This window comes from Vibrio sp. Y20_XG_PY13 (assembly GCF_024181925.1).
GTDB lineage: Bacteria > Pseudomonadota > Gammaproteobacteria > Enterobacterales > Vibrionaceae > Vibrio > Vibrio parahaemolyticus.
Genome location: NZ_JAMZAL010000004.1, coordinates 57,672 through 115,342, shown reverse-complemented (window position 1 = coordinate 115,342; position 57,671 = coordinate 57,672). Strand labels below are relative to the sequence as shown.

Genomic DNA, 57,671 nt, shown 5'->3' with positions numbered 1-57,671 from the left:
CTTTCCAGACTTAGTAAGGCTATCAAACAAATAAGGAGAGTGAGCATGGCTGCGGATAGAGATCTGGTGAATTTTAGTGAAGATCACGAACTCAACTACTGCTTAAGAAGCGCAGGGAAACGTCAGACACAAGCGAATCGCGATGCGTTGGTCGATTTAGGTAAGCAAGTCAAACAAGTCTCGGGCAAACGAGTTCTTACGCAAGATGATGTAAGAGGTGCCATTCAAAATCACGGCGATCTGTTTGAGTAACACCACCACAAACAACAAGCAAAAGCGGCGCTATCATGCGCCGCTTTTGTTTAAGAGCTCTTTCGCTTTGAGGCTCCCGTTTTCGATGCCCCACTCTTTGGGTAGCTTCGCTTTTTACGCTTGAACGCCGGACGTTCGACTTTAGGTAAGTGGCGCAGAGAATCCGGTATTGGCCCTGATTTTACTTGGCTCATCAACCCATCAATACGCTGTTCAAGTGCCTGCATGAAAGGTTGATAAGCTTGATTTCTTTCTGCCATCCCCTGAAGTTGGTGCTCCCAATGAGCGGTCATGTCAGGATACGTCGCATCTTGTGGTAATGCGTTGATTAACCCTCGTCCAGCTTGCGAGCTGAGTATGGATTTACCTTGCCTTGTCAATAACTGACGCTTAAAGAGCGTATCCAAAATACCCGCACGAGTCGCTTCCGTACCTAATCCATCTGTGTCGCGCAGAATTTTTTTCAACTCTTTATCGGCAACATAACGAGCAATTCCCGTCATCGCTTGCAGCAGAGTGGCTTCAGTAAAGTGTTTTGGTGGCTCAGTTTTTCGGTCTTTAATATCACCTTCACGACATGTTAACACCGTGCCTTCACTTAACGGTGGCACCGCATCAATACCTTCGTCTTCTTTATCCGTTTTTCCCATCAGTGCTTTCCACCCCGGCGAAACAAGTTGACGGCCTTTAGCGATGAAAATGCCACCAGCGATGTCGAATACCAATTTCGCTTCGGCATAGACAGCCGCAGGATAAAACTGCATTAAATATTGGCGCGCAATGAGCTGATACACTTTCATTTCGTTGCCAGACAGTGCATTAACGTTGGCTTGCTTAGGCGTTGGAATGATGGCGTGGTGAGCATCGACTTTTTTGTCATTCCACGCTTTCGACTTAATCGATAAATCGGCACCCTTCACTGCGCTTTGCAGTTCTTTGGCGTTGTTTGCAATAGCGGATGTAACCGTTCCAGCTTGAGAATAATGCTCCAACGGCAAGTAGCGACAATCAGAACGCGGATAAGTGATCAGTTTGTGCTTTTCGTATAGTGCCTGACAAGTATCTAGCACTTGCTGCGCACTCATGCCATAACGCTTTGCTGCATCAATCTGCAAAGCAGATAATGAATATGGCAATGGTGCAGATTGCTTGGTTTGCTTCTGCTCTGATTCCTTCAGTATCGCTGGCTGGTTCGCGATCCGATTAGCGACGTTTTCGACTAACTTGCGATTTAATACTCGCCCTTCTTCATCCTGCCATGGTTTGCAAGCCTCACTGGGTTTCCAGCGTGCGCGAATATCAAACGCCCCATTTTGGTCTTGATACGGGATCAATGCGTGCAGCGTGAAGTAATCTTTCGGAACAAAGTTTTCAATTTCTTCATCTCGACGGACGACAAGCCCTAGAACCGGAGTTTGCACACGCCCAACCGAGAGCACACCTTGGTAGCCAGCCTTTTGTCCCAGCAAGGTATAAGCGCGAGACATATTCATTCCGTACAACCAATCCGCTCGCGAGCGCGCAAGAGCAGAAACAGACAGAGGAATAAAATCACGATTGCTGCGCATTGAGCTTAGTGCGCGCTTCACTGCAGGTAAGTTCAAGTCAGAAATCAGCAAACGCTGTGTCGCTTCTTTCTTAGTTTTGGAAAGCTTGCAGTAGTCGAGAACCTCATCAACTAACAACTGCCCTTCACGGTCTGGGTCTCCCGCATGAATCACTTCGGTTGCTTCTTTGAGCAATTTACGAATCACGGTTAACTGCTTACTGGCACTTTTTCTCGGTCTAAGTTGCCATTGCTGAGGAACAATCGGCAGATCGGCCATGTTCCATTTTTTGTAGCGTTCATCGTAAGCGTCTGGCTCAACTTGCTCTAGCAAATGACCAATACACCACGTCACCACATCACCATTTCCACAACGGATAAAGCCTTGGTCTTTCTTTTGGGGATTAGGTAAAGCAGCCGCAATAGCACGGCCTAGACTGGGTTTTTCAGCAATAAACAGACGAGACATAAGGAATTGGAAATCAAAATAATTAGGGCCACATTATCGAATGTAGCCCTAAGAAATCAAGGAAAAACTGTATAAATGAACAGTAAGCGTTATCTAGATATGTATTTATTGAAATTCAACAAACTTAGACAAATCGCGCTCTGGCACTTTCATTGGAGTACAACCTGGTGTGCCAAGGTATAGAAATCCAACAATTTCATCTTCACCTTCTAGGCCAAATGCTTGATGTACCTCAGGGTGGAACATCCATTTACCCGAACGCCAAAAACCTTGAAAACCTTGCGCAACCGCCGCCATCTGCATTGCTTGAACAGCGCAGCCTGCAGAAAGATATTGTTCCAATGCAGGGACTTTTTCATGCTCGGTTACTTTCGCGATCACGGTAATGACCATTGGGGCACGAAACGGCGCATTTTTCACTTTTTCGATCACGGCTTCATCACTATGGTCTGCAATCGCGGCTTTCACCAAAATATCTGATAGCTTCTTCAAACCATCACCTTGAGCAATCACAAAACGCCAAGGGGTTAAGCCCGCATGGTCAGGAGCACGAAGACCTGCACGAATAATATTCTCCAACGCTTTGCCCTCTGGTGCTGGCACAGATAATTTGGCGATAGAGCGACGGTTAAGCAAAAGATCGAGAGCTTCCATGAGCGAGTCCTTATTGAATCTAACTGTTATTTTCTTTGCTGCTCACTTTAGCATAATCCTCTCACTCTAATAACAATCTGTTTTTTAGGGATTATCGTGATGATTCACACAAACCGAGAGCAACAGAAACAAAAAAGCTGCGCATCACACGCAGCTTTTGAGTCATATAAAGCTTGATGTTATAGCTTCACAGCAAGTTTTACGCCTTGGCGAATTGCGCGTACTGCATCCAACTCACCGGCATGATCAGCGCCACCGATGATATGCAGTTTTTCACCAAGTTCAGACCACTTGTCTTCAAACGGACGTACTGATTCCTGTCCCGCACAAATAACGACTTTATCAGCCTCTAAAAGTTGCGCCTTACCATCTACATGAATGTGTAAACCGTTGTCATCAATTTTGTCATAAGACACACCACCAAGCAGATGCACTCCGCGTTTTTCTAATGTGCGTTTATGGATCCACCCTGTCGTTTTACCCGGTCCTTTACCAACACGACCTTTGCGACGTTGAAGCACCCACACTTCTTTGTCACTCACCGCGTCTGGGTATGGGTACAGTCCACCTGGTTGCGACATTTCTTTATCAATGCCCCATTCATGCAGCCAATCATCCAACGTTTGCCCAGCTGGCTCGGTAATCATTGTCGCAACATCAACACCAATACCACCAGCACCAACAATGGCGACTTTTTCACCGACAGGCGTTTTGTCACGAATCAGCGTTTGGTAATCCACCACTTTTCCTGCATTATCAATACCTTCGATATTGACCTTACGAGGTTCAACACCAGAAGCCATCACAACCTCATCGTACTCTGTCAGCAAGTCGTAGTTCGCTTCCGTAGACAAATGCAGATTTACACCCGTTTCATCAATTCGGTTAGCAAAGTATCGAATCGTTTCTCTGAATTCCTCTTTACCCGGGATTTGCATCGCTAAGCGGAATTGCCCACCAATTCGGTCGTTCTTTTCAAACAGATCAACTTTATGACCACGTTCAGCTAAAGTCGTCGCACAAGCTAAACCAGCAGGGCCTGCGCCTACAACGGCAATATTTTTCTTCTTGAACGTTGGTTCAACCACAATTTCTGTTTCGTAACAGGCAAGTGGATTGACGAGACAACTAGCGCGCTTACCTTTAAATACGTTGTCCAGACACGCTTGGTTGCAGCCGATACACGTATTAATAAACTGCGCTTTCTCTTGTTCTGCCTTCGCGACAAAGTATGGATCCGCCAAGAACGGGCGAGCCATTGACACCATATCCGCCTGACCAGAAGCAAGGATTCGCTCTGCTTCATCAGGAGTGTTAATTCGATTACAGGTGACGATTGGCACAGAAACGTGCGGTTTCACCTTCTCGGTTACCCATGTAAATGCACCGCGAGGTACTTGCGTTGCAATGGTCGGAATACGTGCTTCATGCCAACCAATACCAGTGTTGATAATGGTGACGCCCGCGTCTTCCAATCCTTTGGCTAATTCAATCACATCTTCGAACGTGCTGCCCTGCTCGACGAGGTCCAGCATCGAAAGACGGAAAATGATGATGAACTTCTCACCCACCGCTTTACGTACAGCTTTCACTATCTCCAACGGGAAGCGCATGCGTTTTTTGTAACTGCCGCCCCAATCGTCATATCGCATATTGGTGCGCTTACAAAGGAACTGATTGATCAAATAACCTTCTGAGCCCATTAATTCCACGCCGTCATAACCGGCAAGTTGAGCGAGTTCAGCGCTGTTGGCAAATGCATCGATGGTCTTTTTGATCTGACGCTCGCTCATTTCACTCGGCGCAAACCTCGCGATCGGCGCTTTAATGCCAGAGGCGCTCTGCGCAAACGGGTGCATCGCGTAACGCCCAGCATGTAAAATCTGTAGCGCAATTTTGCCACCATGCTTGTGCACCGCATCGGTGACTACTCGGTGCGCCTTTGCGTGTTTTGGCTTACTAAACTCCGCACTTAAAGGGTGCAGACGACCGCGTAAATTCGGTGAAAAACCGCCGGTCACGATAAGCCCGACGCCACCTTTCGCGCGCTCTTCATAAAACGCGGCGAGCTTTTGCAATCCTTCCTTGTGCTCTTCTAGGCCTGTGTGCATTGATCCCATCAGGACTCGATTTCGTAATTGTGTAAAACCTAGGTCCAGTGGTTTTAATAAATTAGGGTACATGGCAGACATCACTAAACATCCATTTTTATTATCATGGTCTGACCAGACTACGTCCGGAAAACCAAAAAATCAAACAAGCGTTTACATTTTTGTAACACCGATCAATCTCGCGCGAAAATATGCCAATTGTTGAGTGAGCGTGATAAGCTAAAAAAATGTTATCTTTTGAGATCTTAGAGATAAGAACCCATACTTTGTAAGATTAGGGAAAGACTATCTCGTTATGGAGACAAGATGAAAAAACTCTTCAAATTTATTGGTTTGATATTTAAGGGGATATGGAAAAGCATCACCTTTATCAGACTCGCGTTGGCAAACCTGATCTTCCTTTTGATGATTGCCGTGTTTTACTTTGCGTTTACCTACACTGGCGAAGGACGACCTGTTATCGAGAAAGAATCTGCTTTGGTTATGAACCTTTCTGGTCCCATCGTGGAACAGCGTCGTTATGTCAATCCAATGGACTCAGTTGCAGGTTCTCTTTTAGGTAACGAGATGCCAAAAGAGAACGTTTTGTTCGATATCGTGGACACCATTCGCTACGCAAAAGACGATGCCAAAGTCTCTGGCTTGGTATTGGCACTGCGCGATCTCCCAGAAACGAACTTAACGAAACTTCGTTACATTGCTAAAGCGTTAAACGAGTTTAAGGCATCAGGTAAGCCAGTTTACGCGGTGGGTGACTTTTACAATCAGAGCCAATATTACCTAGCAAGCTACGCCGATAAAGTGTACATGGCGCCTGATGGTGGCGTACTGATTAAGGGCTACAGCGCTTACTCTATGTACTACAAAACTCTGCTAGAGAAGTTAGACGTATCCACTCACGTTTTCCGAGTCGGTACTTACAAATCGGCTATCGAGCCGTTTATTCGTGACGACATGTCGGATGCGGCAAAAGAGTCTGCCACGCGCTGGGTCACTCAGTTGTGGAGCGCGTTTGTCGATGACGTGACGACTAACCGCAACATCAACGCCAAAGTGCTAAACCCAACGATGGAAGAACTGCTTACCGAGATGAAATCTGTGGATGGTGATTTGGCGCAATTGGCCGTCAAAATGGGGTTAGTTGATGAATTGGCGACACGCCAAGATATTCGTACCCTATTCGCCAAAGAATTTGGTAGCGACGGTAAAGACAGCTATAACGCCATCAGTTATTACGACTACCTAGCAACGATTCGCCCTGACTACACACTCGCGAACCATGATATTGCCGTTGTTGTTGCAAGTGGCGCCATCATGGATGGTCAACAACCTCGTGGAACAGTAGGCGGTGACACGGTTGCAAGTCTACTGCGTCAAGCGCGTAACGATGAGAAGGTAAAAGCGGTCGTGCTTCGCGTAGACAGCCCTGGTGGCAGTGCGTTTGCGTCAGAAGTGATTCGCAACGAAGTGGAAGCGCTAAAAAAAGCAGGCAAACCTGTTGTAGTTTCGATGTCGAGCTTAGCGGCCTCTGGCGGTTACTGGATTTCAATGAGCGCAGATAAAATCGTCGCACAACCAACAACACTGACAGGTTCTATTGGTATCTTCAGCGTTATTACGACGTTCGAAAAAGGCTTCAGCAAACTTGGTATCAACACCGACGGCGTTGGCACCTCACCGTTTTCTGGCGACGGCATTACGACTGGCTTGTCTGAAGGCGCGTCTCAAGCGTTCCAACTAGGCATTGAGCATGGCTACAAACGCTTTATCTCTTTGGTTGGTTCAAACCGAGATATGACGGTAGAAGAGGTAGACAAAGTCGCGCAAGGCCGAGTTTGGACAGGTCAAGATGCCTTATCGTTCGGTCTTGTTGACCAAATGGGTGACTTCGATGATGCCGTTGAGTTAGCAGCGAAGCTGGCGAACGTGACAGATTACGGTATTTACTGGGTTGAAGAGCCATTGTCACCAACAGAACTATTCCTTCAAGAGTTCATGAATCAGGTGAAAGTATCCCTTGGTGTTGATGCAACAAGCCTTCTGCCAAAGAGCCTTCAACCTGTGGCTCAACAGTTCGAACAAGATGCAAGTCTGCTTCAAAGCTTTAACGATCCGAAAGGACAATACGCTTTCTGTTTGAACTGCCAAGTACAGTAGATTTTCAGTAAGAAACACAAAGGGCATCTCTACGTGAGATGCCCTTTTTTATTGAGCTCAACATCTCCTCAGATGACTTTCATATGCTGTGCGCCGAGCCTCGCATCTCAAGGTTATTTAGGTATATAATCCCGCCTCTGTTCCCCTACATGAAAGAAAAAACGATGACTAGAAAACACATCTACATCGCTTACACCGGTGGCACCATCGGTATGCTAAAATCGGATCACGGTTACGTTCCTATCGCTGGCTTTATGGAAAAACAGCTTGCCAGCATGCCGGAATTTCACCGTCCAGAGATGCCGGAATACACTATCCACGAATATGATCCTCTTATCGACTCATCAGATATGACACCAGCAGACTGGCAACAAATCGCTGATGACATTCGTGACAACTACGACAAGTACGATGGTTTCGTTATTCTGCACGGAACTGACACGATGGCTTACACCGCGTCGGCTTTGTCTTTCATGCTAGAAAACCTGGGTAAGCCAGTTATCGTTACTGGTTCTCAAATTCCTTTGGCTGAACTGCGCTCTGATGGTCAAGCAAACTTACTAAATGCTCTGCACATCGCAGCAAACTACCCAATCAACGAAGTCACCTTATTCTTCAACAATCAGTTGATGCGTGGCAACCGCAGCACAAAATCTCATGCTGACGGCTTTAATGCATTTACGTCACCAAACTTGCCGCCACTGTTGGAAGCGGGCATCAACATTCAGATTAGCAACAGCATCAAGGTGAACGCGCAACCTGAAGGTGAATTCAAAGTTCACAACATTACTCCTCAACCAATCGGTGTGATCACAATGTATCCGGGTATTTCGCATGAAGTTATCCGCAATACCTTGCTTCAGCCAGTGAATGCGATGATTTTGCTAACCTTTGGTGTGGGTAACGCTCCGCAAAACCCAGAACTACTAGGCCATCTTAAAGAAGCCTCTGAGCGTGGTGTTATTGTGGTCAACCTGACTCAATGTTTGGCTGGTAAAGTCAACATGGGCGGTTATGCGACAGGCTGTGCGTTGGCAGATGCAGGCGTAATTAGCGGTTACGATATGACGCCAGAAGCGGCGCTCGCAAAACTGCACTTCTTATTGAGCCAAAACCTGTCTTACGAAGAAGTAAAAGAGAAAATGCAGGAAGTACTGCGTGGTGAAATGAGCCTGTAAGCGCTTCTTCGAATCTCTAACAATGCTTAGATATTAAAAAAGCCCAATATTGATTGGGCTTTTTACTTTGGCATGAAGTGACAGAATCAATCGAGATTCGGGTTTACACGAACAATGTCACTTTCATCGGTATTGAACTGTTTTTTCAGTTCCTGTTTAGACTTAAAACTGATTTCACCACCAGCCGCAACCGTCATATGTTGCGCCTCGGTATTGTGTTTTGATTGATACAACATCACAGCTTGCATACACGAATCTCGCTGCTCTTTAGAAAGTGTTGTACCCTCAGGCCATCTTCCCGTTTCTACTGCATAAACCAAACGATCATAAACTTCTGGAGTTATCGCTTTTAATAGTTGTTCTGCGTCCATAATGTACCTTCTTATTACATTCTATTTACAGAACATAACGGGTTAAGAAACTGAGTCAAGAACACGAAAATGAATTGGTGTAACGGATCACAAGCAAAACCATGAAAAAAACATACTGGTTACTCGCCAGCCTCACTACCCTTACTTTGACGGGCTGTTTTGAAGGCAACGTTACAACAGAAGAGTTGTGTCAAAAAACGCCAGAGCTCCGTTGTGAAAACCTCAATATGGATGACGGCCAATGTCGAATTCCTAGAACCAAGTTAATTTGGCACCGTTTTGAGCTACTGAAAAAACCATCAGAAGCAAACCAAATTACCGAATACAGCATCGTTGCTGATTATCGCAAATGTTTGGAGCTCGCGTCTCAGATCACCCCTATCGATCAAAGTGAGCTAAAAAGACAACGCTTTAATGCCTTGGTACATAGCATAGATGAACTCAAGCGTATCGTCGAAGAACTGAAAGGTTCTCAACAACCAGAGACGCTCTATTTTCTTTGGTCACAAACGGGCGATACACAAGCACGTCGCCAATTTTTACAAATGGAAGGCACACCCCAGTTAAATACTGCAGAAATGCAGTATGCCTTAGCCACTTTCTATACCAATAGAGACGCAAAAAAAACGCTAGTCTTGCTCAATAATGCTTTGGCTCTGTCAAACAAAGACAACCTAAACCCTGTGATACTTAAATCACTGGCAAGCATTAACCAAGGTTTAGGCGAGAAAAAGCAGGCTTACTTATGGGCGATGGTTGCCAAACGATTTGATGTGCCTTTAGCGGATGAAAAGCAGTTGCAGCGTATGTACCACTTCGAGGATCCGAACCAACACGAAAAGTTAGATGAGTTGGCCGATACGATTGCAAAGGCAATACGCAAAGGCAGTTACTCGCCCGATATGGTCCCTAAAGACATGTAAACAAAAAACTCCCGCTTAGCCGGGAGTTTTTTTCCTATTGCTGGTGATTATGAGTGGTCTAACGGTACGATGAAAGGATAAAACACTCTTAACAGCAAAAATGTCATTATTCGTCAGATTTGTTGAAAATTAACGACACCGAATTTACACAATAACGCTCGCCAGTGGTCTTCGGACCGTCTTCAAAAACGTGACCCAAATGGCTATCACAGCTCGCACAACGAATCTCCGTACGAACCATTCCGTGACTTAGATCTTCCAAATAGCGTATTGCTTCATTATTAAGAGGTGCATCAAAACTCGGCCATCCACAACCAGAGTCGTACTTGTTATCCGAGATAAATAGAGGAGCATTACAGCACGTACAAGCGTAAACGCCCGTCTCTTTATTATGCAGTAACTTACCACTGAACGGCGGCTCTGTACCTTGCTCTCGACAGACACGGAACTCTTCGTCAGATAACTGCTCACGCCACTGTTCATCAGACTTCGTTACTTTTTTTCCGCTTTGTTCCACGAATTTCGGTTCCTTCTTTACTATTTTGGGCATTGACTTTTTTAGCAAAAAACTTGCTTCTCGTAACAGTTGTAGCACATACTTTCTCACCAGGACACCATGTGTAATGAATTTGATACGAGTACTTATCTCGCAAGTTATATTACGCCAACTGGACTACAGAAGATTCAGTAAAAGTTTAAAAAACGAACATTTGCGAAGAATTGTTAAAAAAAGCGTCGCTTTTTTTTGACTTTAAACAAGTTAAGTCCGATTATCTGTTGCAGATGTTTACTGGATTCTGTAATTTTACTACCAGTTATCTTTAATCAGAAATTAAGTTGTGGAGCAACTATAATGACTATCAAAGTAGGTATTAACGGTTTTGGCCGTATCGGTCGTTTCGTATTCCGTGCAGCGCAAGAGCGCGCAGACATCGAAGTTGTAGGTATTAACGACCTTATCGACGTAGAATACATGGCATACATGCTTAAGTACGACTCAACTCACGGCCGTTTCAACGGTACTGTTGAAGTTGAAGGCGGTAACCTAATCGTTAACGGTAAAACTGTACGTGTTACTGCAGAGCGCAACCCAGCTGACCTTAAATGGGACGAAATCGGTGTTGACGTTGTAGCAGAAGCAACTGGTCTTTTCCTAACTGACGAGACTGCACGTAAGCACATCGAAGCTGGTGCGAAGAAAGTTGTTCTAACTGGTCCTTCAAAAGACGCTACTCCAATGTTCGTAATGGGCGTTAACCACGCTACTTACGCTGGTCAAGACATCGTTTCTAACGCTTCTTGTACTACTAACTGTCTAGCGCCTATCGCTAAAGTTCTTAACGACAAGTTCGGTATCGAATCTGGTCTTATGACTACAGTTCACGCTACTACAGCAACTCAAAAAACTGTAGACGGTCCTTCTGCTAAAGACTGGCGCGGTGGTCGTGGTGCTTCTCAAAACATCATCCCATCTTCAACTGGTGCTGCTAAAGCTGTAGGCGTTGTTCTTCCAGAACTAAACGGCAAACTAACTGGTATGGCTTTCCGCGTACCAACAGCTAACGTTTCTGTAGTTGACCTAACAGTTAACCTAAAAGAAGGCGCATCTTACGAAGCTATCTGTGCAGCAATGAAAGAAGCTTCTGAAGGCGAACTAAAAGGCGTTCTAGGCTACACTGAAGACCAAGTTGTTTCTCAAGACTTCATCGGTGAAGTTCAAACTTCAGTATTCGATGCTAAAGCTGGTATCGCTCTAACTGATAACTTCGTTAAAGTTGTATCTTGGTACGACAACGAAATCGGTTACTCAAACAAAGTTCTAGACCTAATCGCACACATCTCTAAGTAATTAGAAATCGTGATTAGCTCTTAACTGAGTTGAAAAAGAGGCGGCTTGATAGTCGCCTTTTTTGTATCTGGAATTTGAGAAAAATCTCAGACGCACTTTCATAAATACTGAGAAGTGCGCCGAAATCTACCTCTTCCCCAGTGTAGGAAACAAGCACATGGATTTAAAAACTCTTCCTCCTCTAACTGTTCTTTCAGACAACGTAACTGTTGTCGAAATCGATAACGTAAAGATCGTTCGTATTATTCATGACAAAGCGACAGCAGGTATTGCTTTACACGGCGGTCATGTAGTCTCGTACGCACCACAAGGTCAAGAAGACTTGATCTGGATGAGCGAAAAAGCCATTTTTGATGGCAAAGCAGCATTACGTGGTGGCATTCCTGTTTGTTGGCCTTGGTTTGGCCGTATTGCTGCACCAGCTCATGGCTTTGCGCGTACATCCGAATGGGAATTAGTTGAGCACCGCGAAAATGAAAATGGTGTCATCGTCGAGTTGGCACTGTTCCCAACCGAAGAAACACATCAAATTTGGCCACACATGTTTGATGCGCGTCTTCTTGTCGAAGTGGGTGACGAACTCAAAGTAACGCTGAAAGTTCTTAATATCGATGATGAAGCTTGGACGTTCTCAGGCGCATTACATACTTACCTAAACGTGGGCGATATCAAACAAGCGCAAACAACAGGTATGGGCAATGAGTACATCGACAGCTTGAAAAATAGCGAAGTGTGTCAGGGTGGTGAGGTTCTTCAACTGACTGACACCATCGATCGCGTATACACGCAACCAGAAGCTCAAATTTTAGTGAAAGACCCTGTTCTTAACCGCACGTTGAGCGTAGCGAACCGCGGCCACAACTCCGCAGTACTATGGAACCCGTGGGCGGAAGGTGCGCAAGGGATGGGAGACATGGCTGACAATGGCTATGAAACCATGCTGTGTGTGGAATCTGCCCTTCATGCGCCAAGTATTGAAGAAGGTAAGACTCTTGAGCCGGGCGAGAGCTACGAGCTCGTGACAGTGATTGCTGCACAATAATCTTCCTAGGCCGGCTCATCCGGCCTTTTTTTTGAAATCATTTCCGTTCTTCCTCGGTCACTTTCTAACTAACCCATTGGTTATCTGAGTTTTTTGACAATTTAATTAATAGATATCAAAAAAATTATTCATATAAACCGATAGCATGCCGATACAAAACTCATAAGTTATAAATATATCAGGAAGACATTCCATGTTAGAAAAGTACAGAAATCAAAGTGTTGGCTTTCAACTAAAGTTAGTCATCACTTTGTGCCTAGTAATTGCCTTTTCCAGCATTGCTGCGCTCGTTTATCGAAACGCATCTGGCGTGCTGCTAGAAAGTACGTTGAGAGAACATCAATCCAAAGTCGAGTCGATGGCAAAAACCATTGCCGGTCAGTTCGATGCTTACCTTCATACTGCTCAAGTACTCGAATCAACTTTTCGCAATGGTTACCTTGCAGGCGTTTATGTAGAAAACTACACGGTAGACTTCATGGGCCATGAAGTACCAAATATCACGCAATACAGCGAAAGTTTGATTAACGACACAAAGCTGGTCGACAGCTTCACACGTGATACCGGAGCAATCGCAACGTTATTTGCACCACTTGGTGATGACTTCATTCGCGTTTCAACATCATTAAAAGACCCGCAAGGTAAGCGTGCAGTAGGCACGACTCTTGGACGCAACCATCCTGGTTACCAACTCTTAAAGAGCGGAAAACCTTACTACGCGCAAATCAAACTATATGGCGAACGCTACATTACCTATTACGCGCCAATTAAAGACGCTAACGGTAACGTATCTGGCTTGTCATTTATCGGTTTGCCAGTAGACCAAGCCACACAGACTCTGTTTGATGCACTAGAAGAGATTAAGTGGGGCGACACAGGCTACACCATCATTGTCGATAACGACAAAAACAATCTTGGTAAGTACTTACTCCACCCAACTAAGAGCGCTACCGATCCTTCAATCGTAGAAGTTCGTGATTACGATGGTAACAAGCCTTTCCATAAGATTTTCGAACAAAAGAGTGGTCTGATCCGCTACCCATTCCAATACGGCTCAACCGTCGGTGAAAAATACTTAGTGTTCACCGAAGTACCCGGCTGGAACTGGAAACTACTGGGCGGTACATTCATCAAAGAAGTGACCAAAGGCAGCGACACGCTACTTAAACTGATAGCCATCATATCTTCGGTAGCAGCGAGCATCACTTTTGTTGTGCTCACTCTGTTCTTAAACCGCAGCTTACAGCCTCTAACGGTGTTGAACTCTTACATGACGCGCCTAGCTAATGGTGAAGTCAGCTTACAAATTCCGTCGTCTCGTAAACGTTCTAAAAATGAGATTGTGAATTTGAATAACGGCGTTGCAAGCATGGCAAATCAACTGAATGAGCTAGTTGGCCAGATTCGTTCTACCAGCGATTTAGTCGAAAGTAACTCGACCAGTGTAGCAAGCGATGCTCATAGCAACTTAACCCAAGCGGATCGTCAGCAAGAAGAAGTTGAGCAAGTCGTAACAGCGATCGAAGAGATGGCCTCTTCCGCTCAATCGGTGGCTCAGCAAGTAGAAAGCATTGCTGAAAATGTCCGCTCTGCGAACTTAGATAGCCAATCTGGTTTGACGATTGTTGAAGGCGTATGTGTCGACGTGGCGCAGTTGAATGATCAATTGGATCAATCAGCCGAAGCCATCGAACAAGTCAACCGTGACAGTGAAAGTATCCAAACCGTCACAAGAATGATCGACGAAATTGCCGAGCAGACCAACCTACTCGCTCTCAACGCAGCAATTGAAGCGGCACGTGCCGGTGAGCAAGGCCGTGGGTTTGCTGTGGTCGCGGATGAAGTTCGCACATTAGCGCACCGTACGCAAAGCTCAGTGCAAGACGTAGTTGGGATTATCGAGAAGCTAAAAGGCTCAACACAAAATGCCGTAACCATGATGACTGACAGCCAACGCAGTGCGAATCAGGTGCTAGATAAAGCGCAAGACGCAGGCACCGCACTCGAAGCGATTGCCGTTCAGGTACAATCTATCGCCTCTCAAGCTGATGCCATTGCCGCGACCTCGGAAGAACAAGCTCAAGTTTCACAAGAAATTGCAGCCAACGCGCATTCAATCAGTGAGCTAAACCGAGAGAGCCGTAACACCAGCGCGAAAACATCACAAAGTGCGATCGAGTTACAGCAACAAGCGAGAAATTTAAAAGAGCAAGTGGACTTCTTCCATTAATCCCTTGCCCTTCTCCTCTTATCATTGTTCAAAACGTGTAAGAGGCACTCAAGAACCTAAAGAGCCGAAGATCTCGGCTCTTTTTGTTTCACTTAAAGCCACGCTTTTTGATAGAATTTGCCGCCCTACTTTCTGTTCGAGATCGTCATGAATTATCAATGCCCTCTATGTCACCAACCACTTTCGCTGACTGAAAAGACGTTTAAGTGTGAAAACAATCATCAGTTCGACCTAGCAAAAGAAGGTTATGTGAATCTGATGCCTGCGCACCACAAACGTTCGAAAGATCCAGGTGACAACAAAGAAATGATGCAAGCTCGCCGCCGTTTTCTCGAAGGAAACCACTACGATCCAATGCGTCAAGAAGTGGCTCGACTATGTGCGAAATACACAGAAGGTACGACACACCAATTACTGGATATCGGTTGTGGTGAAGGTTATTACACCGATCAAGTGCAGCAATCTCTCTTCGAACAAGATCCACAAGCCACTGTTTTTGGTTTGGATATTTCTAAAGTGGCCATTCGTTACGCTTCTAAGCGCTACCCAAACTGCCAATTTAGTGTAGCGTCTAGCCACCGCTTGCCGTTTGCAGACCAATCAATGGATGCGATTTTGCGTATTTACGCGCCATGCAAAGCAGAAGAGTTGCAACGCGTCATCAAAGACAACGGCGTGGTGATCACGGTAACGCCCGCAGGTCGTCACCTTTACCAGTTCCGCGAACGCATCTATCAAGAAGTTCGCTTACACAATGAAGAACCAGAGAACATTGAAGGCTTTGAGCTAGAGCACCAACAAAAGCTGAACTACACCATGGACTTAGAAAATGGTGTTGCATTTGATTTGTTACAAATGACTCCATTTGCTTGGAAGGTGACGGATGAACTTCGTGAAGAGCTAAAGTCCGCTACACTTTTCCAGTGTGAGGCCGACTTCATGCTACGCGTTTACCGAAAGAAGCCAGTTCAACAAGAGAATCAATAGGGAATAACGAAAATCATTCTCATTTATATTGATTCATTGCTCAGCCTCCATTAATATCACTTGGACTTTTTTGGAGGCTTTTCAATGCGCTTTTCTATTTTAGGCCTTGCATTTGCAAGCGTACTTTCAGGGTGTGTTTCTACCACGCCAACCACATCAGCCCTTTCTTCAACAGACGTCACCACCTTTTACGATTACCAACTGCATTCTCCTTCTGGCAACGCCCTTGCTTTGCAGAACCTGCCAGATGAGTTAAAAAACGCTGACGTGATCTTGGTTGGAGAGTGGCACACTCATGCTGGTATTCATCGCTTCCAAACCGATCTACTGAGGCAGCTTTCTTCTGGCGAACGCCGTATTGCCTTATCTATGGAGCAAGTCACGCGTGACAAGCAATCGGTGCTAGACGCTTATCTAAAAGGCGAAATCGGTGAACAATACTTCATGTCACAAAGCAATGCGTGGCCAAACTATGAAAGCGATTACCGCCCACTCGTTGAGTTCGCCAAGCAAACCAACTTACCTGTTATCGCCGCAAATGCACCCAAATACATCGTCCGATGCATTGGTCGTCAAGGTGTTGATTACCTGAATAAATTAGATGATGAAGAACGCAGCTTTGTGGCTGAAAACGTCAATACCGCGAACAGTCCTTATAAAGAAAAGTTCATGGCATCCATGCATCATGGCAAGCCAGAGCAAACTGAAAAGCAATACGCCGCACAAGTAACGTGGGACGAAACCATGGCGGAGTCGATTGTGAAATACCTCAATCAAAACCCAAATGCTCAAGTTGTTCATGTCGCGGGGAAATTTCATACAGAAGCAGGTTTAGGTACCGCAGCATCCATTTTACAACGCAACCCTGAGCTTAAAGTGGTGGTGGTTAATCCAACGCCTGAAATCAGTACAAACAGCCCCGATTATCAGTTAGAAGTACTCGAACCGCCGGTTCGCTTCGTTCAAGATGTGAACCGAATGGCCGCGTATAAGCACCTATCTACACGTAATGACGATCTTCAATGTAAATAACGCGGCCTATCCTACATTTTAATCTAGTTATACGGTCTGTTTTTTGCTTTGCTATTTAAGAAACAATCTTGGCGGCAAAAACAGGCCCGTTTTCTCCTATCATGAGTTCCAACTTTTGATTCAGAATATCTGCGTCAAATTGGTACAAATTGATTCAAGAAATACCCTATGCCGTCGATATAGAGATAACTGCTTTTTACCCGCACTCAGTGAAAGAGTGTCGATGTTCCAAGGAGTATTCGATGAATCCAGTAGGAAGCAACCTAGTAAACTCTTATGCTAAGCAACCGGCAGTAGTGGCACAAAATCAAGACAATCAAGTTGATACGGTTGCCGCGCCACTCAAAGTTGAGCAAAACAAAGTGACGCTTTCTACGGAAGGTAAGGCACTGCTAGCGGCGTTGCAGCAAATTGACCATGAGAGTAAAAAGGTAGAAGCAGAAAACAAAACAATGGGTGAAAAAGTAGAATCTTTCACTCACGGTGCACTTGGCATGGATCATCCCGACAAGATTGAAGAAGAGGAAGACGGCTCATATTCTGCAGGGCAGTATCTTTCCGCGGCGCTCACTGTTGGTGGTATCATTTTAGCTCTCGTCTAGCCGCAAAATTCCTACTCGACACGATAACAAACCGTGTTTGAATCCGTACTGAAAAGCAGACCATAATTCCTTTCGCTTAAGAACAAGCCATCATACAACATGGATGAATCTTTCATCTATAAGGCATGGTTCTTACTGCATTCACTCGTTTATTGCTCCCTCAATCAAGTTTCTTATGAAGGCGCTAAATGGATGACTTTAGTCCATGCTTTCAACTCCTAAGCGTAATCCAAGCCCACTTCTGTGGGCTTTTTTATACCCCAACATCTGCGACCGAGTTGGCTAGCAACCCAAAATGACAATGCCGTGAATCTTTTATTACCGCCACAAAAGCGTCATAAACCGCTGCTTTAATTTCTGCGCTTTCAATAAACAAGGAAAATATAATGAAGCGTTTAGTTTCTCCGATTATTACTGCAGTGGCTGCATCTACACTTTCATTCAATGCGCTATCCGCTGAAATCAAAAACGTTATTCTGATGATTGGTGATGGTATGGGTCCTCAGCAAGTCGGCTTGCTAGAAACCTACGCGAACCACGCACCAAACTCGATTTACAAAGGCCAAACCACCGCGCTCTACAAGTTAGCGCAAGAAGGTGTGATTGGCTCATCTTTAACGAACCCAGAAGATGCGATCGTTGTCGACTCTGCATGTTCGGCAACAATGCTCGCAACAGGTATCCCAACCGCATCAGAAGTGATTGGTATTGACAGCCAAGGCAATCACGTTGAGACCATTTTGGAAAAAGCCAAAAGCAAAGGCAAAGCAACGGGTCTTGTTTCAGATACGCGCATGACGCACGCAACACCAGCCGCGTTTGCTGCGCATCAGCCTCATCGCTCGCTAGAAAACAACATCGCTTCCGATATGCTAGAAAGCGGTGTCGACGTGTTGTTATCTGGTGGTCTTCGTCACTGGATTCCAAAATCGACTAACGACAAAGGTGAAACTTACCAAGCGCTAGAAAAACTTACGCAAGGCAGTGTTTACCTAAAATCTAAGCGTAAAGACGAACGCAATCTGCTTACCGAAGCGCAAGACCAAGGCTACAGCCTAGCTTTCAGCCGAGACATGTTGGCACAAGCAAAAGGCGACAAACTACTTGGCCTATTCGCTTACTCAGGTATGGATGATGGTATTGCTTACAGTAACAGCAAAAACGATCCAAAACGCACACAACCATCGTTGAAAGAGATGACGGTCAAAGCGCTTGATGTTCTTTCTAAAGACAAAGACGGCTTCTTCTTGATGGTTGAAGGTGGTCAAATCGACTGGGCTGGCCACAGTAACGATGCTGGTACCATGCTACATGAGTTGATTAAATTCGACGAAGCGGTGAACTCTGTTTACGAGTGGGCGAAAGGTCGTGACGACACACTTATCATTGTTACCGCAGACCACGAAACAGGTTCTTTTGGCTTTAGCTACTCATCAGCAAATCTACCTAAACCAGAAAAACGCAAAGGTGAAGCCTTTGAAAAACGCGATTACGCGCCAAACTTCAACTTCGGTAAGTTTGAAATCCTAGATGGTTTATACAACCAGAAGAAAAGCTACTACGGCATGATCAGCGAGTTTGAAGCGCTAGATAAAGCACAACAAACACCAGAAAAGCTAGCTGAAGTGGTGAATGCCAACAGCGATTTTTCTATCACACCTGAGCAAGCCGCTCATGTACTAGCAAGCAAACCAAACCCATACCGAGTTGCTGGCCACTCGTACCTAGAAGTAGAAACGGTACCAACAATTAACGACTTTGATGCCTTCTTCCCATACAACGACCGCGGTAACTTGCTCGCTCGCGAACAAGCGACCAAACAAAACACGGTATGGGGAACAGGCACGCACACTCATACACCAGTGAACGTATTCGCTTGGGGGCCTGCAGAAACCATTCTTCCAGTTTCAAAAATCATGCACCACTCCGAGCTTGGTGAGTTCCTAAAGCAACAAATCAAATAATCATCTTGCACTTACTTCACGTCTTGTGATGTTCCAACGCTCTCTCACGAGAGCGTTTTTTTATCCGCAAAAACAGTTGACGTTTTAAGCAACAATACTCAATATTTGCACGTCTTAAATCATATCTACGAATACCATGTGCGAAATATTTGCTAAACAACCACAGGATAATTATCAGTTTATCACTCGTTCCATCCGCATTGACGGCCATGCCACCAGCGTAAAATTAGAGTCGAGTTTTTGGACGATTCTTGAAGAAATTGCCAGTGCGCAAGACATGACCGTTCCAAAGTTTATCAGCACGGTGTATCAAGAAGCACTGGAATACAATGGTGAAGTGAACAACTTTGCATCCTTACTGCGTTGCGCATGTCTCACGTATGCTCGCCAACCGGAAAACACGCTCCATCAAGCTCTTGCTCAACTTAACGCCTAACACCTAACTATTCTTACCAAAATATTCAATGGCATCGATGAGGCTTTACGCCTCAATCGTAAGCTATTGAGCTTATTCTTATTTGTCGTACTCTAGTACTACCCAAACTCCTTTTGTACTCGCTAACCTATGCGGACAATTAAGGAGTACTCATGACAAAAATGATACACACCATGATCCGAGTACGCGATCTGGACCGTTCCCTACAATTTTACCGCGACGCACTTGAGCTAGAGATCAAAGACCAATACGTTTTTGATGGTTTCTCCCTAACCTATCTAGCAAATGAAGAAACAGGCTTTGAATTAGAACTTACCCACAACCACGACCAAAGCGAACCTTATACTCACGGTTCTGGTTACGGTCACCTTGCCGTTAGCGTGGACGACATCGAACAAGCTCACAAACGAATTAAATCTCTAGGTATTGAAGCAGGTGACATCAAAGCGTTTGACCACCAGCAAAAACACCTAGCGACCTTCTTTTTTGTCACCGATCCTGACGGTTACAAAATTGAGTTCCTGCAACGACAGGGACGCTACCTATAACTAAAACCGACAATTAAAACCGATAATTAAAAAAGAGTAAAAATTATGATTCACTTGACTGCTACCTTTCACGCACAACTGGGGAAAGAACAACAACTGAAAGAAGTGCTAACCCAAGCGCTTGAGCCAACTCGCAATGAAGAAGGTTGTGTTCGTTATCAGTTGTTCCAAGATAAAGACAACGCGAGCCACTTCGTTTTTCAAGAGCAATTTAAAGACCAAGAAGCGTTCGAATTTCACGGTAAAACTGAGCACTTTGCACGTTTGATCAACCAGATTGAAAACTTGCTTGAATGCGAACCGAAGTTAGCGTTCTTTAACGAACTGTAAGACACAAAACTTACCGCAAATAAAAAGGCACTCTTTATCGAGTGCCTTTTCGTATTTGGATAACACGCGATTACGCGTCTTTTTTCTCCACCATGTGCAAATGCACATCTTGTTGTGGGAAAGGAATCGAAATGCCTTCGCGATCAAAGCGTAACTTCACTTCTTTCGTTACATCCCAATATACCTCCCAGTAGTCATCCGTTTTTACCCAAGGGCGAACGATGAAATCTACCGACGAAGTATTCAAAGTGTGCACTTTAATCATTGGCTCAGGCGCGCGAAGTACCGCAGGGTGTGAAGTCACGATATCCGTTAGTACCGATTCCGCTTTCAATAAATCGTCTGCGTAGCCAATACCAAACACCATATCCACACGGCGAATACGCTCATGGGTTACGTTCTTGATCACATCTCCCCAAATCTTACTGTTCGGCACAATGATGATCTGGTTGTCGAAGGTGCGAATCGTGGTGTTCACTAAGCTCATGTGACTTACCTTGCCATCCACACCACCAGCGTAGACAAAATCACCCACATCAAACGGACGGTAAATCAAAAGCATCATACCCGCTGCGAAGTTCGACAACGTATCTTGCAACGCGAAACCAATGATCACACCGGCAATACCGAAACCAGTCAGAATTGGCGCTAAGTTCAAGCCAATCTGCGACAGGCCAACCATAATACCAATCACCCACACCACTTTACCGGACATGGAGATAAAGAAGTCCTGCATTAGGTGGGAAAGTTTCAAGTTCTTAGAAGACACCGCTTTGCTCACCACTTTGCGCGTGAGTTTAGCCAGTGCACGAGCAATCAATAAGATCAGCGCGAACACGAATAGCTGGAAGATATGCTGTGGTGCGTTTTCCGCAAACCAATCCACCGCGGAGTTTGACCAGTGGCTGATGATGGACCACACCACTTTGGTGTCTAGCAAGTCGTGCGTGATGCTGCCTGTGATTTCAAAGATCTGACGCTTGTACTCCGACGTCTCAATGCCCATTTTATCGCCGATCGACATCAGGTTACGCAAACTTTCCGTTGCGATATTCAGTCTCTGCTTCACGATCAGTTGGCTAAGTTGCAAAGACGCTTTTTCTGATTCAGGGCTGGATGAAAGCTGCGTACCGATGATTTCTGCTTGTTGACGCAGATACGCCATCGATGCCGATAGCAAACGCATGCGCTTATCTAGCTTGTCTTGCAATTCCGCTTCCGCACGCTCATTTTGAACGCCTAATTGCTTGAGCCATGCCAAATTCTGCCAGCTCGAATCAAAGCTCACATCCAAGTAATGTTGAAGCTCGCGGTAGTCGTTAATAAGCGCGAGCTTTTCTTCGTCTTTCGCTTTGTTTAACTCTTCAATGACTTCTTTGGTTTTGGTCGTCAGATAATCGGTCGCGTCTTTTGAATACTTTTCCTGCGTTTTGACGAGCTTAATCAGCTTGTCACGAGGGATGGACTCACGCTCAATCGCGGACGCTAATTGATTTCTCAACTCTTCATTTTTTTGGAAAAGTTGTAGCTGAAGCGCATCACGCTCGTCACCTGCCGTTTGAGATAGGCTTTGCGATAAATCAACAATGTCGATGTTCAAGCTATCTATAGAAGCTTCTGCTTCAGAGATAATAGGAGGCTCTGTGCTTTCTGTGGCTTGCACAAAAATAGGGGTCATCATCGTGATGAATAAAGCGAATATCGCTACCCAAGGTGTCTGGCGATTTTTCAGGGGGAAATGAAACGTCATTTTTACCTCGTAGGAAACGAATCCCGATCGGAGCGATCAAGAATCGGAATGTAAAGCCTTGAAATGATATGCCCTAAGTTTACATCACTAAATTGCAAACCGAGCAGCATTTAGTTAATTAAGCGTCAGAGTTCAACAATGACCGTCGTTTTGTCATCACTTATGAGAATCCGGTCTTTTATTGACCCTAAAAGCAAACAAGCCTTTCACTGTTGGTAAAAGGCTTGTTTCAATTTGGCTATGGGCGATTTGGGTGATTCAAAATGTAGTCTTCCCAATCCACCACATCAATTTCGTACACCACTTTGTTGCGGACACTTTCGCCCGCCGCGTGCATTGCGGATTTCGAGCCCGTAATCAACGGGTGCCATTCTGGTAATGGCTGATTTTCGGCTAACAGACGGTAAGCACACGTGTGCGGTAACCAAGTGAAATCGTCGATGTCTTCGCGTGTCAGCTTGGTGCACTCTTCGCCAGAGGTAAAGCGATTTGGGTAGTCCTTACATGAACATGTTTTGCTGTTCAGCCAGCTACACGCCACATTGGTGTAGTAGATTTCATCGGTATCTTCATCCATTAGCTTGTGTAGACAACACTTGCCACACCCATCACAAAGAGATTCCCATTCCTCTTCGCTCATGTGTTCTAACGATTTACTTTGCCAAAATGGAGTGCTCATACTTCAGGTCTCACCAAGGGAATTAGGGGCCGATTTATACTCTTCTCGCCGCAAAAGTTCAAGTTTTGAGACGATCTCCAATCGGCATCAAGTATCTAATACGATATTCAACCATTTTCAATTAACTGTTCTATCCTTATACGAGTTCGCATTATTTCATTGATCACGAAGGAATTAAGGAGTTTTCATGGGTATCATTTCTTGGATTATTTTGGGCTTGATCGCCGGGGCCTTAGCGAAATGGTTGATGCCAGGAAAAGATGGTGGAGGCTGGATCGCAACCATGTTGCTCGGGATTGCCGGTGCCTTTGTTGGTGGTTTCCTTGGCGGCATTCTTGGATTTGGTGGCGCGACAGGTGTAAACATCGGCAGCATCATTACCGCAACGCTGGGCGCGTTTATTCTGCTGTTTGTTTACAATCGCTTCTTGAGATGATCACAACGGTTTAAAAGCAAAAAGGAGCACTCTATTGGGTGCTCCTTTTTATTTTTTCTTAAGCGACTCTTCCAATCCACGTCAAAATGACCATAATTGCCCCCTCAATTTTTAAGAGGTTTACATTATGGATTGTCGATTAGGATGCGGAGCTTGCTGTATTGCGCCAAGTATCTCTTCACCGATACCTGGAATGCCCATGGGCAAACCAGCAGGTGTTCGTTGCGTGCAACTCAACGATGACAATTTGTGTAAGCTGTTTGGTAAGCCTGAGCGCCCTAAAGTTTGTCACGATTTTAAGCCGTGTCCGGTTGTGTGTGGCAAAACCAACCAAGAAGCGCTCGACAACATCACTGAGCTAGAGCAACTTACTTAATCTATTCAGAGCACCCGTTTAGTCGTTCCCAAGCTCTCGCAAATACAAGTAGATGGTATCGCGCGATATACCAAGATGGTTTGCAACCATTAAAACAGCGTCTTTGTATTTAAAAATACCTAGGCCATGCAGTCGCGTCACCAGTTCACGGTTGCGTTTAGAAGGCGCAATGGCTTCATTTTCCCACACTTCTGTTTGCACGGTTTCTATCGTACTGATGATGGTTTCATCGATATTACGCGCAAACGTTTCTGGTGAGCGAGCACCACCAACACAACACTCGGTGTGTTGCTGAGGCAGCATTGCCTTTAAAAACGCCTGCATCGGTGCATCCATATCCACGTTGATACACAGCAAACCAATCGGTTTGTTTTTTGGATTTCTGACAATTGTCGTAATGGAGTGCAAGGTCTTTCCGTTCGACGTTTTCGTCAGGTACGAATCAGAAACGTCCTTGCCCTCTCTTAACTTCATTCTCGCTAAGTTGGTAATTGGGGCACCTTCACTGCGTTCCGTCACGTGCCCGTTTGCGATTTTGATGATTTCCGGCGCTTCGGCATCTAAGCTGTGGAGAACCACTTCAGTGTGTTCACCATACATACGTGCAATGCCATCCACGACGTTTTTCATAGAGTTCAAAATATCGAGATCACTCTTGGTGAGTTTCTTTAGTAGCAATGTTACTTCCCTTAGCAAAAACTGGAGGTTAGGCCGACATAATATCGATAATAGATTTGTCAGTATACGGCATACCGAAACGAACCATTGAGCCAACATTTCTTATCGTTTGCTCAACTTCTTCGCCTACTATACCTTGATTCTTAACACTGTGGTTACCCATCGCCATCAAATATGAGCGCACCGCCGTTGTCGACGAAGTACACACTTTCATCGCACAAGAGGACTTCGCACCATCACACACCATACCTGAACTATCGCTGATGACGTTTTGAATGGCGTAGCATGATTGCTCGAATGTACCACCAGCTAAATATACCAGCGCCATAGACGCCGCCGCACTGGTTACAGTGTTGCCACAAAATGCGGATAACGGTGGGTAATAAGATTTGATGTAAATAGCCCCTAAATGACTCATGATCAACGCGCGAGCCAGCTGTTCTTCGTCGTTTTGGAATGCTTCAGCCGCAACTACGACTGGCATTGTAGCGGCAATACCTTGGTTCCCACTGCCGAAATTGCTCATGGCTGGCAACGTCGCCCCTCCCATGCGAGCATCAGACGCTGCGGATGTCATCATCTGTATGCGACTCATTAAGTCATTGCCCAATAAGCCTTGCTCGATGTTGCCTTTTAGCGTGCGTCCAATTTCTAGGCCGTAACCTCGGTCGATACCCTCTTGAGCCAGCAAGGTATTGAGCTCTGCAGCTTGGAGAATGAATTTGATCTCTTCAAAAGGCGCTTGAGTGGCAAACTCATAGATTTGTTTGATCGAAATATCCACACCTTCACAAACAGAAGCGGTTGCAACGCGTTGCTGCGGTGGAGCATCAAAAATCACGTCGCCATTGCGCGTGATCTGGATAATGTTGGTGTGACCGCCACTGATCGTGACCGAAACAACATCGTCACCAGAAGTGAGCGTTACGCTGCAATAAATGAATTCTTGCGTATCCATGCGCGCTACAGCTACCCGCTCTTCATCTATCAATTGTTGCGCAGCAGCGACATCCTGCTCATTAATCCGAGCCAACACTTCCAGTTCTGCTGTTGGGTCACCGGCTAATGCACCAACTGAGGCGGCAATTTTGAGGCCTATCTTGCCCGTTCCGGGTACGAAAACACCCATCGAGTTTTTAAATAGGTTGTCTGAAACACGCACCTCTATCGCATCAATATCGGATGTGCCTAACTCTTTTCTAGCAACTGCTGCCGCGTACGCAGCAGCAATGGGTTCTGTACATCCTAATGCAGGTTTCACAACTTGCTTAATGATTTGGATATATTGTGTCCATTGCTGGTTCATGCTCTATTCTCCGTATTACTTTTTATGAGCAATCGCTTCGACTTCAATTAAAACGCCAAGAGGCAAATCTTTCACTGCGAAGCAACTGCGTGCCGGACAATCTTGTTGGAAAAACTCTGCGTAGACCTTGTTAAACTCGGCAAAGTCATTAATATTCGATAGGTAACACGTTGTTTTTAAAACAGTATCGATACTGCCACCACCAGCCTCTAAAACGTGCTTCAAGTTAGTAAGAGATTGATGACTTTGTGCACTGATGCCGCCTTCAACTACTTTTCCTGTTGCCTTATCAACGGGTAATTGACCAGATGTAAAAATCAAATCGCCATAGCTAGTGCCATGTGAATAAGGTCCGATAGCAGCAGGCGCGTGTTCAGATGAAATCAATTCTTTCATTTTTAAATCCTCACATAAATTTTATTTTTTATTAAGAAGCTTCTAATTTAACTTCCGTATTAGCGTTATTTTTTCAATTAAATATGAATCAAACAACTAGAACAGATCACAAAATTCGTCAAAAAATCCAATTTATTTGAACTTTTTCGCCAAGATCTCAAATTTATCTGAATTTTCCACAAAAAAATTGGTGATATATGTTTTCTCAATTAAATTTGAGAAAAATTCATACTAACAAGAGAAACAATAAAATGAGCGTGACAGCACCTACACAAACCTTACCTATCGGTAAAGAGCCACCGCACGTAAAAGCAGGCATGGCCCTAGACGAGTGGAAAGCCGCGACCAAGTTTGATAGCACAGACTGGGGATGGGTGATCATGAGTATCGGCATGGCAATCGGTGCCGGTATTGTCTTTTTACCAGTAAAAGTAGGCGTATTGGGCCTTTGGGTATTCTTGGCCTCTGCCGTGATCGGCTACCCAGCGATGTACTTGTTCCAACGCCTTTTCATCAACACTCTCTCAAGTTCACCAAAGTGCCAAGATTACGCTGGCGTCATTTCCGGTTACCTTGGTAACAAATGGGGGGCGTTATTAGGTGTGCTGTACTTCATCATGTTGGTGATTTGGGTCTTTGTTTACTCAACAGCCATCAACAATGACTCGGCATCTTTCCTACATAGTTTTGGCATCACGGAAGGTTTACTGTCTGAAAACCCGCTATATGGTCTGGCTTTAGTGTGCGCGCTGGTCGCTATTGCATCTCGTGGTGAAAAGATTTTGTTTAAGGTCAGTACTGGTCTTGTACTGATTAAACTTTGTACCGTCGCATTACTTGGCGTCATGATGATCGAAAAATGGGATGTAGCGAATGTCGGTGCGATTCCAGAAACAGGCGCTGGTTTGAAAGATGCAATTGAGCTACTGCCGTTTACTCTAACGTCTATTCTCTTTATTCAAAGCTTGAGCCCAATGGTGATCTCATACCGCTCAAAAGAAAAATCGATTGAGGTTGCTCGCTTTAAAGCCATGCGCGCAATGAAAATTGCTTTCGGTATCTTGTTTGTGACGGTCTTCTTCTATGCGATTTCCTTTACGCTTGCGATGTCACATGAACAAGCGGTTAAAGCAGCAGAAGAGAACATCTCTGCTCTTGCGATGGTTGCGCAAGGTATGGACGGCACGACGCTAAAACTAATGAGTTTAATGCTGAATATTTTCTCAGTAATGACTGCGTTTTTTGGTGTGTACTTGGGTTTCCGCGATTCTTGCCAAGGTCTAGCGATGCTGGCTCTAAAAAAGGTCATGCCTGAAGAGAAGATCAATAAAGACTTGGTCACCAAAGGAATCATTCTCTTTGCGATTCTCATGGCGTGGGGTGCAATTGTATTGAATCTACCAGTTCTGAGCTTCACATCAGTATGTAGCCCTATCTTTGGTTTGATTGGCTGTTTGATTCCAGCTTACCTTGTCTATCAAGTGCCTTCTTTACACAAATACAAAGGCGCGTCGCTTTACTTGATTATTGCTACTGGTATTTTGCTGTGCGTATCACCTTTCGTCGCATTTAGTTAAAACCTACGTTGCCTTGGCTGTTACTCAGTTAGTGATGGCCAAGGCAAACTGAAGATTCAGCCTCTCTTCTCCCTGCTTTTATCTCATCCTTGAGAACTCTTGCCACATACCGTCCTATTTGCAGTTTTTACGCGATCTCCCTCACACTTTATTGACAATTCTCGACTATGTTCAGCGGGTCATTTAATTAGAAATTAGGAAATAACATGAACAAGTATTTGGCTGAGGCTTTTGGTACGTTCTGGCTAGTATTGGGCGGCTGCGGCAGCGCAGTGTTGGCTGCAGGTTTTCCAGATGTTGGTATTGGTCTGCTGGGTGTCGCTCTGGCCTTTGGTTTAACCGTTTTAACCATGGCATTTGCAATCGGTCATATTTCAGGTTGCCATTTGAACCCTGCAGTGACGGTTGGCCTTTGGGCTGGCGGTCGTTTTGATACAAAAGACGTTGCGCCTTACATCATCGCACAAGTGATCGGCGGGCTGATCGCTGGTGGTATTCTTTATGTCATCGCGACAGGACAAGCTGGATTTGATGTTGTTGGTTCTGGCTTTGCCGCCAACGGTTATGGTGAACACTCACCAGGTCAGTACTCAATGCTTGCTGCGTTAGTTTCTGAAATCGTGATGACGATGATGTTCCTTATCGTTATCATGGGCGCGACAGACAAACGTGCACCTCAAGGTTTTGCGCCTATTGCAATTGGTTTGTGTCTGACTCTTATTCACCTGATCAGCATTCCTGTGACTAATACCTCAGTAAACCCAGCTCGTAGTACAGCAGTCGCAATGTATGTAGGTGACTGGGCAGTTTCTCAGTTATGGCTGTTCTGGGTTGCGCCTATTGTGGGTGGCGTACTTGGTGCGGTTATCTACAAAAACCTGCTTGGTAAAGAATCGAACGATTAGTCGTTCCCAACTCCCAAGATCAAAAAAGCCGCTGAATTCAGCGGCTTTTATTAAATCTTATGTCGACCCAATAATGAGTGTGACAAGGTCGTGCCATCTACGAGCTCAAGCTCCCCACCTACAGGCACACCGTGCGCGATACGGCTAGCTTCGACTTGGTGCTCTCTGCACAACTCCGCAATATAGTGAGCAGTAGCTTCTCCTTCAACCGTTGGGTTGGTTGCAAGGATCACTTCAGAAACATCACCTCGACGTAGACGATAATCAAGCACGTCTAAACCAATATCACTTGGACCGATGCCATCAAGCGGAGACAAATGCCCCATAAGCACAAAGTATCGACCGGAGTATTGACCCGTCGCTTCGACTGCTGCGATATCTGCCGGGCTTTCTACTACACAAATTTGGCCGTTTTCTTGGCGTTTTGGGTTAGTACAAATGTGGCAAACTTCTTCTTCAGTAAAAGTTCGACATTCAGCACAGTGACCAATTTCGGTCATTGACTGACTCAGCGCATCTGCCAGTTGCAGACCGCCTTTTCTATCACGCTGTAACAAATGAAAGGCCATACGTTGCGCCGACTTGGGACCTACCCCAGGTAGACAACGTAAGGCCTCCATCAATTGTTCCAGCATATGACTGGTACGCATGAAAATCCGCTTAATTAGATGTCAGCAGATTAGAATGGCATTTTCATACCTGGTGGTAGTTGCATACCGCCAGTTACAGAAGCCATTTTCTCTTTTTGAGTTTCTTCAACGCGACGTGCTGCATCGTTGAATGCCGCAGCGATAAGATCTTCAAGCATTTCTTTGTCGTCTTCCATCAAGCTTTCATCGATGTCAACACGACGCACACTGTGGCTACCAGTGATTGTTACTTTAACTAGACCAGCACCAGACTCGCCAGTTACTTCCATATTCGCGATTTCTTCTTGAAGCTTTTGCATGCGCTCTTGCATTTGCTGGGCTTGCTTCATTAGGTTGCCCATACCGCCTTTACCAAACATGTTTATCTCTCTGGTTTAATTGGGTGTTGCATCAGTTAATGGGGTTATCACTTGACGTTTTCAACCCCATTCCGTTTGTTAGTTAGATAGGGCGCACACTATCTTTATCAAGCTCTGCAGCAAAACGACGCTCGATAAAGTCGACATTCGGGTCGTTCTCCAAGCTGTTCAGCGCTTGTTGTAACTTCTCTTGATAGAGCCTGTCTCTCAGTTCAAGTGGTGTTTCGCCACTCTCTCCTACTTCGATACTCAAGTGACACTCTTCACCTAAAACCGTGTTTAGTGCGTTAAGCAGCTCACTTTGAGCTCTATCTGTATTTAAGTGTGCTTGGCTGCTTCTCAACTGTAAAGAAACGGTCGAGCCTTCTTTACTATAGTGAGAGTTTAGCGCAAGTTGTTCCACCAGCTTAGGCAGGTTCATCAAACTGATCATTTTCGCCCACTCGTTTTGTTCAAGTGACTCATCAATCAGCTTTTGTGCCATTTCTGGTGTTTTTTCATGCTCAAGCGCTTGCTTGAGCTGCGTAGGTGTCAGCTTGGTATTAACTTTCGTCTCAACAGGCTTACTTGGACGCCAGCGATACGCTTCTTCAACTTCTGGTTCAGTAGGCTTTGGCGTTGAGTTTGGCGACACCTGCGCGGAATTGCCATGCAATTGCGCTACTCGGTCGATGACCGATTCTGGTTTTGCAGATGCCGCTTTAGGCTTTTTTGTGCCACCATTTTGCGGTGTGTTTTGCTGTAAACCCTGCTTACGCTGTGAACGTAATTGATGACGTAAGCCTGCTGCTCCCATTCTTGATGGCGCAGGCGTGCTTTCTTGCTGAGGTTGAGCCTGAGCCTCTGGCGCTGGGTTTTCGCTCATTGGCGGAGCCATGTCGTACTGTGGAGGCGACATATCATAACCACCAGTCTGATAATCTGGCTGATATTGTGGCTCTTCATTCATTGACGCAGGCTGACTCACTGACGGACGAACGGGCTGCGAAACAGATTGTTGCGCTTGCACTGGATTTGGGCGCGACTGCTGTTGTGCTACCGGAGCCTGCTGTGCTGGCGCTGAATTCGTTAGACTCGCATTTGGCGTCTGACTCAACTGAGGTTGAGATCCTGCGGTAACGATATTTGCCCCGTTATTCGCTGATGGACGAAAAGCCAACATACGCAAGACGATCATCTCCATACCAACACGGCCATTTGGAGACAGCGTCAGATCTTCACGACCTTTTAGCGCAATTTGATAGTAAAGCTGCACATCTTGTGGGCTGAGCGCTTTACTTAATAATTCGATTTTTTCTGCATCAGGCTGTGCTCGGTCTAGTGACGCAGGCAGTGCTTGATACATAGCGATGCGATGTAACTGCGTCGCTATTTGTTGCAATAAACCGTCCCACTCAACACCATTCGCCGCCAATTGGTGGATTTTATCCATGGCTTGTTGAGGTTGTTTACTGCTGATCGACTCAAGCAAGTGAATCGCTTGATCCGTATCGATGGTTCCCAGCATGTGGCTAACGATGTCGGTTTGCACCGCACCATTGCCTAAGGCAATCGCTTGGTCGGTCAAACTCAGCGCATCACGCATACTGCCATCAGCGGCATGGGAGATCATACCGAGCGCTTTGGACTCTGCTGAAACCTGCTCTTGACCCAAAATGTAGTCAAGTTGCTGATGAATATCATCAACACTGATTGGCTTGAGATGGAACTGCAGACAACGAGATAAAATGGTAACTGGCAGCTTCTGTGGATCGGTTGTTGCGAGCAAAAACTTCACATACTCTGGCGGCTCTTCCAAGGTTTTTAATAACGCATTGAAAGAGTGACGCGACAGCATGTGCACCTCATCGATGAGGTACACTTTAAAACGTCCACGAGCGGGTTTATATTGAACGTTGTCTAGCAGTTCGCGAGTATCTTCAACTTTAGTACGTGATGCCGCGTCAATCTCAAGCAAGTCAACAAAGCGACCTTCATCAATCTCTCGGCAGGTAGCACATTCACCACATGGTGTGGCGGTGATACCAGTCTCACAGTTCAACCCTTTGGCAAACAAACGGCCGATACTGGTTTTACCCACACCACGCGTCCCACTGAATAGGTAAGCATGATGTAAACGGTTTTGCGCCAATGCGTTTTCCAGTGCCGTTAGAACATGTTTTTGCCCTACGACTTGGTCAAACTTATTAGGACGCCATTTTCGCGCTAAAGCTAAATAACTCATTGAATGTATTAATGTCCTTCAAAATCGCAAATGCTGAATACGTTTAGGCCTAATGCTTCTAAACGCTTATCACCACCGATTTCTGGTAGGTTGATAACGAACGCTGCGTGTTCAACTTCACCACCAAGTTGGCGAATTAACTTAGTCGTTGCCTCAATCGTGCCACCTGTCGCCAGCAAGTCATCCACAACCAATACTTTATCGCCCTCTACGATAGCGTCTGTGTGAATTTCTAGCGTATCAATGCCGTATTCTAGTTCATAAGATTGAGCAATGGTCGGGCGAGGTAGTTTGCCTGGCTTACGCACTGGAACAAAACCAACACCTAGCTCAAGCGCTAGTGGCGCACCAAATAGGAAACCACGTGCTTCTGTACCCACAACCTTTGTAAAGCCCATGTCTTTGTAGCGTTCAACCAGCAGACCGATGGTTGCTTGATACGCTTTTGCGTCTTCTAATAGGCTTGTTACGTCGCGGAAAAGAATGCCTGGTTTTGGGTAATCTTGGATGCTTTTGATGCTAGATTTGATCAGCGAAATTGTTTCTGTAGTCATAATACCGATTTACTTAGATTGGCTCATCACCCTCTATTCTAATCACAGTATCACGAGGGCAACGAACAATAGGTTTTCACCGCTATGTGCCTATTTTCTTAAAAGTCACAGGCGCTGAAAATACAAACGCCCACTCGAAGAGCGGGCACACTATTCTCTACAATCTTAGTGATTTTCTTCTCTGTCAGCAACCAACTCAATCACAGGTAGGCGCATAAACCAACTGAGTAAAACGATTAGCATCACTAAAAGAGCAATTTTTACCCAGATGATGGGGGCTACGATGATAGAAACGGTGAAACTAAGAATGATAAAAACCGCACCACGTTGTTTGACTTTAGGGCTCACCGCTCGATGACGATGCCAATTGTCTAAAATAGGGCCGAAGGTTTTGTGATTGTGTAACCAATGATGAAATGCAGGGCTGCCGCGCATAAAACAAGCGCTTGCTAGCAAGATAAAAGGAGTGGTCGGTAAGAGAGGAAGGGCGATGCCGGCAATGCCAAGCGCTATACAGAGTCCACCAACAATATTGAAGAAGTAACGCTTAATACGAATGGTGAACTCCAATACACAATAGCTAGATTAAAAGCCTGCGTAACCGTTCATTACACGAAGCCAGGTTAGCGTTGCAGGTAGAGTTGGGATCAAAAGTACTGCAATGAAACCTAAAAAGTAAAAAATATTATAAGGCTCTTTAAAATCTTTGTCTGCCATGATGTTTCTTCTCACTAGTTGACTTTGCTTCTCCCAACACGCAGCGTTAAATTAACGTTGCATAAATGGGTCATTATTGTTTTAGGTGCTGACTATACCTTAAACAACTCCATCTAAACACCAACAAAAAGTAAGGTTATAAAATCATCAGTTATAGAACGACAGATTCAGGAAAGAAGAAAGCAGCACATTACATGCTGCTTTCACCATATTAATTAAAGACAAGATCCGAGTTTGGCTTTCTAAACGAGTCGATTCACTCGAGTAATATTCAGGCTGAAACTGGATGCACCTAAACAACCTATCGACAACTGACCTGTTGTCTTCAGCGGTAAATCTCGGGTGATGAAGTTTTTCATGCTACCATCGCCCAGTCGATTGCCTGCCGCAATATGTTGATTTTCATGTCCATCCGACCATTGGCTGTCCAAACCAGCAGGTAAAAGTGACACGGTTGAAGAAGCTAAATCCGCCACACCAAATACCGCCTTCACCGCACCAGCACAATCTGAGCACTCAATGCCCTTCTCCATGATGTTTACCATGTCTTTCAGATCCGCACTGAAACTTTTTAAGTTTCTTAGGTAATCATCAAACAAAGCTCTCACCAGTAGCGTTGTCGCTACACCTCCATTTTCTTGGGAAGCAGAGTCCACTAAGTAGAAAGCAAACTGTCCATTCATCAACCAGCGATAATCAAACACCAAAGGCATCAAATCTGCCGACTGAAGTAACCGATAAGAACAACGCCAGTCACCTTGAGAGGCGTCTTTGTCTGGCAACAACGCATGCAGCAGATCTCTCGCTGCATTTGGGTTTTGTTGCAAGTACTCTAAATGCCAGTGCAGCTCTTGCTCATCTGGTATTTCTCCACCGTCATCTACGCGAAACCACTGGCTTGAAAAGTCACGTTGTTCTGCAAAATGACAGTCTGAGTCCTCAAGCGTATTGTCAATCGCTTGCGACAAATGTTCATAATTCCCTATCGGTTTTGGAAGAAAGTCTTTAATACCAAAACGCAACGCTTTCGCGACATCAGACATTTCATCTGTGCCAGACACCACAATAAGCGGTAACGATGGATACTCAAGACTGACTTCTTCTACGAATTCTATGCCATCTAATACGGGCATAGACAAATCACACAAGACGAGATCGGGTTGGCATTCCCTGAGTTGATGAAGAGCCTCTAGGCCATTTTCAGCTTCTACTACTTTGAAACCCTGACTTTCTAAATAAGCATTGGTTACGTTACGAAAGATCGGATCATCGTCCACTAACATGATCAGTTTCCGATTAACCACTTCCTGTGCCGAGACCATTGCCGTTTGACTGTGAGTCTTGAACATACCTTTACACCTCACAAAGCTTAGTCAAAAAACAAAATTATTTAAGTTATTATTTTTGTTGTGTTTGCATAGGCAAAACGTTGCGCAGCAAGACTTGAAGCGGTTTCGCCTTGTTATAAAACGTAGCTTGAAAAAGTCATTTATACAAATTGTCAGTATTTACTCCAAGGCTCTTGCTGTGTTCAAATGATGCAACATGTTGACTTAAAGCAAGCTTTAATCACAAAGTTAATTATAAATTAGCCATAATTGGTAATTTAATGTGTCTGGAAATATGAAATTAGATGATTTGAACCTGTTTCGACTGGTTGTCGAAAATGGGAGCTATACCGCAACTTCGCGAAAAACCATGATCCCGGTGGCAACCATCACCCGACGCATTCAAGCGCTAGAAGACTCTGTCAATCTTCGACTATTGAACCGTCACGCACGTAAGCTTTCTCTGACTGAAGCCGGAGAACGCTTTTACCATGAATGCTCTCCCCTACTTCAAAGGCTGACATCAACCGCGGAAGAAATCACCGATGACTGCCGCGGTGCATCAGGCAAAATTAAAATTTCTGCGCCTTACAATCTGACCAAGCGCATGATGATGCCGATGTTTAATGACTTCATGAAGAAGTATCCGGATATCAATATCGAGCTGACGACAGAGAACAACGCTGATCAATTAGATCCAACGGAATGGGATGTTATTTTCCGTGTTGGTCCGCAACGAGATTCCAGCCTAATTGCTCGTAAAATTGGCGAAGTAAAAGATATTTTGGTTGCCAGCCAAGACTATCTAGCAGCCAACCCTGCGCCAAACCACGCAGAAGAGCTCTCAAACCACTCTTTGCTAAAAGGCTACCCACTTATCAAGTGGACACTGATCAACAGCAAAGGTGAGTCTGTGGTGAACGTAGAGCGTGGTCGTTTCCAAGCCAACGCACTCAATGTTGTTCGCAGTGCTTGTTCAGAAGGTCTAGGTATTACATTAATGCCTGATGTGATGATTAAGGAATACATCGAAAGTGGTGAATTGTTGCGAGTATTGCCAGATTGGAGCGCAAACCCGCGCGACATCTACATGCTGTACAACCACAAAGATCACTTGCCAGAGAAAGTGCGTCTGTTCATCGACTTTGTGATTGCCTACAACATTCACTAAAAAATAAAAACCAGAGCCTAGGCTCTGGTTTTTTTAATCCCGATAATGATGGCGCAGGTTTACGCGCCTTCGTTGTGCAGCTCTAGGTTCGCTAGATCTTGCTGAATTTCACGTTGCGTTTTTGCATCGTCATTACGCAAACCATCTAGGAAGTCGAGGTATTGTTGATCGATATCGCCAGTTACGTATTCACCATTAAATACTGATGTATCGAACTGCGTGATATCTTGGTTACCTAAACCTACCGCTTCAACTAAGTCATCTAGACGTTGGTAAATAAGCGCATCCGCACCAATCTGTTTACAAATGGTTTCGTTGTCACGACCATGAGCAATCAGCTCTGTCGCGCTCGGCATATCGATACCGTAAACGTTAGGGAAGCGAACTTCTGGTGCAGCAGACACCATGTACACTTTCTTCGCGCCGGAGTCACGAGCCATCTCAATGATCTGTTCTGATGTCGTACCGCGAACGATAGAGTCATCCACCAGCAACACGTTCTTATCTTTGAACTCAGAGCGGATAGCGTTTAGCTTGCGACGCACTGATTTCTTACGTTGTTGCTGACCAGGCATGATAAACGTGCGGCCAACGTAACGGTTTTTAACAAAGCCTTGGCGGTAAGGAATATCGATCGCTTGAGCAATTTGTAGTGCGATATCGCAAGAGGTTTCAGGAATCGGGATTACGACGTCGATATCAAGATCGGCGTAATCTTCACGAATTCGCTCACCCAGCTTTTTGCCCATTTCAACGCGAGCACTGTACACAGAGATTTTATCGATGAAAGAATCAGGGCGCGCAAAGTAAACAAATTCAAAAATACAAGGATTTAGCTTTGGATTGTCTGCACATTGCTTAGTGAACAGTTCACCTTCAAATGTCGCATACACCGCTTCACCCGGCGCTACGTCACGTACAAAGTCAAAACCGACCGCATCCAACGCAACAGACTCTGATGCAACCATGTATTCCGTGCGACCAGCGACTTCACGCTTGCCTAAACAAAGAGGGCGAATACCATGCGGGTCACGAAACGCAATCATACCGTGGCCGATGATCATCGCAGTTACCGCATAAGCGCCGCGAATAGTACGGTGCACATTGGTAACAGCGCGAAATACATCTTCAGCAGTCACATTGCCTTTTACTGTGTCAATTTCGTGTGCAAGTACGTTGAGAAGCACTTCTGAATCAGAAGTGGTGTTGATGTGGCGGCGATCTTTTTCAAACAGTTTCTGACGAACTTCGTGAGCGTTGGTCAGGTTACCGTTGTGGGCAAGTGTAATACCGAAAGGAGAGTTTACGTAGAAAGGCTGGGCTTCTGAGGCGCTTGAACTACCCGCAGTTGGGTAACGAACGTGGCCGATACCGACCTCACCTTGCAAGCGCTGCATGTGTCTTGCTTCGAATACATCCTTGACTAAACCGTTCGCCTTACGCAGACGAAAACGATTGCTTTCTATGGTACAAATACCAGCGGCATCTTGGCCACGATGCTGTAACACCGTTAACGCGTCATAAATAGACTGGTTTACAGGCGTTGTGCCCACGATTCCAACAATACCACACATGTCCTAATCCTCGATTTGCGACAGTAGCTGGCACTACTAGATAGTGCCAGACAGAAAACTTGATGTTGCTTGTAAATGCTCGAAGAATGGGGCGATGATACGGCTGAACTCAGGGATCAACTGTGACTCTTTCCACCAATCCGAGCTTGGGAATGCAGTAAACGCATCCATAAAAAACAGCACCGCAGAAACAATTAAGACTCCGCGTAAACCACCAAATACAATTCCTAGAATTCGGTCAGTACCTGATAGCCCTGTTTTTTGTACCAGTTGACCAATGACGTAATTCACCACCGCACCAACTACCAAGGTTGCGACGAATAACGCCGCAATTGCGGCTCCGTTGCGAAACATATCATCTTTGATATTGGTGAAGTACACCGCCAATTTGGCGTAGTAGTTACTGGAGATAAAAAACGCTCCGAACCAAATAACCAAAGACAAAGCTTCTTTAGCAAAACCGCGAACTAAACTGATCAGAGCTGAAAATCCGATCACACCTAAAATGATAAAATCTATCCAATTCATGCTTTCTTCATCTTAAGTTGGCGCGCATTTTAACAGAAAAAATGCTGACGCAAACGTTTTCTTATGGATTTAATGGCTTAAATTTAAGCAATTGACCTTTTGAACCGGTAATTTTTTGTAATTCTTGAACTTGTCGTTCAAGTTTACTTTTTGACACATCAGGGCCAACAATTACTCGAGTAAAGTCGTTCTCTTTTTTCGTATGAGCCTGATAACCACGCTTCTGCAAATCCGCAACGAGCGCCTCTGCATTTTCGTGATTCTTCAGCGCCATCAACTGAATGATCCACGCAGAATCTTCATATTGATTTTTTTCTTCAACTGGACGAACAGCAATTTCAACCTGCTCTGGCTGTTTTGGTTGCTTTACTTCGACGGGTTGTGGCGTAGGTTCAGGTTTCTGCTCCGGCTGAGAGGCGTTAACCTGACGCTCTTCTGACTCTTGCACGACCGCCTCTACTGGTGATTCTGGTAGCGCAATGTCATCTTCTACTGGCTCTAAGATCTCGAAGTTTTCCACATCACTATCAAGTTCAGGTTTGATAGGAATGCTGGCAAATTCTTCTTTGTAGTGCAGTTTTTTACCATCTAGAACATCAGGGAGAACAATGACTCCCACTGCGACTAGAATGATGGTGCCGACTAAACGACTTTGGAATTTACTTGCCATCAAGTTACCTTTGATTACTTATTCTTTGATTGCCAATACTCCAATACCTCACCTACGGTATGGAATGAGCCCGCGACCAACACAAGATCGTTTGAAGCAGCGCTGCTTAATGCACTCTCAAACGCTTCAACCGATGTTTGGAACTGAACTTGCCCTTGCGGTAGGTACTGGCATAATTCATCCGCCGTTGCAGCCCGTGGCCCAGTCAACGATGCTGGATACCAATGCGTCACGATGGGCTTAAGCGCGGCCAATGTCGCTTTGATGTCTTTATCATGCAGCATTGCAATTACAACGTGGATAGTTTTCCCTGCGTACTGAGTTTTTACCTTTTCAACTAAATACTCAGCAGAGTGAGGGTTGTGCGCCACGTCCAACACAATTTCTGGCTCGTGTTGAAGTACCTGCATTCGACCCGCGAGTCGAGCATTATTCAAGCCATTCACGATGTTTATGTCAGTGATTTGCAATTCCGACGCGCCTAGAGCCATTAAAGCAGTGGCAGCATTTGGAAGCGGTAGCGAAGGCAGAGGAAGATCCTCAAGCGCAAAAGCACCACTACTCCACTTCCAACCTTTCTCAGTTAGAGCGTAGTCAAACTGGATGCCGACTTGGAAGAATTCAGCACCGATATCATCAGCATGGGCTGCAACCGTCGCTGGAGGCAGTGGTTGACCACAAATCGCGGGTTTACCTGCGCGGTAGATGCCCGCTTTTTCAAAGCCGATAACATTGATGTCGTCACCAAGCCAATCTACATGGTCGATCGCCAGGCTGGTGATCACTGACACATCGTGTTCAACGACGTTTGTTGCATCTAATCGCCCACCTAAACCAACTTCAAGAAGCACTACATCGACGTTTTCGACTTGGAAAATACGCAGCGCTGCAAGCGTGCCGAACTCGAACAAACTTAAACTGATGTCACCACGTTGTTTTTCTACATAGTCAAACGCTTCACAGTGCTTAGCATCTTCCACGTCTACACCATTAATGCGCACACGCTCGTTATAACGAATCAGATGAGGAGAACTGTAAACGCCTACCGAATAGCCAGCGTCGAGTAAGATTGCTTCCATTAGCGCACACGTTGAGCCTTTGCCATTGGTTCCGGCAACAGTGATTACGGTGGGAGCAGGTTTGGTGAGATTGGCTTTTGTCGCTACCGCTTGAACGCGGTCTAAGCCTAAATCGATAGCTGAGGAATGAATATTTGATAAATAATCAAGCCACATCGCTAGAGGAGATGTGGCTTGAGGAATTGGGTTTTGGGTCATCTAACTTTAACCATTAATTTCTTTGGCTTTATGTTAGTTGTTACTTTACCCTTTTTCGTCCACTTCTGGTACAGAATATGGTTCTTCATTTGGAGATTCGTTAACCGAAACCACCAATGGAGACTTGTGGTTAGTCATCTTAGCGATAAGACCACCCACACGTTGACGCATTTCACGACGGTCAACGATCATATCAATTGCACCGTGCTCAAGCAGGAATTCGCTACGTTGGAAACCTTCAGGAAGATCTTCACGTACCGTTTGCTCGATTACACGACGACCTGCAAAGCCGATCAACGCTTTAGGCTCACCAATGTTGATATCACCCAGCATCGCCAAACTTGCCGATACACCGCCCATGGTTGGGTCAGTAAGAACCGAAATAAATGGCAGGCCTTTTTCTGACAGACGCTCAAGTGCCGCACTGGTTTTCGCCATTTGCATTAGAGACATCAGCGCCTCTTGCATGCGAGCGCCGCCACTTGCAGAGAAACACACAAGCGCGCAGTTGTTCTCGATTGCTGCTTCTACTGCTTTAACAAAGCGAGCACCAACCACAGAGCCCATTGAACCGCCCATGAAAGAGAATTCAAACGCACACGCTACTAGAGGCATGCCTAATAGCTCACCTTGCATAACGATTAGCGCATCTTTCTCGCCACTGCTCTTTTGTGCTGCAGAGATACGTTCTTTGTATCGCTTAGAATCTTTAAACTTCAGTTTGTCTTGAGGCTCAAGCTCAGTGCCTAGCTCAACACGGTTACCTTCGTCCAAGAATGTTTCCAAACGACGACGCGCTTTCATACGCATGTGATGGTTACACTTAGGACAAACTTCTAGGTTACGCTCAAGTTCAGCATGGTAAAGAACCTGCTCACAAGAGGTACATTTCGTCCACACACCTTCTGGGATAGAAGCTTTACGTGAACTAACTAGGTTACTTTTCTCTAAAATCTTTTCAAGCCAACTCATGGAAGACCTTTTCTCTCAACTCTTCCGCTTCATTGCGAAAGATATAAATTCGAAATAATACCGACGGATTAAACCATATCTTGCGACGAGTGTAGATAAAAAACTGGTTGTACCTATTTTCGATATCGTTAATTACTGATGTTATGCGGCTACACTACCGATATTTTGAAGCAAGTTTGTGAATTTAGTTCAAATTATCTGGCAAAAACAGCGGACCGATCGGCACGCAAGGCAATTCAAATTCTTCTGGATAATCGACATCGACTAAGTACAAACCTTCAGCCTTCGCTGTTGCACCTGCAAGTTTGCGATCTTTTGCCTCAAGCAACCACTTGATCCACCCTGGTTTTTCTTCACCACGACCGACTTTAATCAGGCTACCTGTGATGTTTCGAACCATGTGATGAACGAACGCGTTCGCTTTAATGTCGATAACAACATAATCACCATGACGAGTGACGTTTAGGTGCATCAAATTACGGCACGGACTCAACGACTGACAATGCGCTGCACGGAATGATGAAAAGTCATTTTCACCTAACAAATATTGCCCGGCTTCATGCATTTTCTTTTCATCTAGCTCGCCGTGATAATGGCTCACACCCGAGTTCAAAATGCCTGGGCGCAATGCGTGATTAAAAATGATGTAGCGGTAACGACGCGCTGTTGCTGAGAATCGCGCATGGAAGTCATCAGGAACTTCTTTTGCCCAGCGAACAGCGATGTCACTTGGCATGTTCGCATTTGCGCCCATCGTCCAAGCCACCATTTTTCGATTAACGTTGGTATCAAAGTGAACAACTTGTCCCGTACCATGTACACCCGCATCAGTACGACCTGCACACTGCACTTCGACAGGGTGGTTCGCAACGATGGACAACGCTTTCTCTAGTTCTTCTTGAACACTTTTCACTTCTCTTTGGCGTTGCCAACCAAAATAATTTGTACCGTTGTATTCGATACCTAATGCGATTCTCATCTTAACCTTCGAACTCTAAAATGGGGCGGGAAGTATATACTCAAGTCCCTTCAGATACAAAAAGGGCAGCTCTCGCTACCCTTTTTGATTTATCGACCGTTTATGGTATCGATGAGGTTTTTCGCTTCTCGGCGAATGTCATCTTCACCGTAAACTATCGCCTCTTCTAACAGTTTGATCGCACCTTGAGGATCGTTCATTTCAAGATAGATTTTAGCAAGGTCCAACTTACCTGCTGCTTCTGCATTGGTATCTACATCAACGTCACCGATATCACCAATCACATCAGGGAACTCATTCAAACCGACATCGAGCATCAGTTCTTGCTCTTCAAACTCACCACCTTCTTTGTCCACTTGAGCCATCAGTTCATCAATAGTCATAAACTGATTTTTCTTAGGGTCAAAGTCATCAAGATCTTCCTGCTCGGCCCAGTTCTCTTGCGCGATTTCAGGTTGAGTCAGCGCTTCGCTCGAACTCCACACTTCTTGCTGGTCTTCAGGGACTTCTTCCATAACCGATGGTTCAGCCATGTCTGATGCTGGCTTAAAACCATCCCAGTCATCACCGACATCCAACATGGTTTCGAAATCCATGCCTGCACTTGCAATGGTATCGCTGTCGAGTTTGCCATCAAACGCTTCAGCACTTGGCTCATCTGCAAGCAAGTTAGCCATCGTTGATTCATCAAAATCGTCTAACTCAGATGGAGATTCAATAACAGTTGGCTGCTCTACCTCTTGATCAAAACTGTTTTGAGCGAAGACTTCAAAAAGCGCATCATGGTCATTATCTGCCTGGAGAGTTGGCTTAGGCGCAACTTCTGATTCAGATGAAGGTGATGCTTCAGCCATAGCCGCTATAGCATCTTCTTCACTGAACTCTGGCAGTTCAGTATCATCGAAATTGAACTCTTCTTCCGCTTCGGCTGCTGGTGCTGCCGCTTCACGTTCAGATTCTGGTAGCTCAGGTTCATCAGCCATAGACGCTAATGCATCTTCTTCGTCGAACTCTGGCAGTTCCAGTTCGTCGAAGTTGAATTCTTCTTCCGCTTCGGCCGTTGGTGCTGCGGCTTGAACTTCAGATTCTGGTAGCTCAGGCTCATCGGCCATTGAAGCTAACGCATCTTCTTCGTCGAACTCTGGCAGTTCCAGCTCGTCGAAGTTGAAATCTTCTTCCGCGTCAACGGTTGGCGCTGCGGCTTGAACTTCAGCTTCTGGTAGCTCAGGCTCACTGGCCATTGAAGCTAACGCATCTTCTTCGTCGAACTCTGGCAGTTCCAGTTCGTCGAAGTTGAATTCTTCTTCCGCGTCAACGGTTGGCGCTGCTGCTTGAACTTCAGCTTCTGGTAGCTCAGGCTCATCGGCCATAGATGCTAATGCATCTTCTTCGTCGAACTCTGGCAGTTCCAGTTCGTCGAAGTTGAATTCTTCTTCCGCTTCGGCGGTCGGCTCTGCAGTTTGAACTTCAGCTTCTGGTAGCTCAGGTTCAGCCGTCATGGATGCCAATGCATCTTCTTCATCAAACTCTGGCAGTTCCAGCTCGTCGAAGTTGAATTCTTCTTCCGCGTCAGCGGTCGGCTCTGCAGTTTGAACTTCAGCTTCTGGTAGCTCAGGCTCACCGGCCATTGAAGCTAATGCATCGTCTTCGTCAAACTCTGGCAGTTCCAGTTCGTAGAAGTTGAATTCTTCTTCCGCTTCGGCCGCTGGTGCTGCCGCTTCACGTTCAGATTCTGGTAGATCAAGTTCATCGGCCATAGATGCTAATGCATCTTCTTCATCAAACTCTGGCAGTTCCAGTTCGTCGAAGTTGAACTCGTCTTCATCAACGTCAGTGGACGTTGCCGCGACAGGTTCTTGTTCAAGTTTGTTTTCAGCTTCAGGCTCAACGTCGTCTAGTAACCAGTCTTCTTCTTGAGGAACGCCAAATTCATTCTCAACGGTATTCGGCGTTGGCGTGAATGCAGGTTCTTCCTCTTTACTGGTAATTTCTGGTTCAGTCTGTTCCTCGCGAAGTTGATACTCACCATTTTCAGAGGGCAGCTCTTCAGCCGATGGCATCAAATTCTCTTTGACAGATGAGTTTTCTAACTCTTCAGCAAAACCGTCTTTGCCTTCCAGAAGTGCATCTAGCTCGGCGGCAAAGCCTGCACTTTCTTGCTCAGTTTCTTCAAGAACGGTGTTATCAGATTCAAACAGTTCATCCAGCTCAGTCATCAGAGGATCATGCTCTGGCGACATTTCCTCAAGATCACCTAAGAAGTCATTGCTATTAAACGGGACGCTTTCTTCTTGTAATGATTCCGTTGGTTCTGGAGCTACAGGTTGTTGCTGCGCCTCACTCAGCAGAGCGTCGATATCTAAGCCAGATTCAAATTCTAACTCTGAGGCGTCTTCTTCAACCTGCGCGGTTAGCGGCTTTTCTTCCTCTGGCTCAAGCGCTTTATTTTGTTCCGTTTGAGGCTCAATCTCTTCAAAACCAAAATCAGCCACCAAGTCATCGTCTAACTGACTCTCATCAGCAGTGACTACCTCATCCTCACGAATCAAATCATCGAATGGGTCAAGCTCGCTCGTGGTCTCGTCTTCTAAAACGGGCTCATCATCGTCGTCTTGCAGTAACTCATCGAGTAAATCAACGCTGTTTTCGTCGAGTTCCTCAATTACTTCTTCAGCCTCAAAATCAGATAGCGCTTCCAATTCGTTGAGCGGATCGAACTCTTCCTCGGTTTCGTCTTCATCGAAATCGATCAATTCGTCGAGTAGCTCAGTGCTGTTTTCATCGATATCGGTGTCATCAGTCAAACCCGCCAGACTTTCGAGTTCATCAAGTGGGTCAAGCTCAGTTGATGTTTCTTCTGCTGGTTGATCGTATTGAGCTAATAGCTTATCAATATCGTCATCCGACGCCTCTCCTGCCGAGAAATCCTCGTCTGAGACTTGCGGCTCTGGCTTGGTATCTTCAACGTCAAGATCTAAATCATCGTCGCCAAGTTCTGCGAATAAGTCGTCCAGCATCGCTTGATCAACGCTGCCACTTGAAAGGTCTTCCGATGGTTCATCATCAGCAAGAAGTTTGGCAAATTCATCATCAGAAATAGCGTTATCGTCGTCGGACAAGTCGAAGCCTGTTTCGTCTTCGTCGAGCACTTCAAGTTCTGGCGTCACTTCATCAAGCGCACGTTCCATCTCTTCAAGGCCCAGCGCTTTCTCGTCGCCATTGACTTGAATACCGCTCGTTGAAGAATCAAACTCGTCAAATCCAACGTCTAAATCACCATCATCGCCGATACCGGCAAATGGATCTTCGCCGTCATCGCCTTCTAAGTTGAAGTCTAGTTCTTCGTCATCTAGGTTCGCGAAGACATCCTCTTCAAGCTCTGCTTTCTCATCCTGCTCTAACAGCGGTTCAGAGTCATCATCACCAAACAAGTCATCATCTAGGCTGAGCTCATCATCAAGTTGGTCAGCGGCAGCTAAACCAATTGGTGCCGCAAGCGGGTCGATATCTTGTGCCTGCTGCTGCGCGGCTTCCTCTTCTTTCGCTTTCGAGCGACGACCAAGTAGCATGACAACCAACAATGCAAGCAGCGCACCTGGAATCAGGGCAGCGAGTCCGACTAGCCAACCATTGGATAGAATCTTATCCATCGTACTTGGCTGCATGCGTTGCTGCTCAGCAACACGTTGGCGCTCCTCTGCCAACAGTTTTTCCACTTCCGAACGAATGCGCTCTTCGTCGTTAAGCTCGCTTTTGAGTGTTTCAACTTCGCTCTGAACTTGAGACAACATGAGGCGCAAACGATGGTTTTTCTCTTCTAGTGATTCAAGCTCACTTTGCGAGCCCTGCAGCTTGTCTTTTAGATCACTGACCTGCTTTTCACCTTGTGGTGACGTCGAAACTGGTGGCACGTTTGCTGTCGTTTCAACAGGTTTAACTGGTTCAGGTTTTGGTGGAGTAACAACTGGCGGTTTTGGCGCGGTAGGCTCTGCAACAGGTGCAGGTTTAACCTCTATCTGTTTAACTGGAGCTGGCTTTTCTGGCTTGGGTTGTTTTAGTCGTAACTCATGCGCCTTCATAATGGCAACAGCTTGCTCAGTCGTCGCACTGCGAACTTGCTCTAATGAGGGAACACGAAGACGGCTGCCTGGGATCAGCTCGTGGATGTTTTGATTGTCAAACGCTTGAGGGTTGATTCGATAAATGGCGAGAAGCGTTTGTTGCACCGAGACATTACGTGACGGTCTTAGCTCAGAAGCAATCGACCACAGAGTTTGGTTTTCACCTGTCGGGCCGAAAAAGCGCGAAGGCTGAGTATTCTCAGGTGGAGTAGGTAATGCTCGTTCGATCTCTTCAGCATAGCTCGGAGATGATTGCACTTCACCAGACGGCCCAACGAGACGAATCCCTTCGGCTTGAACCACTGACGATGTCTGAGTCGCGCTCATCAACACAAGGGCTGCTAACAAACGCTTATAATTTTGACGCATAGAAGGCTCAGTTTTGTGCTAGAAACAATTTGAAATGGTGATCGGTTAAATATATCGGATATACCACGCAAAACTATAGCTTTGGGGGTAAAAAATGTGTGGCTCTCGCCATATTCGTACTAATCTCACACAAATTTACATCGTTCGAACAAAAAAAGCCTCGCTTAATGCGAGGCTTTACGGTTCTTATACCACTAACTTAGTAGTAATCGCGGATCAGTACTTCGGCGATTTGTACAGCGTTCGTTGCTGCACCTTTGCGCACGTTGTCAGCTACAACCCATAGGTTTACGCCGCAGTGGTGGCTAATATCGTTGCGAATGCGGCCAACCATTACGTGATCTTTACCGCCCGCATCACGAACTTGTGTTGGGAAATCGTCACCGTGGAATACTTCTACACCTTCGGTTTGCTCAAGAAGGTTAATTACTTCTTGCGCGTCTATTGGTGAACGAGTTTCAACGTGAACCGCTTCTGCGTGGCCGTAGAACACCGGCACACGAACACACGTTGGGTTTACGGTGATTGAAGGATCGTTAAAGATTTTCTGAGTTTCCCACACCATTTTCATTTCTTCTTTGGTGTAGCCGTTTTCCATCATCTGATCGATTTGTGGAATACAGTTAAACGCGATCTGTTGTGAGAACTGCTTCTTGTCAGCTGGCAGACCATTTAGCAACTTAGCGGTTTGACCAGCCAACTCATCAATGCCCGCCTTACCTGCACCTGATACCGATTGATAAGTTGAAACGTTGATACGCTCAATACCCACGGCATCGTGGATTGGTTTAAGTGCGACTAACATTTGGATAGTCGAACAGTTTGGGTTGGCAATGATGTTACGGTTACGGAACTCAGCAATCGCTTCAGGGTTTACTTCAGGCACAACAAGAGGAATGTCGTACTCGTAACGGAAGTGTGACGTGTTGTCGATAACAATCACACCTTCATCAGCTGCGATTGGCGCCCATTTTGCAGATAGATCGCCACCAGCCGAGAACAGAGCGATGTGCGCTTGAGACCAATCAAACTCTTCTACGTTTTGTACGCGTACGGTTTTACCATTGAAACGGTAAGTCTTGCCTTCGCTACGCTCACTTGCCAATAGGAACAGTTCACCGACTGGGAACTTGCGCTCTTGAAGCACTTCTAAAATTGTTTCACCGACCGCACCGGTCGCACCCAAAATGGCAACATTGTATTGCTGGCTCATTGACTTACCTCAATCTGAAAACCTAGTTCTGCTAGTGGTGCAAGGTTGCATGTTTCATTTCCCACTAGCGTGACAGCGCTGTATTCGCGGCGATCCCAGTAGTTTTTACGCATCAGGTCAAACGCACCTGGCTTACTGATTTCACGACGGAAAAGAGCGTCATCTTTACGCACATCATAGATTAACTGTGTGATGTTATGCAGTGTTGCTTCATCCCATGCTCTGTCCAACATCATCGTTGGAACAGGCGCAGTTGGCAGTAAATCGCTGGCATGCGCACGTAATTCGTTATTTAAGAACTCACAGTAGCTATTGAAAATCATTGTCGTACCGCGAGCTTTCCCTTCCAGGCCATAGCCTGCAACGTGAGGGGTTGCGAATGCTAGCAGAGGCAGAAGCTCCATATCAACCTCTGGTTCAAATTCGAAGACATCCAATGCCGCAGTGAAACCATCTTGTTTCATTAAACGTTGCTTCAATGCTTGGTTATCAACCACAGGGCCACGCGCCGCATTGATAAGAATTTGATCACCACGAAGACCGTTCAGTACTTTCTCGTCAATCAAATGATGCGTTGGGTGCAGGCCGTCTTTAGTGATTGGCGTGTGTAGTGTGATGATGTCTGATTGTTCGATAAGCTCAGCTAACGGAGTAAAGCTGCGAGGATCACCCGCCTCTTGCTTGAATGGGTCGTTGATAAGGACGTTGATGCCCATGCCTTTCAAGCACTTCTCTAGATAGCTACCCACTTGGCCCGCACCAATAATACCTACGGTTTTATCAAAGACCGAAAAACCTTGTTGCTGCGCGAGTACCATCATGACGCTAAATGCGTACTCTGCAACGCCAACTTTGTTACAACCCGGTGCTGCAGTAAAGAAAATACCCTTTTCTTTCAAAAGAGCTTGGTCGACGTGATCCATACCCGCTGTCGCCGTACCAACAAACTTGAGCTTGTTCGCTTTGCTGATCAGTTCAGCGTTTACTTTGGTTACCGATCGAATCATCAGAGCATCGATATCAATAAGGTCATCAGCAGTCAGGGTACGACCCGGTTTTAGAATCACTTCACCAAGTTGGCTGAATAGCTCTTCAGCGTACGGCATGTTTTCATCAACAATAATTTTCATAGCGCCAGCGTTTTTAAGATCCATTTTATGAGTTTGTTTATTCGCAAAAAGCGAAGCTATGGCGATTGTGCCCTTTTCGGGAAAAATCTCAAGATATAAACCCAATAAACCTCAAAGCGGAGAATAGCTTGGTTTGTAGAGGTAGCAACAATCGGCATCACGGACTTCCCAACAAGGAAAGTACATGAGTAACACGAAAAAACGGAATGATGAAAAAAGAAAAAGCCCGGCTAAATTAGCCGGGCAAAGTTCCAGAACAAAAGGATCCTATCCCGCTCTCCTTGGGATAGAGTCTGCGTCTGTTCGATCAGTTTGACTGATCAAGCTCTGGAAACTGGTTTATTGGCGTTCAAATCACAATAAACAACACCAACAAATTCAGTTAGCTTTGGTGTTGATTACGCTTGGTATTTTTTGATAACCAATGTTGCGTTGGTACCACCGAAGCCAAAGCTGTTTGACATGACTGTCGTTAGCTCTGCGTCGCGAGCTTCTGTCACGATATCCAGACCTTTTGCCGCTTCATCCAAGTTTTCAATATTGATGCTTGGCGCGATGAAGTTGTTGTCTAGCATTAGAGTCGAGTAAATCGCTTCGTGAACACCAGCCGCACCTAGAGCGTGACCTGTCATCGCTTTTGTTGCAGAGATTGCTGGGCTGTTGTCGCCAAATAGCTCTTGGATTGCGCCTAGCTCTTTCACGTCGCCAACTGGAGTAGACGTACCGTGAGTGTTAACGTAATCAATGCTGTCAACATCTTGCATTGCCATCTTCATACAACGCACTGCGCCTTCACCTGAAGGTGCTACCATGTCGTAGCCATCAGAAGTCGCACCGTAGCCTACGATTTCGCCGTAGATTTTCGCGCCACGTGCTAGAGCGTGCTCAAGTTCTTCGATAACCAGCATGCCGCCGCCGCCAGAGATAACAAAACCGTCACGGTCTGCATCGTAAGTACGAGACGCTTTTTCTGGCGTATCGTTGTATTTAGTTGATAGTGCGCCCATCGCATCAAACATCATCGTTTGAGACCAATCTAGCTCTTCACCACCACCAGCAAACACGATGTCTTGTTTGCCAAGTTGGATAAGCTCCATTGCGTGGCCGATACAGTGTGCAGATGTCGCACAAGCTGAACTCATTGAGTAGTTCACACCACGAATTTTAAATGGTGTCGCAAGACATGCTGATACGGTAGAAGACATAGTACGAGGAACCATGTAAGGGCCTACGCGTTTTACGCCTTTCTCGCGCATAATATCGGTTGCTACCGTTTGGTTTAATGCAGAAGCACCACCAGAACCAGCAACGATACCTGTACGATCGTTTGAAACTTGTTCTTCAGTTAGACCAGCGTCTTCAATCGCCTGCTGCATTGATAGGTATGCATAAGCAGCCGCATCACCCATAAAGCGCATCTGTTTACGGTCAATATGCTCCGCAGGGTTGATCTTTAGATCACCCCAAACTTGCGAACGAAGACCGTGTTCTTTGAACTGCTCAGACGCAGTGATGCCAGATTTGCCCGCTTTAAGAGACGCTAGAACTTCTTCGACGTTGTTACCGATACTTGAAACAATACCCATACCGGTGATTACGACTCGTTTCATTATGACATTCCTATAATTCAAAAATCCGCTAGATGATAACTAAGATAGTCAACAAAAGTGGTCAGCTTTCCCATAAATTCGTACAATCGCCCCATTCTTACCGCGCCAAATCACAAATTTGCACCATTATGACTTCAATTAAAAATGCTGAACTTGGTTGGAACGAAGCTGGCACGCCAGTTTCTGACCAATTTGATGATGTTTACTTTTCTAACGTAAACGGTCTTGAAGAGACACGCTACGTTTTCCTCAAACAAAATCATCTCCCAGAAAGATGGCAGGAATTTGACCAAAGACGCTTTGTTATTGGTGAAACCGGATTTGGCACGGGACTGAACTTTCTTGCTGTATGGCAATGGTTTAATGAATTTCGTCGCAACCACCCAGATGCAGCGCTAAAAGAGCTGCACTTCATTAGTTTTGAAAAATACCCGCTAAGCCTAGCGGATTTGAAAAAAGCACACGAAGCGTGGCCGGAGTTGGCTGAGTATGCAGAAAAGCTGCAAAAGCACTACCCTGCTGCCGTACCTGAGTGTCACCGAATTGTGCTTGAAGATGGCGCAATTACACTCGACCTTTGGTTTGGCGACATCAAAGACTGCATGCCGCAAGTCCCATACAACGAACAAGGTTTGATTGACGCTTGGTTTTTAGATGGATTCGCGCCAAGTAAAAACCCAGAAATGTGGAACCAAAATCTGTTCAACAACATGGCTAAGTTAGCCAAGCAAGACTGTACAGTTGCCACTTTTACCGCAGCGGGCTTTGTGCGTCGAGGATTGAACGAAGCTGGCTTTGCAATGAAAAAAGTCAAAGGCTTTGGCACCAAGCGTGAAATGATCGCAGGCTCGATGGAACAACGCGAAAAGCAATCGAACCATCTTGCGTGGTTCAATCGAACGGCGTCCAGCAATCTTGATTCGATTGCCATAATCGGAGGCGGTATTGCCAGCGCGGCGTTAGCGAAAACGTTGGTTCGTCGTGGCCAAAACGTCACGCTTTACTGCAAAGACACTCAACCAGCCGAAGGGGCATCTGGCAACCGTCAAGGTGCCGTTTATCCTCTGCTTAATGGCCCACATACAGGTGTATCTCGTGTGTTTGCGCCAGCATTTTTGTTCGCACGTCAATTTGTCGAGCAAGCAGCGCAAGAAATCGATTTTGACCATGATTGGTGTGGTGTAACTCAGCTGATGTGGGATGACAAATCCACAGACAAACTAGAGAAAATGCTTGAGGGAAACTTCACTCCAGCGCTCATTCGTAAATTGTCTGCGGAAGAAACGGCGGAGACAATCGGCTTATCCATTGATATGGCATCGGTTCATTACCCAATGGGCGGTTGGTTGTGCCCTGCGGAATTAACTCGCGGGCTGATTACTCAACTAGAAAAAACCGATCTTTTTGAAGCGAAGTTCGAGCATCAAGTCGAGTCACTAACTTGGGACGAAGCGCGTCAGCTTTGGACATTAAAGGCGAACGGCCAGAACTTCGAACATTCAACCGTTGTAGTTGCTAACGGCAACGAGTTCCAAACACTAAGCCAAACTGAAGCCTTACCGATGGGACAAGTAAAAGGACAAGTGAGTCACGCGCCAGCAACGAAAACCCTATCTAAACTCAAAACTGTACTGTGTTACGACGGTTACATGACGCCTGTTAACCCAAATAACCAACACCTTTGCATTGGTGCCAGTTACGATCGCAGTCATTTAGACTATGAGTTTGATGAAAACGCACAACGAGATAACGTAGAAAAGTTGGTCAAATGCATTCCAAATCAGGAATGGACCAAAGAAGTGGATACATCGGGCAATTTGTCACGCCAAGGTATTCGTTGCGTGAGTCGAGACCATCTGCCGTTTGTTGGGAATGTGGGTGATTTCGAAACAATCAAATCTCAATATGCAGATTTGCAAAATCAACCAGAAGAAGAGGTTGAAGCGATTCACCAATTCCCTAACCTTTTCTGCTTCTTAGGTTTAGGCTCTCGAGGTCTAAGCTCTGCGCCTCTGTTGGCAGAAGTGTTGGCCTCGCAAATCTGTGGGGACCCGCTGCCACTCCCTGTCGATGTGCTGGCAGAACTTCACCCAAGCCGTATGTGGATACGCAAATTACGCAAAGGCAAAGCGATTACCGAGCTTTAAATCGGCACCAAGCAGACAACTACATGGATATTAAGTAGATAACGAATAAGAGATTCCCAAGCCCGCGAAATCACGCGTCGGGAATCTCTTTTTTAATGGCGTATTACTTGAGCAACGCGACGGCTTGTTTCACTTGCTCTGCAATTTCTTGATTTACAATCTCACCCGACTCCAAGTCAAAGTTCTCGTAAAAACTTGGTACCGAAAGCGACGCTTTGACGTCCGCTCCAAAAAATGACGCTGAACCCGTTGCCGCCGCTAGCACGCTTTGTACACCACCAGGGCCCGGTGACGTAGCAAGGTAAACTACCGGTTTATTTTGGAACACATTGCGCTCGATACGCGTTGCCCAATCGAACAAGTTTTTGTAAGCCGCAGCGTAAGAACCGTTGTGCTCTGCAAATGATACAACGATGGCATCAGCTTGCTCTAGCTCGCGTAAAAAAGCGATTGCGCCTTCCGCTTGACCGATTTCTTTCTCTTTGTCTTCACTAAACATTGGAACGTTGTAGTTGTTTAAATCCAACACGTTCACTTGCGCGCCTTCTACTTGTTGAGCGGCGTAAGTAGCAAGCGTTTTGTTGATTGAGGTTGAGCTGGTAGAAGCACCGAATGCGACAATTTTCATGGTTATATTCCTTTGTTCACGTTTTATGCTTTGCAGAATAAAAGTTAAACAGGCTGGCAACAACCACAAAAATCTTATGGAGAGATTCGAATATTTCGAAGGAGTTGATTTCAACTAAAAGGCGAGATAACGATAGAAAAGATATGCTCAGAAATAGCCAAGAAGCACGCCTAGAATAAGGTGACGTTTGATATAACCCGTTGAAAAAAATAGTCACAACAAGGTTAACAGGCTTTCATTCAGCTACACTGAGCACTCATTTACTGCAATTCGTAGATATTATGCTTGTGATTGCAGTTCTTGCCATAGATCACTAACAATCACGCGATCCGCAGGCGTCAGTTCTGCACGTGCTTCTTCTAGGCTGTTCGCGATACGAAATTTTAGCTCTTCAACATCGTTGATGCCGTCTTCTTCACAAGATGCGGCAGACAGAGAGATGTGACCACGTAGATAACCACCAGCAAACAGTTCATCATCAGATGCGTTTTCAATACGAGCATCAATCAGTTCTAGTAGTTTTTCTTCAAATTCAATAATCATGGAGTTTCTCTGAGGTTATTTGGGTTACTTAACGCTAAAATCAGACGCTTCCAGCGGCTTAGTTTGGTAAAACGCACGTAAGGCGTCCGAAAGCATTTTCACTCGCGGTGGCAAACCTGCTTCCAAAATACCTAATACTTCTTTATGCACTTTTTGCATAAAACCAAGCCTATCTGGTTCAAAATCGCCGTGTAGATTGTCACAACTGACCGTAAAAGGGAAGCCAGCACTCGCGGCAAGAATCCATTCGTAAGCTTGAGGGCGAATTTCTACTTTTTCGAACTCAGCTTGTACGGCTTCGGTGCGTCCATCCGGCTCATACCAGTAGCCAAAATCTTCCATTAAACGACGTTCAGGACCAGCGACACACCAGTGCGCGATTTCGTGTAGAGCAGAAGCGTAAAAACCTCGAGCAAAAATAATACGATGGTGAGGATGCTCATCATCAGCTGGCAGATAAATAGGCTCATCACCACCAAGCTCTAGCGTGGTGTTGAATTGCTCAAGAAAAGTGTCATTGAAAATGGTGATTAGATCTTGGTATTCGTGGGTCATCGTCGAGTCTGTACTTCAAATTGACATGCGCTGCGCATTGTCGCTGTTTTTGCAAATAAGGTAAAGGCATCCCACAGTTTTGGTTATTAGTTGAATTTATCTGAACCGACCTTTCTCAATACAATTTCTCATTCGTCAGCGTACTCATTTACTAATACACTCTCGCCTTATTTTGGTGCCACTCAAATTGCTGTTTTTCAAGCAGTTTGATTATGAGCATGTTGCTGGTTTTAATCACTTTTTAAGACTGATTAAGCCGTTTGTAAGTGTTGTTACTGCCCTAACCATTTTGTAATGGATAAACGGTAACTTTTTACTTTGAGTGTTCCCCTATGTTGCTAAGTGTGTTGTATATCATTGGTATCACGGCTGAAGCCATGACAGGTGCGTTAAGCGCTGGTAGAAGAAAAATGGACTGGTTTGGCGTTATGTTGGTAGCGAGTGCGACAGCCATTGGCGGCGGCACAGTGCGTGACATTTTATTGGGCCACTACCCTCTTGGTTGGGTCAAGAATCCTGAATTTCTGGCTATCACCTGTGTTGCTGGCGTACTAACGACCGGCCTCGCGAAATGGGTGATCAAACTAAAAGGCTTGTTCATTCGTCTTGATGCACTGGGTTTGATTGTATTTAGCATCATCGGTACCAAGATTGCGATGGGCATGGGCTTGCACCCAGGCATCTGTATGGTGTCTGCATTGGTGACTGGCGTATTTGGTGGCTTACTTCGCGATTTGATCTGTCGCCAAACTCCGTTGGTACTGCATGAGGAGCTATACGCTTCTATCGCGTTGATTGCATCCGGCCTTTACCTTGCGTTACTGGAATTCAGCGTGCCAGACGTAACAGCAACCATTGTTACCCTTGTTGTGGGTTACGTACTTCGTATGGCAGCGGTTCGATTTAAGTGGCGTTTGCCTTCTTTCCAGTTGGAAACCGAAAGCTCGCTCCACTAAGTAAGAAAAAAGAACAAAAAAGAAAAGGTTGCTCCATGAGCAACCTTTTTTGGATTTGGAGCACCAAACTTAAATCTTTGGTGTTTCTGTCGTTACGCCGTGGTTTTGCCCACGATGACGCAGTAAGTGATCCATCACAACAATCGCCAGCATGGCTTCAGCAATAGGTACAGCACGAATGCCGACACATGGGTCGTGACGACCTTTCGTAATGAGCTGAGTAGGTTCACCTTCTTTAGTGATCGTGTCACCCGGAACCGTGATGCTTGATGTTGGCTTAAGTGCAATATTCGCAACGATGTCTTGACCTGTTGAGATACCACCAAGGATGCCACCAGCATGGTTGCTACCAAAACCTTGCGGAGAAAGTGGGTCACGGTGCTGACTGCCTTTTTGGTTTACTACATCGAAACCATCACCAATTTCGACACCCTTCACCGCGTTGATGCTCATTAGCGCGTGCGCAATGTCTGCATCCAAGCGGTCAAACACTGGTTCACCAAGGCCAACAGGTACGTTGGTTGCAACAACCTGAATTTTCGCACCAATTGAATCGCCTTCTTTTTTTAGGTCGCGGATCAGTTGATCAAACGCTTCCACTTTGTCTGCATCAGGGCAGAAGAATGCGTTGTTTTCAATTTCGTCCCAGTCGACTTTATCAATAGAAACATCGCCCATTTGTGACAAGTAAGCGCGGATTTCTACGCCAAATTCATCTTTCAGATATTTCTTCGCGATTGCACCTGCAGCCACACGCATCGCAGTTTCACGGGCTGACGAACGGCCGCCGCCACGATAGTCACGAATGCCATATTTTTGGTGGTAAGTGTAATCAGCATGTCCCGGGCGGAACTTATCTTTGATGTCTGAATAATCTTTTGAACGTTGATCGGTATTTTCGATCAACAGGCCGATTGAAGTGCCTGTGGTTTTGCCTTCAAACACGCCAGAAAGAATTTTAACTTCGTCCGGTTCACGACGCTGTGTGGTGTAACGTGATGTGCCAGGACGACGACGGTCGAGATCCGTTTGCAGATCTGCTTCTGTAATTTCTAATCCCGGAGGACATCCGTCTACGATACATCCCAGTGCGATACCGTGACTTTCTCCGAATGTTGTCACTCGAAAATGTTGTCCGATACTGTTTCCTGCCATTACTTCCTCAAGTTATTGTCGCCACGCTCTTTGATTGAGCGCAACTGCTTTCCAATTCTTCGTGGATTCATAGTGGCTTTATTACGTTTTGATGTAAAGAGTTAATATCGATGAGTTATGCATAAAAAAACACCGAGCATCAGGCTCGGTGTTTTGAGGTTTTTTGGAAATACGGATTAGTCTTTGTACAGTTTGAACTCTTCTGCACAATCAACCAGTTGCGCACGAGTCAGCATAAATACGCCGTGGCCACCGTTTTCAAATTCAATCCAAGTGAATGGAATTTGTGGGTACTGCTCCATCATATGGATCATTGAATTGCCCACTTCACAGATCAAGATACCGTCATCAGTTAGGTAGTCTGGCGCGTTCGCAAGAATACGGCGAACCAATTTCAGGCCATCGGTACCCGCAGCCAAACCTAGCTCAGGTTCATGCGTGAACTCTTGTGGCAGGCTGTTCATGTCTTCTTCATCCACATAAGGTGGGTTAGACACGATGAGGTTGTATTTTTCTTTTGGCAGATCGCGGAACAGATCCGAACGGATTGGGAACACTTGTTGTTCCATGCCGTGATCTTGAATGTTTTGTTCTGCAACTTGAAGCGCGTCCGCTGAGATATCAATCGCGTCAACTTCTGCTTCAGGGAACGCGTGCGCACATGCAATCGCAATACAGCCACTGCCCGTACATAGATCCATGATTCGAGTTGGCTCTTCTACCAACCAAGGTTGGAATTCCGCTTGAATCAATTCACCAATTGGAGAGCGTGGTACAAGAACACGCTCGTCAACGAAGAACTCAAGACCACAGAACCACGCTTTGTTTGTTAAGTAAGCCGTTGGCGTACGCTCGTTAATGCGTTTTACTACTCGCTCAACAATGCGTAGACGCTCACTTGTAGTTAGGCGAGAGTTCAATACATGCGGAGGCACATCGATCGGCAAGTATAAGGTTGGCAGGATAAGCTGAACGGCTTCATCCCACGCGTTATCAGTACCATGACCGTAAAACAGGTTCGCTGCATTAAAGCGGCTAACCGTCCAACGAATCATATCTTGAAGGGTATGCAGTTCCGATACCGCCTCTTCTACAAAAATCTTATCCAAAATTGCCTCCGAAAAGCGCTACAATACTGCCAATAAAGTTTATTAATGAAATTGTTTACCTAATGAGCAAAAAAGACACCGAACATGATGACGATTTCGCCTTGTTTAAGGAAGCAGTACAGGGCGTAAAAAAGTTGCGACAGGATACCATAATCCAGCAACCAAAAAAAAATACTAAGCAAAAAGAAATCAAACGCTCAAACCGAGAAGCGAGTGATTCTGAGTTTTACTTTTCCGATGAGTTTGTGCCTCTATTAAACGAAGAAGGCCCAACTCGCTATGCTCGTGATGATGTTTCTACTTATGAAGTAAAACGTCTGCGTCGCGGTGTCTACGTGCCTGACGTTT

The 57,671-nt window shown here is 45.6% G+C and carries 54 protein-coding genes (1 of these 54 only partly in view); 22 read left to right on the top strand and 32 right to left on the bottom strand.

The window, feature by feature from the left end; genetic code table 11:
* The first annotated feature begins 45 nt into the window (after positions 1-45).
* Positions 46-252: a hypothetical protein gene (locus NL646_RS11845; protein ID WP_005461782.1), complete on the top strand. Its 207-nt coding sequence runs from the start codon at positions 46-48 to the stop codon at positions 250-252.
* 50 nt (positions 253-302) lie between these two features.
* Here the strand turns inward: NL646_RS11845 and NL646_RS11840 are convergent, their stop codons facing one another.
* From NL646_RS11840 to NL646_RS11830, 3 genes are all read right to left on the bottom strand, one after another.
* Complete coding sequence (locus tag NL646_RS11840) at positions 303-2,267, bottom strand: DNA topoisomerase III (RefSeq protein ID WP_253664261.1); 1,965 nt, start codon at positions 2,265-2,267, stop codon at positions 303-305.
* A 105-nt stretch (positions 2,268-2,372) separates the two neighbouring features.
* Entirely contained in the window at positions 2,373-2,921 is a 549-nt protein-coding gene (locus NL646_RS11835) for an NAD(P)H nitroreductase (protein WP_253664260.1), read from the bottom strand.
* 179 nt (positions 2,922-3,100) lie between these two features.
* Positions 3,101-5,113 carry an NADPH-dependent 2,4-dienoyl-CoA reductase gene (locus NL646_RS11830; RefSeq protein WP_180804088.1) on the bottom strand — a complete coding sequence of 671 codons (2,013 nt, stop codon included), beginning with the start codon at positions 5,111-5,113 and terminating at the stop codon, positions 3,101-3,103.
* A gap of 225 nt (positions 5,114-5,338) precedes the next feature.
* Between NL646_RS11830 and sppA the strand changes: the two genes are divergently transcribed.
* Together sppA and ansA are read left to right on the top strand one after the other, a co-directional pair.
* Positions 5,339-7,189: a signal peptide peptidase SppA gene (gene sppA / locus NL646_RS11825; RefSeq protein ID WP_005494455.1), complete on the top strand. Its 1,851-nt coding sequence runs from the start codon at positions 5,339-5,341 to the stop codon at positions 7,187-7,189.
* A 164-nt stretch (positions 7,190-7,353) separates the two neighbouring features.
* Positions 7,354-8,367 carry an asparaginase gene (gene ansA / locus NL646_RS11820; RefSeq protein WP_005479567.1) on the top strand — a complete coding sequence of 338 codons (1,014 nt, stop codon included), beginning with the start codon at positions 7,354-7,356 and terminating at the stop codon, positions 8,365-8,367.
* A gap of 86 nt (positions 8,368-8,453) precedes the next feature.
* Here the strand turns inward: ansA and NL646_RS11815 are convergent, their stop codons facing one another.
* Positions 8,454-8,738, bottom strand: coding sequence for a YeaC family protein (locus NL646_RS11815; protein ID WP_017447818.1), 285 nt, complete (start codon positions 8,736-8,738; stop codon positions 8,454-8,456).
* A 101-nt stretch (positions 8,739-8,839) separates the two neighbouring features.
* On the opposite strand from NL646_RS11815, the gene NL646_RS11810 reads away from it, so the two are divergent.
* The gene (locus tag NL646_RS11810) at positions 8,840-9,661 is read left to right on the top strand and encodes a DUF2989 domain-containing protein (RefSeq protein WP_021484861.1); all 822 of its coding nucleotides are present in this window, start codon (positions 8,840-8,842) and stop codon (positions 9,659-9,661) included.
* A gap of 106 nt (positions 9,662-9,767) precedes the next feature.
* On the opposite strand, the gene msrB is transcribed toward NL646_RS11810, so the two are convergent.
* Positions 9,768-10,211, bottom strand: a complete 444-nt coding sequence (gene msrB / locus NL646_RS11805; protein WP_011106032.1) for a peptide-methionine (R)-S-oxide reductase MsrB — start codon at positions 10,209-10,211, stop codon at positions 9,768-9,770.
* A 303-nt stretch (positions 10,212-10,514) separates the two neighbouring features.
* On the opposite strand from msrB, the gene gap reads away from it, so the two are divergent.
* The 10 genes from gap to NL646_RS11755 all read left to right on the top strand — a co-directional run bounded on the left by gap (position 10,515) and on the right by NL646_RS11755 (position 20,681).
* Positions 10,515-11,510 (top strand): type I glyceraldehyde-3-phosphate dehydrogenase, encoded by a 996-nt coding sequence (gene gap, locus NL646_RS11800; protein ID WP_005479552.1) that lies wholly within the window; start codon positions 10,515-10,517, stop codon positions 11,508-11,510.
* A gap of 157 nt (positions 11,511-11,667) precedes the next feature.
* Positions 11,668-12,552, top strand: coding sequence for a D-hexose-6-phosphate mutarotase (locus tag NL646_RS11795; protein ID WP_005460080.1), 885 nt, complete (start codon positions 11,668-11,670; stop codon positions 12,550-12,552).
* A 193-nt stretch (positions 12,553-12,745) separates the two neighbouring features.
* Positions 12,746-14,782 carry a methyl-accepting chemotaxis protein gene (locus tag NL646_RS11790; protein WP_020838684.1) on the top strand — a complete coding sequence of 679 codons (2,037 nt, stop codon included), beginning with the start codon at positions 12,746-12,748 and terminating at the stop codon, positions 14,780-14,782.
* A gap of 147 nt (positions 14,783-14,929) precedes the next feature.
* Positions 14,930-15,769, top strand: a complete 840-nt coding sequence (rlmA, locus tag NL646_RS11785) for a 23S rRNA (guanine(745)-N(1))-methyltransferase (protein WP_253664259.1) — start codon at positions 14,930-14,932, stop codon at positions 15,767-15,769.
* An 84-nt stretch (positions 15,770-15,853) separates the two neighbouring features.
* Positions 15,854-16,801 carry a ChaN family lipoprotein gene (locus NL646_RS11780; RefSeq protein WP_021484859.1) on the top strand — a complete coding sequence of 316 codons (948 nt, stop codon included), beginning with the start codon at positions 15,854-15,856 and terminating at the stop codon, positions 16,799-16,801.
* Between the two features lie 242 nt (positions 16,802-17,043).
* Positions 17,044-17,403 (top strand): hypothetical protein, encoded by a 360-nt coding sequence (locus NL646_RS11775; protein WP_021484858.1) that lies wholly within the window; start codon positions 17,044-17,046, stop codon positions 17,401-17,403.
* A 386-nt stretch (positions 17,404-17,789) separates the two neighbouring features.
* Positions 17,790-19,367: an alkaline phosphatase gene (locus NL646_RS11770; protein ID WP_005460094.1), complete on the top strand. Its 1,578-nt coding sequence runs from the start codon at positions 17,790-17,792 to the stop codon at positions 19,365-19,367.
* A 136-nt stretch (positions 19,368-19,503) separates the two neighbouring features.
* Complete coding sequence (locus NL646_RS11765) at positions 19,504-19,803, top strand: ribbon-helix-helix domain-containing protein (protein ID WP_005460130.1); 300 nt, start codon at positions 19,504-19,506, stop codon at positions 19,801-19,803.
* 152 nt (positions 19,804-19,955) lie between these two features.
* Positions 19,956-20,351 carry a VOC family protein gene (locus NL646_RS11760; RefSeq protein ID WP_005460098.1) on the top strand — a complete coding sequence of 132 codons (396 nt, stop codon included), beginning with the start codon at positions 19,956-19,958 and terminating at the stop codon, positions 20,349-20,351.
* Between the two features lie 45 nt (positions 20,352-20,396).
* Entirely contained in the window at positions 20,397-20,681 is a 285-nt protein-coding gene (locus tag NL646_RS11755; protein WP_020838681.1) for a putative quinol monooxygenase, read from the top strand.
* A 70-nt stretch (positions 20,682-20,751) separates the two neighbouring features.
* On the opposite strand, the gene NL646_RS11750 is transcribed toward NL646_RS11755, so the two are convergent.
* Both NL646_RS11750 and NL646_RS11745 read right to left on the bottom strand, forming a co-directional pair.
* The gene (locus NL646_RS11750) at positions 20,752-22,431 is read right to left on the bottom strand and encodes a mechanosensitive ion channel family protein (protein ID WP_005479510.1); all 1,680 of its coding nucleotides are present in this window, start codon (positions 22,429-22,431) and stop codon (positions 20,752-20,754) included.
* A gap of 238 nt (positions 22,432-22,669) precedes the next feature.
* On the bottom strand, positions 22,670-23,110 hold the full coding sequence (locus tag NL646_RS11745) for a YcgN family cysteine cluster protein (protein ID WP_253664258.1): 441 nt from the start codon (positions 23,108-23,110) through the stop codon (positions 22,670-22,672).
* Between the two features lie 187 nt (positions 23,111-23,297).
* Between NL646_RS11745 and NL646_RS11740 the strand changes: the two genes are divergently transcribed.
* The gene (locus NL646_RS11740; RefSeq protein WP_005397239.1) at positions 23,298-23,546 is read left to right on the top strand and encodes a GlsB/YeaQ/YmgE family stress response membrane protein; all 249 of its coding nucleotides are present in this window, start codon (positions 23,298-23,300) and stop codon (positions 23,544-23,546) included.
* Positions 23,547-23,673: 127 nt separating this feature from the next.
* The gene (locus tag NL646_RS11735) at positions 23,674-23,922 is read left to right on the top strand and encodes a YkgJ family cysteine cluster protein (RefSeq protein ID WP_017447809.1); all 249 of its coding nucleotides are present in this window, start codon (positions 23,674-23,676) and stop codon (positions 23,920-23,922) included.
* An 18-nt stretch (positions 23,923-23,940) separates the two neighbouring features.
* Here the strand turns inward: NL646_RS11735 and NL646_RS11730 are convergent, their stop codons facing one another.
* The 3 genes from NL646_RS11730 to NL646_RS11720 are packed head-to-tail and all read right to left on the bottom strand — an operon-like array spanning position 23,941 to position 26,302.
* The gene (locus tag NL646_RS11730) at positions 23,941-24,600 is read right to left on the bottom strand and encodes a transcriptional regulator (RefSeq protein WP_005397228.1); all 660 of its coding nucleotides are present in this window, start codon (positions 24,598-24,600) and stop codon (positions 23,941-23,943) included.
* A 28-nt stretch (positions 24,601-24,628) separates the two neighbouring features.
* Positions 24,629-25,906 (bottom strand): serine dehydratase subunit alpha family protein, encoded by a 1,278-nt coding sequence (locus NL646_RS11725; RefSeq protein ID WP_253664257.1) that lies wholly within the window; start codon positions 25,904-25,906, stop codon positions 24,629-24,631.
* Between the two features lie 15 nt (positions 25,907-25,921).
* Positions 25,922-26,302 carry a RidA family protein gene (locus NL646_RS11720; RefSeq protein ID WP_025505090.1) on the bottom strand — a complete coding sequence of 127 codons (381 nt, stop codon included), beginning with the start codon at positions 26,300-26,302 and terminating at the stop codon, positions 25,922-25,924.
* 317 nt (positions 26,303-26,619) lie between these two features.
* Here NL646_RS11720 and NL646_RS11715 point away from each other — a divergent pair, with 317 nt between their 5' ends.
* Both NL646_RS11715 and aqpZ read left to right on the top strand, forming a co-directional pair.
* Positions 26,620-27,879, top strand: coding sequence for an amino acid permease (locus NL646_RS11715; RefSeq protein WP_005494432.1), 1,260 nt, complete (start codon positions 26,620-26,622; stop codon positions 27,877-27,879).
* Between the two features lie 206 nt (positions 27,880-28,085).
* A complete protein-coding gene (gene aqpZ / locus NL646_RS11710; protein ID WP_005460095.1) occupies positions 28,086-28,784 on the top strand; it encodes an aquaporin Z in 699 nt (232 codons plus the stop codon).
* 50 nt (positions 28,785-28,834) lie between these two features.
* Here aqpZ and recR read toward each other — a convergent pair whose 3' ends face one another.
* The 7 genes from recR to NL646_RS11680 all read right to left on the bottom strand — a co-directional run bounded on the left by recR (position 28,835) and on the right by NL646_RS11680 (position 34,637).
* Positions 28,835-29,434, bottom strand: coding sequence for a recombination mediator RecR (recR, locus tag NL646_RS11705; RefSeq protein ID WP_025553812.1), 600 nt, complete (start codon positions 29,432-29,434; stop codon positions 28,835-28,837).
* A 29-nt stretch (positions 29,435-29,463) separates the two neighbouring features.
* The gene (locus NL646_RS11700) at positions 29,464-29,793 is read right to left on the bottom strand and encodes a YbaB/EbfC family nucleoid-associated protein (RefSeq protein WP_005460082.1); all 330 of its coding nucleotides are present in this window, start codon (positions 29,791-29,793) and stop codon (positions 29,464-29,466) included.
* An 82-nt stretch (positions 29,794-29,875) separates the two neighbouring features.
* Complete coding sequence (gene dnaX, locus NL646_RS11695) at positions 29,876-32,017, bottom strand: DNA polymerase III subunit gamma/tau (RefSeq protein WP_253664256.1); 2,142 nt, start codon at positions 32,015-32,017, stop codon at positions 29,876-29,878.
* Positions 32,018-32,025: 8 nt separating this feature from the next.
* Positions 32,026-32,571 (bottom strand): adenine phosphoribosyltransferase, encoded by a 546-nt coding sequence (gene apt, locus NL646_RS11690; RefSeq protein ID WP_005460112.1) that lies wholly within the window; start codon positions 32,569-32,571, stop codon positions 32,026-32,028.
* 165 nt (positions 32,572-32,736) lie between these two features.
* Complete coding sequence (locus NL646_RS11685) at positions 32,737-33,141, bottom strand: YbaN family protein (protein WP_005494429.1); 405 nt, start codon at positions 33,139-33,141, stop codon at positions 32,737-32,739.
* Positions 33,142-33,156: 15 nt separating this feature from the next.
* Entirely contained in the window at positions 33,157-33,288 is a 132-nt protein-coding gene (locus NL646_RS23360) for a hypothetical protein (protein WP_005380608.1), read from the bottom strand.
* Positions 33,289-33,530: 242 nt separating this feature from the next.
* Positions 33,531-34,637 carry a response regulator gene (locus tag NL646_RS11680; protein ID WP_005494426.1) on the bottom strand — a complete coding sequence of 369 codons (1,107 nt, stop codon included), beginning with the start codon at positions 34,635-34,637 and terminating at the stop codon, positions 33,531-33,533.
* 274 nt (positions 34,638-34,911) lie between these two features.
* Here NL646_RS11680 and NL646_RS11675 point away from each other — a divergent pair, with 274 nt between their 5' ends.
* Positions 34,912-35,787, top strand: coding sequence for a LysR family transcriptional regulator (locus NL646_RS11675; RefSeq protein ID WP_005460107.1), 876 nt, complete (start codon positions 34,912-34,914; stop codon positions 35,785-35,787).
* 59 nt (positions 35,788-35,846) lie between these two features.
* Here NL646_RS11675 and purF read toward each other — a convergent pair whose 3' ends face one another.
* From purF to fabB, 10 genes are all read right to left on the bottom strand, one after another.
* Positions 35,847-37,361, bottom strand: a complete 1,515-nt coding sequence (gene purF / locus NL646_RS11670) for an amidophosphoribosyltransferase (RefSeq protein ID WP_005484378.1) — start codon at positions 37,359-37,361, stop codon at positions 35,847-35,849.
* Positions 37,362-37,397: 36 nt separating this feature from the next.
* Positions 37,398-37,889 (bottom strand): CvpA family protein, encoded by a 492-nt coding sequence (locus NL646_RS11665; RefSeq protein ID WP_005484550.1) that lies wholly within the window; start codon positions 37,887-37,889, stop codon positions 37,398-37,400.
* A gap of 61 nt (positions 37,890-37,950) precedes the next feature.
* Positions 37,951-38,559 carry an SPOR domain-containing protein gene (locus tag NL646_RS11660; protein ID WP_015297091.1) on the bottom strand — a complete coding sequence of 203 codons (609 nt, stop codon included), beginning with the start codon at positions 38,557-38,559 and terminating at the stop codon, positions 37,951-37,953.
* Between the two features lie 14 nt (positions 38,560-38,573).
* Complete coding sequence (gene folC, locus NL646_RS11655) at positions 38,574-39,836, bottom strand: bifunctional tetrahydrofolate synthase/dihydrofolate synthase (RefSeq protein ID WP_253664255.1); 1,263 nt, start codon at positions 39,834-39,836, stop codon at positions 38,574-38,576.
* A gap of 45 nt (positions 39,837-39,881) precedes the next feature.
* Positions 39,882-40,808: an acetyl-CoA carboxylase, carboxyltransferase subunit beta gene (accD, locus tag NL646_RS11650; RefSeq protein ID WP_005460141.1), complete on the bottom strand. Its 927-nt coding sequence runs from the start codon at positions 40,806-40,808 to the stop codon at positions 39,882-39,884.
* 184 nt (positions 40,809-40,992) lie between these two features.
* Complete coding sequence (gene truA / locus NL646_RS11645; RefSeq protein WP_025548036.1) at positions 40,993-41,787, bottom strand: tRNA pseudouridine(38-40) synthase TruA; 795 nt, start codon at positions 41,785-41,787, stop codon at positions 40,993-40,995.
* 89 nt (positions 41,788-41,876) lie between these two features.
* Complete coding sequence (locus NL646_RS11640; protein ID WP_253664254.1) at positions 41,877-46,277, bottom strand: FimV/HubP family polar landmark protein; 4,401 nt, start codon at positions 46,275-46,277, stop codon at positions 41,877-41,879.
* Between the two features lie 199 nt (positions 46,278-46,476).
* A complete protein-coding gene (locus NL646_RS11635; protein WP_065788117.1) occupies positions 46,477-47,490 on the bottom strand; it encodes an aspartate-semialdehyde dehydrogenase in 1,014 nt (337 codons plus the stop codon).
* Complete coding sequence (locus NL646_RS11630) at positions 47,487-48,620, bottom strand: 4-phosphoerythronate dehydrogenase (RefSeq protein ID WP_005494418.1); 1,134 nt, start codon at positions 48,618-48,620, stop codon at positions 47,487-47,489. The genes NL646_RS11635 and NL646_RS11630 overlap by 4 nt, the downstream gene beginning before the upstream one ends.
* Positions 48,621-49,018: 398 nt before the next feature.
* Positions 49,019-50,230, bottom strand: a complete 1,212-nt coding sequence (gene fabB, locus NL646_RS11625) for a beta-ketoacyl-ACP synthase I (protein WP_005460738.1) — start codon at positions 50,228-50,230, stop codon at positions 49,019-49,021.
* A 128-nt stretch (positions 50,231-50,358) separates the two neighbouring features.
* Here fabB and mnmC point away from each other — a divergent pair, with 128 nt between their 5' ends.
* The gene (mnmC, locus tag NL646_RS11620) at positions 50,359-52,377 is read left to right on the top strand and encodes a bifunctional tRNA (5-methylaminomethyl-2-thiouridine)(34)-methyltransferase MnmD/FAD-dependent 5-carboxymethylaminomethyl-2-thiouridine(34) oxidoreductase MnmC (protein ID WP_140285948.1); all 2,019 of its coding nucleotides are present in this window, start codon (positions 50,359-50,361) and stop codon (positions 52,375-52,377) included.
* 103 nt (positions 52,378-52,480) lie between these two features.
* Here mnmC and NL646_RS11615 read toward each other — a convergent pair whose 3' ends face one another.
* From NL646_RS11615 to NL646_RS11605, 3 genes are all read right to left on the bottom strand, one after another.
* Positions 52,481-53,005: an NADPH-dependent FMN reductase gene (locus NL646_RS11615; RefSeq protein ID WP_253664253.1), complete on the bottom strand. Its 525-nt coding sequence runs from the start codon at positions 53,003-53,005 to the stop codon at positions 52,481-52,483.
* Between the two features lie 279 nt (positions 53,006-53,284).
* On the bottom strand, positions 53,285-53,548 hold the full coding sequence (locus NL646_RS11610; RefSeq protein ID WP_140242429.1) for a YfcL family protein: 264 nt from the start codon (positions 53,546-53,548) through the stop codon (positions 53,285-53,287).
* A 24-nt stretch (positions 53,549-53,572) separates the two neighbouring features.
* A complete protein-coding gene (locus NL646_RS11605) occupies positions 53,573-54,103 on the bottom strand; it encodes an elongation factor P hydroxylase (protein ID WP_029999821.1) in 531 nt (176 codons plus the stop codon).
* Positions 54,104-54,435: 332 nt separating this feature from the next.
* On the opposite strand from NL646_RS11605, the gene NL646_RS11600 reads away from it, so the two are divergent.
* Entirely contained in the window at positions 54,436-55,059 is a 624-nt protein-coding gene (locus NL646_RS11600; RefSeq protein WP_005457667.1) for a trimeric intracellular cation channel family protein, read from the top strand.
* 69 nt (positions 55,060-55,128) lie between these two features.
* Here NL646_RS11600 and aroC read toward each other — a convergent pair whose 3' ends face one another.
* Both aroC and prmB read right to left on the bottom strand, forming a co-directional pair.
* Positions 55,129-56,214 (bottom strand): chorismate synthase, encoded by a 1,086-nt coding sequence (gene aroC, locus NL646_RS11595; RefSeq protein ID WP_005479467.1) that lies wholly within the window; start codon positions 56,212-56,214, stop codon positions 55,129-55,131.
* A 176-nt stretch (positions 56,215-56,390) separates the two neighbouring features.
* Positions 56,391-57,323, bottom strand: coding sequence for a 50S ribosomal protein L3 N(5)-glutamine methyltransferase (gene prmB, locus NL646_RS11590; protein WP_021449890.1), 933 nt, complete (start codon positions 57,321-57,323; stop codon positions 56,391-56,393).
* 62 nt (positions 57,324-57,385) lie between these two features.
* Here prmB and smrB point away from each other — a divergent pair, with 62 nt between their 5' ends.
* Positions 57,386-57,671: the 5' portion of an endonuclease SmrB gene (gene smrB / locus NL646_RS11585; protein WP_021453613.1), read on the top strand. 245 nt of this gene lie beyond the right edge of the window; only the first 286 of its 531 coding nucleotides appear in the window; its start codon is at positions 57,386-57,388; its stop codon lies off the right edge, out of view.

Coding starts and splice junctions, on each gene's coding strand:
- NL646_RS11845 (WP_005461782.1), top strand. CDS start 46: ATGGCTGCGGATAGAGATCTGGTGAATTTTAGTGAAGATCACGAACTC.
- NL646_RS11840 (WP_253664261.1), bottom strand. CDS start 2,267: ATGTCTCGTCTGTTTATTGCTGAAAAACCCAGTCTAGGCCGTGCTATT.
- NL646_RS11835 (WP_253664260.1), bottom strand. CDS start 2,921: ATGGAAGCTCTCGATCTTTTGCTTAACCGTCGCTCTATCGCCAAATTA.
- NL646_RS11830 (WP_180804088.1), bottom strand. CDS start 5,113: ATGTCTGCCATGTACCCTAATTTATTAAAACCACTGGACCTAGGTTTT.
- sppA (WP_005494455.1), top strand. CDS start 5,339: ATGAAAAAACTCTTCAAATTTATTGGTTTGATATTTAAGGGGATATGG.
- ansA (WP_005479567.1), top strand. CDS start 7,354: ATGACTAGAAAACACATCTACATCGCTTACACCGGTGGCACCATCGGT.
- NL646_RS11815 (WP_017447818.1), bottom strand. CDS start 8,738: ATGGACGCAGAACAACTATTAAAAGCGATAACTCCAGAAGTTTATGAT.
- NL646_RS11810 (WP_021484861.1), top strand. CDS start 8,840: ATGAAAAAAACATACTGGTTACTCGCCAGCCTCACTACCCTTACTTTG.
- msrB (WP_011106032.1), bottom strand. CDS start 10,211: ATGCCCAAAATAGTAAAGAAGGAACCGAAATTCGTGGAACAAAGCGGA.
- gap (WP_005479552.1), top strand. CDS start 10,515: ATGACTATCAAAGTAGGTATTAACGGTTTTGGCCGTATCGGTCGTTTC.
- NL646_RS11795 (WP_005460080.1), top strand. CDS start 11,668: ATGGATTTAAAAACTCTTCCTCCTCTAACTGTTCTTTCAGACAACGTA.
- NL646_RS11790 (WP_020838684.1), top strand. CDS start 12,746: ATGTTAGAAAAGTACAGAAATCAAAGTGTTGGCTTTCAACTAAAGTTA.
- rlmA (WP_253664259.1), top strand. CDS start 14,930: ATGAATTATCAATGCCCTCTATGTCACCAACCACTTTCGCTGACTGAA.
- NL646_RS11780 (WP_021484859.1), top strand. CDS start 15,854: ATGCGCTTTTCTATTTTAGGCCTTGCATTTGCAAGCGTACTTTCAGGG.
- NL646_RS11775 (WP_021484858.1), top strand. CDS start 17,044: ATGAATCCAGTAGGAAGCAACCTAGTAAACTCTTATGCTAAGCAACCG.
- NL646_RS11770 (WP_005460094.1), top strand. CDS start 17,790: ATGAAGCGTTTAGTTTCTCCGATTATTACTGCAGTGGCTGCATCTACA.
- NL646_RS11765 (WP_005460130.1), top strand. CDS start 19,504: ATGTGCGAAATATTTGCTAAACAACCACAGGATAATTATCAGTTTATC.
- NL646_RS11760 (WP_005460098.1), top strand. CDS start 19,956: ATGACAAAAATGATACACACCATGATCCGAGTACGCGATCTGGACCGT.
- NL646_RS11755 (WP_020838681.1), top strand. CDS start 20,397: ATGATTCACTTGACTGCTACCTTTCACGCACAACTGGGGAAAGAACAA.
- NL646_RS11750 (WP_005479510.1), bottom strand. CDS start 22,431: ATGACGTTTCATTTCCCCCTGAAAAATCGCCAGACACCTTGGGTAGCG.
- NL646_RS11745 (WP_253664258.1), bottom strand. CDS start 23,110: ATGAGCACTCCATTTTGGCAAAGTAAATCGTTAGAACACATGAGCGAA.
- NL646_RS11740 (WP_005397239.1), top strand. CDS start 23,298: ATGGGTATCATTTCTTGGATTATTTTGGGCTTGATCGCCGGGGCCTTA.
- NL646_RS11735 (WP_017447809.1), top strand. CDS start 23,674: ATGGATTGTCGATTAGGATGCGGAGCTTGCTGTATTGCGCCAAGTATC.
- NL646_RS11725 (WP_253664257.1), bottom strand. CDS start 25,906: ATGAACCAGCAATGGACACAATATATCCAAATCATTAAGCAAGTTGTG.
- NL646_RS11720 (WP_025505090.1), bottom strand. CDS start 26,302: ATGAAAGAATTGATTTCATCTGAACACGCGCCTGCTGCTATCGGACCT.
- NL646_RS11715 (WP_005494432.1), top strand. CDS start 26,620: ATGGCCCTAGACGAGTGGAAAGCCGCGACCAAGTTTGATAGCACAGAC.
- aqpZ (WP_005460095.1), top strand. CDS start 28,086: ATGAACAAGTATTTGGCTGAGGCTTTTGGTACGTTCTGGCTAGTATTG.
- recR (WP_025553812.1), bottom strand. CDS start 29,434: ATGCGTACCAGTCATATGCTGGAACAATTGATGGAGGCCTTACGTTGT.
- NL646_RS11700 (WP_005460082.1), bottom strand. CDS start 29,793: ATGTTTGGTAAAGGCGGTATGGGCAACCTAATGAAGCAAGCCCAGCAA.
- dnaX (WP_253664256.1), bottom strand. CDS start 32,017: ATGAGTTATTTAGCTTTAGCGCGAAAATGGCGTCCTAATAAGTTTGAC.
- apt (WP_005460112.1), bottom strand. CDS start 32,571: ATGACTACAGAAACAATTTCGCTGATCAAATCTAGCATCAAAAGCATC.
- NL646_RS23360 (WP_005380608.1), bottom strand. CDS start 33,288: ATGGCAGACAAAGATTTTAAAGAGCCTTATAATATTTTTTACTTTTTA.
- NL646_RS11680 (WP_005494426.1), bottom strand. CDS start 34,637: ATGTTCAAGACTCACAGTCAAACGGCAATGGTCTCGGCACAGGAAGTG.
- NL646_RS11675 (WP_005460107.1), top strand. CDS start 34,912: ATGAAATTAGATGATTTGAACCTGTTTCGACTGGTTGTCGAAAATGGG.
- purF (WP_005484378.1), bottom strand. CDS start 37,361: ATGTGTGGTATTGTTGGAATCGTGGGCACAACGCCTGTAAACCAGTCT.
- NL646_RS11665 (WP_005484550.1), bottom strand. CDS start 37,889: ATGAATTGGATAGATTTTATCATTTTAGGTGTGATCGGATTTTCAGCT.
- NL646_RS11660 (WP_015297091.1), bottom strand. CDS start 38,559: ATGGCAAGTAAATTCCAAAGTCGTTTAGTCGGCACCATCATTCTAGTC.
- folC (WP_253664255.1), bottom strand. CDS start 39,836: ATGACCCAAAACCCAATTCCTCAAGCCACATCTCCTCTAGCGATGTGG.
- accD (WP_005460141.1), bottom strand. CDS start 40,808: ATGAGTTGGCTTGAAAAGATTTTAGAGAAAAGTAACCTAGTTAGTTCA.
- truA (WP_025548036.1), bottom strand. CDS start 41,787: ATGAGAATCGCATTAGGTATCGAATACAACGGTACAAATTATTTTGGT.
- NL646_RS11640 (WP_253664254.1), bottom strand. CDS start 46,277: ATGCGTCAAAATTATAAGCGTTTGTTAGCAGCCCTTGTGTTGATGAGC.
- NL646_RS11635 (WP_065788117.1), bottom strand. CDS start 47,490: ATGAGCCAGCAATACAATGTTGCCATTTTGGGTGCGACCGGTGCGGTC.
- NL646_RS11630 (WP_005494418.1), bottom strand. CDS start 48,620: ATGAAAATTATTGTTGATGAAAACATGCCGTACGCTGAAGAGCTATTC.
- fabB (WP_005460738.1), bottom strand. CDS start 50,230: ATGAAACGAGTCGTAATCACCGGTATGGGTATTGTTTCAAGTATCGGT.
- mnmC (WP_140285948.1), top strand. CDS start 50,359: ATGACTTCAATTAAAAATGCTGAACTTGGTTGGAACGAAGCTGGCACG.
- NL646_RS11615 (WP_253664253.1), bottom strand. CDS start 53,005: ATGAAAATTGTCGCATTCGGTGCTTCTACCAGCTCAACCTCAATCAAC.
- NL646_RS11610 (WP_140242429.1), bottom strand. CDS start 53,548: ATGATTATTGAATTTGAAGAAAAACTACTAGAACTGATTGATGCTCGT.
- NL646_RS11605 (WP_029999821.1), bottom strand. CDS start 54,103: ATGACCCACGAATACCAAGATCTAATCACCATTTTCAATGACACTTTT.
- NL646_RS11600 (WP_005457667.1), top strand. CDS start 54,436: ATGTTGCTAAGTGTGTTGTATATCATTGGTATCACGGCTGAAGCCATG.
- aroC (WP_005479467.1), bottom strand. CDS start 56,214: ATGGCAGGAAACAGTATCGGACAACATTTTCGAGTGACAACATTCGGA.